At 33.7% G+C, this 57,671-nt stretch carries 58 protein-coding genes (2 of these 58 only partly in view); 32 read left to right on the top strand and 26 right to left on the bottom strand.

Annotated features, from left to right (window positions below):
- The 5 genes from GTZ96_RS00580 to GTZ96_RS00600 form a co-directional block, all read left to right on the top strand.
- A protein-coding gene (locus tag GTZ96_RS00580; protein WP_161640433.1) for a T9SS type B sorting domain-containing protein crosses the window boundary here: on the top strand, positions 1-2,553 show its 3' end. It extends 14,940 nt beyond the left edge of the window; the window shows 2,553 of its 17,493 coding nt (coding positions 14,941-17,493); its start codon lies off the left edge, out of view; the stop codon is at positions 2,551-2,553.
- 40 nt (positions 2,554-2,593) lie between these two features.
- Complete coding sequence (locus GTZ96_RS00585) at positions 2,594-3,571, top strand: PorP/SprF family type IX secretion system membrane protein (protein ID WP_161640434.1); 978 nt, start codon at positions 2,594-2,596, stop codon at positions 3,569-3,571.
- A gap of 156 nt (positions 3,572-3,727) precedes the next feature.
- Positions 3,728-4,915 carry a phosphoglycerate kinase gene (locus GTZ96_RS00590; protein WP_161640435.1) on the top strand — a complete coding sequence of 396 codons (1,188 nt, stop codon included), beginning with the start codon at positions 3,728-3,730 and terminating at the stop codon, positions 4,913-4,915.
- Between the two features lie 107 nt (positions 4,916-5,022).
- The gene (locus tag GTZ96_RS00595; protein WP_161640436.1) at positions 5,023-7,011 is read left to right on the top strand and encodes a LysM peptidoglycan-binding domain-containing protein; all 1,989 of its coding nucleotides are present in this window, start codon (positions 5,023-5,025) and stop codon (positions 7,009-7,011) included.
- 199 nt (positions 7,012-7,210) lie between these two features.
- A complete protein-coding gene (locus GTZ96_RS00600; protein WP_161640437.1) occupies positions 7,211-8,230 on the top strand; it encodes a DUF4837 family protein in 1,020 nt (339 codons plus the stop codon).
- Between the two features lie 31 nt (positions 8,231-8,261).
- On the opposite strand, the gene GTZ96_RS00605 is transcribed toward GTZ96_RS00600, so the two are convergent.
- The 3 genes from GTZ96_RS00605 to rnpA form a co-directional block, all read right to left on the bottom strand.
- Positions 8,262-9,068, bottom strand: a complete 807-nt coding sequence (locus tag GTZ96_RS00605; protein ID WP_161640438.1) for an OmpA family protein — start codon at positions 9,066-9,068, stop codon at positions 8,262-8,264.
- Positions 9,068-10,705, bottom strand: coding sequence for a S41 family peptidase (locus tag GTZ96_RS00610; protein WP_161640439.1), 1,638 nt, complete (start codon positions 10,703-10,705; stop codon positions 9,068-9,070). Before GTZ96_RS00610 ends, GTZ96_RS00605 begins: the two co-directional genes overlap by 1 nt.
- Positions 10,706-10,783: 78 nt before the next feature.
- Positions 10,784-11,194, bottom strand: a complete 411-nt coding sequence (gene rnpA, locus GTZ96_RS00615) for a ribonuclease P protein component (protein WP_161640440.1) — start codon at positions 11,192-11,194, stop codon at positions 10,784-10,786.
- A gap of 123 nt (positions 11,195-11,317) precedes the next feature.
- Between rnpA and GTZ96_RS00620 the strand changes: the two genes are divergently transcribed.
- From GTZ96_RS00620 to GTZ96_RS00630, 3 genes are all read left to right on the top strand, one after another.
- Positions 11,318-12,052 (top strand): lysophospholipid acyltransferase family protein, encoded by a 735-nt coding sequence (locus GTZ96_RS00620; protein ID WP_161640441.1) that lies wholly within the window; start codon positions 11,318-11,320, stop codon positions 12,050-12,052.
- 10 nt (positions 12,053-12,062) lie between these two features.
- Positions 12,063-13,049, top strand: coding sequence for an acyl-ACP desaturase (locus GTZ96_RS00625; protein WP_161640442.1), 987 nt, complete (start codon positions 12,063-12,065; stop codon positions 13,047-13,049).
- Between the two features lie 183 nt (positions 13,050-13,232).
- Positions 13,233-13,886 (top strand): HD domain-containing protein, encoded by a 654-nt coding sequence (locus GTZ96_RS00630; RefSeq protein ID WP_161640443.1) that lies wholly within the window; start codon positions 13,233-13,235, stop codon positions 13,884-13,886.
- A gap of 93 nt (positions 13,887-13,979) precedes the next feature.
- Here GTZ96_RS00630 and GTZ96_RS00635 read toward each other — a convergent pair whose 3' ends face one another.
- The 9 genes from GTZ96_RS00635 to GTZ96_RS00675 form a co-directional block, all read right to left on the bottom strand.
- On the bottom strand, positions 13,980-14,378 hold the full coding sequence (locus GTZ96_RS00635; RefSeq protein WP_161640444.1) for a hypothetical protein: 399 nt from the start codon (positions 14,376-14,378) through the stop codon (positions 13,980-13,982).
- Between the two features lie 63 nt (positions 14,379-14,441).
- Positions 14,442-14,870 carry a hypothetical protein gene (locus GTZ96_RS00640; protein ID WP_181033116.1) on the bottom strand — a complete coding sequence of 143 codons (429 nt, stop codon included), beginning with the start codon at positions 14,868-14,870 and terminating at the stop codon, positions 14,442-14,444.
- Positions 14,871-14,992: 122 nt separating this feature from the next.
- Complete coding sequence (locus tag GTZ96_RS00645) at positions 14,993-15,775, bottom strand: enoyl-CoA hydratase/isomerase family protein (RefSeq protein WP_161640446.1); 783 nt, start codon at positions 15,773-15,775, stop codon at positions 14,993-14,995.
- A 9-nt stretch (positions 15,776-15,784) separates the two neighbouring features.
- On the bottom strand, positions 15,785-17,200 hold the full coding sequence (locus tag GTZ96_RS00650; RefSeq protein WP_161640447.1) for an ATP-binding protein: 1,416 nt from the start codon (positions 17,198-17,200) through the stop codon (positions 15,785-15,787).
- A 131-nt stretch (positions 17,201-17,331) separates the two neighbouring features.
- Positions 17,332-17,880, bottom strand: a complete 549-nt coding sequence (locus GTZ96_RS00655) for a CopD family protein (RefSeq protein ID WP_161640448.1) — start codon at positions 17,878-17,880, stop codon at positions 17,332-17,334.
- Positions 17,881-17,999: 119 nt separating this feature from the next.
- Positions 18,000-19,013, bottom strand: a complete 1,014-nt coding sequence (gene hemH, locus GTZ96_RS00660; RefSeq protein ID WP_161640449.1) for a ferrochelatase — start codon at positions 19,011-19,013, stop codon at positions 18,000-18,002.
- Positions 19,014-19,397: 384 nt separating this feature from the next.
- The gene (locus GTZ96_RS00665; RefSeq protein WP_161640450.1) at positions 19,398-20,264 is read right to left on the bottom strand and encodes a helix-turn-helix transcriptional regulator; all 867 of its coding nucleotides are present in this window, start codon (positions 20,262-20,264) and stop codon (positions 19,398-19,400) included.
- Between the two features lie 138 nt (positions 20,265-20,402).
- On the bottom strand, positions 20,403-20,942 hold the full coding sequence (locus GTZ96_RS00670; RefSeq protein WP_161640451.1) for a YceI family protein: 540 nt from the start codon (positions 20,940-20,942) through the stop codon (positions 20,403-20,405).
- A 16-nt stretch (positions 20,943-20,958) separates the two neighbouring features.
- The gene (locus tag GTZ96_RS00675) at positions 20,959-21,327 is read right to left on the bottom strand and encodes a hypothetical protein (RefSeq protein ID WP_161640452.1); all 369 of its coding nucleotides are present in this window, start codon (positions 21,325-21,327) and stop codon (positions 20,959-20,961) included.
- A 157-nt stretch (positions 21,328-21,484) separates the two neighbouring features.
- Here GTZ96_RS00675 and GTZ96_RS00680 point away from each other — a divergent pair, with 157 nt between their 5' ends.
- From GTZ96_RS00680 to GTZ96_RS00745, 14 genes are all read left to right on the top strand, one after another.
- On the top strand, positions 21,485-21,874 hold the full coding sequence (locus tag GTZ96_RS00680) for a hypothetical protein (RefSeq protein WP_161640453.1): 390 nt from the start codon (positions 21,485-21,487) through the stop codon (positions 21,872-21,874).
- 34 nt (positions 21,875-21,908) lie between these two features.
- A complete protein-coding gene (locus GTZ96_RS00685) occupies positions 21,909-22,748 on the top strand; it encodes a DUF5777 family beta-barrel protein (protein WP_161640454.1) in 840 nt (279 codons plus the stop codon).
- A gap of 137 nt (positions 22,749-22,885) precedes the next feature.
- Positions 22,886-23,314 carry a hypothetical protein gene (locus tag GTZ96_RS00690; protein WP_235972819.1) on the top strand — a complete coding sequence of 143 codons (429 nt, stop codon included), beginning with the start codon at positions 22,886-22,888 and terminating at the stop codon, positions 23,312-23,314.
- A gap of 18 nt (positions 23,315-23,332) precedes the next feature.
- The gene (locus tag GTZ96_RS00695; protein WP_161640456.1) at positions 23,333-23,920 is read left to right on the top strand and encodes a globin family protein; all 588 of its coding nucleotides are present in this window, start codon (positions 23,333-23,335) and stop codon (positions 23,918-23,920) included.
- Between the two features lie 382 nt (positions 23,921-24,302).
- The gene (gene hemA, locus GTZ96_RS00700) at positions 24,303-25,559 is read left to right on the top strand and encodes a glutamyl-tRNA reductase (protein ID WP_161640457.1); all 1,257 of its coding nucleotides are present in this window, start codon (positions 24,303-24,305) and stop codon (positions 25,557-25,559) included.
- A 63-nt stretch (positions 25,560-25,622) separates the two neighbouring features.
- Positions 25,623-26,030, top strand: a complete 408-nt coding sequence (locus GTZ96_RS00705) for a GxxExxY protein (protein WP_161640458.1) — start codon at positions 25,623-25,625, stop codon at positions 26,028-26,030.
- Between the two features lie 80 nt (positions 26,031-26,110).
- Positions 26,111-27,037, top strand: coding sequence for a hydroxymethylbilane synthase (gene hemC, locus GTZ96_RS00710; RefSeq protein WP_161640459.1), 927 nt, complete (start codon positions 26,111-26,113; stop codon positions 27,035-27,037).
- A gap of 22 nt (positions 27,038-27,059) precedes the next feature.
- Positions 27,060-27,713: a uroporphyrinogen-III synthase gene (locus GTZ96_RS00715; protein ID WP_161640460.1), complete on the top strand. Its 654-nt coding sequence runs from the start codon at positions 27,060-27,062 to the stop codon at positions 27,711-27,713.
- Between the two features lie 36 nt (positions 27,714-27,749).
- A complete protein-coding gene (gene hemE, locus GTZ96_RS00720; RefSeq protein WP_161640461.1) occupies positions 27,750-28,775 on the top strand; it encodes a uroporphyrinogen decarboxylase in 1,026 nt (341 codons plus the stop codon).
- A gap of 18 nt (positions 28,776-28,793) precedes the next feature.
- On the top strand, positions 28,794-29,159 hold the full coding sequence (locus GTZ96_RS00725) for a hypothetical protein (RefSeq protein WP_161640462.1): 366 nt from the start codon (positions 28,794-28,796) through the stop codon (positions 29,157-29,159).
- A gap of 315 nt (positions 29,160-29,474) precedes the next feature.
- Positions 29,475-30,377 carry an oxygen-dependent coproporphyrinogen oxidase gene (hemF, locus tag GTZ96_RS00730; RefSeq protein WP_161640463.1) on the top strand — a complete coding sequence of 301 codons (903 nt, stop codon included), beginning with the start codon at positions 29,475-29,477 and terminating at the stop codon, positions 30,375-30,377.
- Positions 30,378-30,474: 97 nt separating this feature from the next.
- The gene (locus GTZ96_RS00735) at positions 30,475-30,846 is read left to right on the top strand and encodes a protease inhibitor I42 family protein (RefSeq protein WP_161640464.1); all 372 of its coding nucleotides are present in this window, start codon (positions 30,475-30,477) and stop codon (positions 30,844-30,846) included.
- 5 nt (positions 30,847-30,851) lie between these two features.
- A complete protein-coding gene (gene hemB / locus GTZ96_RS00740) occupies positions 30,852-31,865 on the top strand; it encodes a porphobilinogen synthase (protein WP_161640465.1) in 1,014 nt (337 codons plus the stop codon).
- A gap of 6 nt (positions 31,866-31,871) precedes the next feature.
- Entirely contained in the window at positions 31,872-32,267 is a 396-nt protein-coding gene (locus tag GTZ96_RS00745; RefSeq protein ID WP_161640466.1) for a c-type cytochrome, read from the top strand.
- 62 nt (positions 32,268-32,329) lie between these two features.
- On the opposite strand, the gene GTZ96_RS00750 is transcribed toward GTZ96_RS00745, so the two are convergent.
- Positions 32,330-33,037 (bottom strand): class I SAM-dependent methyltransferase, encoded by a 708-nt coding sequence (locus tag GTZ96_RS00750; protein ID WP_161640467.1) that lies wholly within the window; start codon positions 33,035-33,037, stop codon positions 32,330-32,332.
- Positions 33,038-33,214: 177 nt separating this feature from the next.
- On the opposite strand from GTZ96_RS00750, the gene GTZ96_RS00755 reads away from it, so the two are divergent.
- From GTZ96_RS00755 to GTZ96_RS00795, 9 genes are all read left to right on the top strand, one after another.
- Positions 33,215-34,090 carry a LysR family transcriptional regulator gene (locus tag GTZ96_RS00755; protein ID WP_161640468.1) on the top strand — a complete coding sequence of 292 codons (876 nt, stop codon included), beginning with the start codon at positions 33,215-33,217 and terminating at the stop codon, positions 34,088-34,090.
- Between the two features lie 130 nt (positions 34,091-34,220).
- Complete coding sequence (locus GTZ96_RS00760) at positions 34,221-34,715, top strand: hypothetical protein (RefSeq protein ID WP_161640469.1); 495 nt, start codon at positions 34,221-34,223, stop codon at positions 34,713-34,715.
- Positions 34,705-34,905 (top strand): helix-turn-helix transcriptional regulator, encoded by a 201-nt coding sequence (locus GTZ96_RS00765; protein ID WP_161640470.1) that lies wholly within the window; start codon positions 34,705-34,707, stop codon positions 34,903-34,905. The genes GTZ96_RS00760 and GTZ96_RS00765 overlap by 11 nt, the downstream gene beginning before the upstream one ends.
- A gap of 11 nt (positions 34,906-34,916) precedes the next feature.
- Positions 34,917-35,420 carry a methylated-DNA--[protein]-cysteine S-methyltransferase gene (locus GTZ96_RS00770; protein ID WP_161640471.1) on the top strand — a complete coding sequence of 168 codons (504 nt, stop codon included), beginning with the start codon at positions 34,917-34,919 and terminating at the stop codon, positions 35,418-35,420.
- 67 nt (positions 35,421-35,487) lie between these two features.
- Complete coding sequence (locus GTZ96_RS00775; RefSeq protein WP_161640472.1) at positions 35,488-36,660, top strand: serine hydrolase domain-containing protein; 1,173 nt, start codon at positions 35,488-35,490, stop codon at positions 36,658-36,660.
- A 4-nt stretch (positions 36,661-36,664) separates the two neighbouring features.
- A complete protein-coding gene (locus GTZ96_RS00780; protein ID WP_161640473.1) occupies positions 36,665-37,378 on the top strand; it encodes a 3'-5' exonuclease in 714 nt (237 codons plus the stop codon).
- 127 nt (positions 37,379-37,505) lie between these two features.
- On the top strand, positions 37,506-38,945 hold the full coding sequence (locus tag GTZ96_RS00785) for a nucleoside recognition domain-containing protein (protein ID WP_161640474.1): 1,440 nt from the start codon (positions 37,506-37,508) through the stop codon (positions 38,943-38,945).
- Between the two features lie 12 nt (positions 38,946-38,957).
- The gene (locus GTZ96_RS00790; protein ID WP_161640475.1) at positions 38,958-39,707 is read left to right on the top strand and encodes a hypothetical protein; all 750 of its coding nucleotides are present in this window, start codon (positions 38,958-38,960) and stop codon (positions 39,705-39,707) included.
- A gap of 411 nt (positions 39,708-40,118) precedes the next feature.
- The gene (locus GTZ96_RS00795; RefSeq protein WP_161640476.1) at positions 40,119-41,720 is read left to right on the top strand and encodes a fumarate hydratase; all 1,602 of its coding nucleotides are present in this window, start codon (positions 40,119-40,121) and stop codon (positions 41,718-41,720) included.
- 65 nt (positions 41,721-41,785) lie between these two features.
- Here GTZ96_RS00795 and GTZ96_RS00800 read toward each other — a convergent pair whose 3' ends face one another.
- The 8 genes from GTZ96_RS00800 to GTZ96_RS00835 form a co-directional block, all read right to left on the bottom strand.
- A complete protein-coding gene (locus GTZ96_RS00800; RefSeq protein ID WP_161640477.1) occupies positions 41,786-42,442 on the bottom strand; it encodes a CoA transferase subunit B in 657 nt (218 codons plus the stop codon).
- A gap of 40 nt (positions 42,443-42,482) precedes the next feature.
- Complete coding sequence (locus GTZ96_RS00805; RefSeq protein WP_161640478.1) at positions 42,483-42,941, bottom strand: DUF4265 domain-containing protein; 459 nt, start codon at positions 42,939-42,941, stop codon at positions 42,483-42,485.
- 30 nt (positions 42,942-42,971) lie between these two features.
- Complete coding sequence (locus tag GTZ96_RS00810; protein WP_161640479.1) at positions 42,972-43,673, bottom strand: CoA transferase subunit A; 702 nt, start codon at positions 43,671-43,673, stop codon at positions 42,972-42,974.
- Positions 43,674-43,752: 79 nt separating this feature from the next.
- Positions 43,753-44,187: a GNAT family N-acetyltransferase gene (locus GTZ96_RS00815; RefSeq protein ID WP_161640480.1), complete on the bottom strand. Its 435-nt coding sequence runs from the start codon at positions 44,185-44,187 to the stop codon at positions 43,753-43,755.
- 26 nt (positions 44,188-44,213) lie between these two features.
- A complete protein-coding gene (locus GTZ96_RS00820) occupies positions 44,214-46,520 on the bottom strand; it encodes a penicillin-binding protein 1A (RefSeq protein ID WP_161640481.1) in 2,307 nt (768 codons plus the stop codon).
- A 6-nt stretch (positions 46,521-46,526) separates the two neighbouring features.
- Entirely contained in the window at positions 46,527-47,006 is a 480-nt protein-coding gene (locus GTZ96_RS00825; RefSeq protein WP_161640482.1) for a gliding motility lipoprotein GldH, read from the bottom strand.
- Positions 46,990-48,282, bottom strand: coding sequence for a PSP1 domain-containing protein (locus GTZ96_RS00830; RefSeq protein ID WP_161640483.1), 1,293 nt, complete (start codon positions 48,280-48,282; stop codon positions 46,990-46,992). The genes GTZ96_RS00825 and GTZ96_RS00830 overlap by 17 nt, the downstream gene beginning before the upstream one ends.
- A 720-nt stretch (positions 48,283-49,002) precedes the next feature.
- Entirely contained in the window at positions 49,003-50,502 is a 1,500-nt protein-coding gene (locus GTZ96_RS00835; protein ID WP_161640484.1) for a S41 family peptidase, read from the bottom strand.
- A gap of 49 nt (positions 50,503-50,551) precedes the next feature.
- Here GTZ96_RS00835 and GTZ96_RS00840 point away from each other — a divergent pair, with 49 nt between their 5' ends.
- Positions 50,552-50,932, top strand: coding sequence for a hypothetical protein (locus tag GTZ96_RS00840; RefSeq protein WP_161640485.1), 381 nt, complete (start codon positions 50,552-50,554; stop codon positions 50,930-50,932).
- Between the two features lie 273 nt (positions 50,933-51,205).
- Here the strand turns inward: GTZ96_RS00840 and trhO are convergent, their stop codons facing one another.
- From trhO to mnmG, 5 genes are all read right to left on the bottom strand, one after another.
- A complete protein-coding gene (gene trhO, locus GTZ96_RS00845; RefSeq protein WP_161640486.1) occupies positions 51,206-52,594 on the bottom strand; it encodes an oxygen-dependent tRNA uridine(34) hydroxylase TrhO in 1,389 nt (462 codons plus the stop codon).
- Between the two features lie 244 nt (positions 52,595-52,838).
- A complete protein-coding gene (locus tag GTZ96_RS00850; protein ID WP_161640487.1) occupies positions 52,839-55,109 on the bottom strand; it encodes a helix-turn-helix domain-containing protein in 2,271 nt (756 codons plus the stop codon).
- A 145-nt stretch (positions 55,110-55,254) separates the two neighbouring features.
- Positions 55,255-55,875, bottom strand: a complete 621-nt coding sequence (locus GTZ96_RS00855; protein ID WP_235972820.1) for an OmpH family outer membrane protein — start codon at positions 55,873-55,875, stop codon at positions 55,255-55,257.
- A 252-nt stretch (positions 55,876-56,127) separates the two neighbouring features.
- Entirely contained in the window at positions 56,128-56,976 is an 849-nt protein-coding gene (locus GTZ96_RS00860; protein WP_161640488.1) for a class I SAM-dependent methyltransferase, read from the bottom strand.
- A gap of 221 nt (positions 56,977-57,197) precedes the next feature.
- Positions 57,198-57,671, bottom strand: partial view of a tRNA uridine-5-carboxymethylaminomethyl(34) synthesis enzyme MnmG gene (mnmG, locus tag GTZ96_RS00865; RefSeq protein ID WP_161640489.1) — the 3' end only. 1,398 nt of this gene lie beyond the right edge of the window; only the last 474 of its 1,872 coding nucleotides appear in the window; its start codon lies off the right edge, out of view; the stop codon is at positions 57,198-57,200.

The following is a 57,671-nucleotide window of genomic DNA, read 5'->3' on the forward strand; positions in this document are numbered from 1 at the left end:
AATCCAAATACTTTTGACTTAATCATCAATAGTGTTACAGATGTGAGCTGTTTTGGAGGAACTAATGGAACTGCCAATGTAACTTTAATCGACAGAGTAATTACGGCTTCCAATCCGAATCAGGCAGGAGCGTTTAGTTATACCATCGTTGATACACTTGGTAATCCGGTTCCATCTGGCACAAGTACTACTGCCGGACCTCTTACGATTAATGCTTTGGCAGCAGGAACTTATACCATAACCGCTACTTTAACTAATAGTCCGTTTTGTACTGTGAGTAAAAACTTTACCATTAGCCAACCTAGTGCAGCATTAACTATTGCCGAAACGCATACAGCAATTACCTGTATTTCAGGAAATAATGACGGTTCTATCTCTGCAACCGCTACAGGCGGATGGCCGGGAGCTTATCAATTTGAATTGACAGGACCGGTAACTGTGGCCTACTCTTCGCAAAACTTCTTTAATAATTTAACAGCAGGAACTTATACCATAAATGTAAAAGACAGCAAAGGATGCGTAGCCACCACAACAGTAACATTAGTTATACCAACTCCAATCATCGCAACGGCAACTCCAAACACAACTCTTTTATCTTGTTTTGGAGATAAAAATGCAATTATAACAGTAACTAATCCAACAGGTGGTCAAGGAAGTAATTATTCTTATACTCTAAACATGATTTCCCCAACAGCTTCTTCTTCAGGGCCACAACTTTCTCCAATATTTAGTGGTTTAGGAGCGGGAACTTATAGTGTGACAGTAAAAGACGGCTACAATTGTAGTTTTACTTCTGCTAACATCGTTATTGCAGAACCTACTGTTATTAAGGTAAATTTAGTAGTAGCTTCGACTCAGACATGTCAGAATCAAACCCAACTTACATTAACAGCTAGTGGAGGAACAGCTCCTTATTTTTATAGCACCGATAATGTAACATACAGTGCAGCATCATTTGCTCCTTCGGTTACTTTCCCGGTTGCAGCAGGAACTTATCATTATTATGTGAGAGACACTAATAGCTGTATAAGTTATCTATCTAATGACATTACAATTGATCCGTTACCAGTATTGACTATTAATTTAGACCTAACTAATGCTGTTATCAATTGTAAAGGAGATGCCTCGGGAGTTATTGTTGCCGAAGCCCAAGGTGGCTTAGGCAATTATATTTACAGTTTACTGGATGGATCAGGAAATCCTATATCTCCTACTCCAACTCAATTGAGTCCAGGGAATTTCACAGCTCTTGTTACAGGGAATTATATGGTAAAAGTAGATAGTGGTGATTGTTCGAAAACATCGGCTATAATAACAATAAAAGAACCTTTGCTACAATTAGCAGAAACTCATACTCTAAAAAATGTAAGCTGTAATGGAGCAAAAAATGGAGAAATCGTAATTAATGCATCTAACGGAACTGGAATTATACAATATGCTATTTCTCCAAACTTGAATCAATTTGATGACATAAATACCTTTAAAAACCTTAAACCCGGAAACTACGATGTAATTGTCCAAGACCAGACAGGATGTTTCATTAAAATTAATTTTGATATCACTGAACCAGATTTATTAACGGCTAGTACAATTCCTAATTCCATAGTTCCGGAAATTTGTGCCGGGGATAAAGACGGAGCATTTAGTATCACTATTAGAGGTGGTTCAGCTCCATATAGCGTGAGCCTGGATAATCCTAATGGGACTTATACAACTGGCGCTTTGTCTCAAACTGATTTTGATTTTACAGGATTAACAGGCGGAAACCACGTAGTCTATATTCGTGATGCGGCTGGCTGTAACACCGACTGGTCAGTTTTATTACCGGAATCGATATATATGAATCCAATGGCAACCGTTAATTACGATTGTGTAAACAACGCTGCAGCAAATTCAGTTACAGTAACAATTGATGCCAGTGTCACTAATCCGGCGGATGTTGATTATTCTTTGGATGGAGGAGCTTATCAACCTGAAAATATATTTACTAATCTAGTTCCGGGAACACATTATATTACAACCAGACATACTAACGGATGTGAACAAAGAACTTCCGATTTTAATATTGTACAAGTTGATCCATTAACTTTAGTCTTAAATGATGGTGGATTAAATGAAATTGTGGCAACGGCTGCTGGTGGAGGTGGAAATTACCAATACACTCTTGATGGAGAATCCTATGGCAATACTTCGAATTTTATAATTTATAAATCAGGTGATTATACCGTTACCGCTACTGATGCTAATGGATGTGTGGCATCGGCTACCAGACATTTTGGATATATTGATGTTTGTATTCCAAATCACTTTACACCAAACGGAGATGGAATAGAAGACGGCTGGGCTCCTGGATGTACTATAAACTATACTAATTTGACTTTCGATATTTTTGACAGATATGGACGAAAAGTAGCAACCTATCGTCTTGGGCAATATTGGGATGGTAAGTATGATGGAAAAGAACTTCCTAGTGGTGATTATTGGTATGTTTTAAAACTGAATGATGTAAAAGATCCTAGAGAGTTTGTCGGTCATTTTACTCTTTACAGATAGACAAATTAAAAGCTTGCTCCCCCAAATGAAAATTATTAAAATGAAAAATATAGTAGCATCATTATTTATTCTCTTGACTGTAACTTCGGGTTACAGTCAGGAATTAAATTTACCTGTTTTTACCCAATATTTGGCAGACAATCACTTTGTGGTTGCTCCCACATTTGCCGGAATTGGGGACAACTTAAAAATCAGAGCCAATGGTTTAACTCAATGGGTAGGTATAAAAGATGCTCCTGATAATCAATCCGTTTATGCTGATTTTAGAATTGCCAGTCAATCGGGAATAGGAATTTCGCTTTACAATGATAGCAATGGAAATACAAGACAAACGGGAATGAAAATCTCCTTTGCGCATCACCTGATTTTGGATTATTATTCTAAACAATATTTGTCTTTTGGAATGTCTTACAATATCAATAATTTCAAAATAGACATCGATAAGTTTAATACTACCTATGAAATACCAATCCTCGATCCAAGCATTACCGATAACCGTTTTGTATCTAACAATAACTTTGATGTTGGTTTCTTATACAGAAACAAAGCATTTTATCTTAGTCTTAATGCCAGTAATCTTTTAAATAAAAATGCAGATCGCTTTTCAGGAGTAGAACCTATTTTACTTAGAAATTACCAAGTTTATTCAGGTTACACTTTTAGAAGTAGAGAAAATAGCCGAATTGAATATGAACCATCAGTATTTTATCAATACTTTGCCAGTGATGGCCGTTCTAGTACCGATGTCAATATAAAGTATCGTAAATTCAACAGGTATGAGGATTATTTCTGGGCAGGTATATCCTATCGCTTTCTGAATGACCAATTTTTTAAACCATTGAATTTGGGACCAATGGTGGGATTTAAGAAATCTAATTTCTATTTTGGATATTCGTACCAAATCACGACGAATCAATTTGCTTCATTAAATACTGGAACGCATGTTATTACCATAGGACTTGATTTCTTTGCAGGGATTAGTAACTGTCCATGTACTCAAAGTCCGGTTCATGATTAAAAAACAAAATTTATTTAATAAAAAACACTTTATTTGTTGATTTACAACGTTTTCGTTACAAAAAATCGTTTTTTTTTGATTTATTCAAATTCATTAATAATCTAAAAGTTCTATATTTGTTTCACTTTCAAAAAAATAAACTAAAAATAATACCTAATGAAGACTTTAAACGATTTTAATTTTGCAAATAAAAAAGCAATTATACGTGTTGATTTTAACGTGCCGCTAGACGAGAATTTTAATGTAACCGATGTTACCCGTATCGAAGCTGCAAAACCGACTATTGACAAAATCCTTGCCGATGGTGGAAGCGTAATTTTAATGTCACACTTAGGTCGTCCAAAAGGTGTTGAAGAAAAATACTCATTAAAACATATCTTAAAAACAGCAACTGACATTCTTGGAGTTCCTGTAAAATTTGCTTCAGACTGTATAGGTGAAGTAGCAAAACAAGCTTCAAATGATTTAAAAGCAGGTGAAGTTTTATTATTAGAAAATTTACGTTTTTACGCTGAAGAAGAGGCTGGAGATGTTGCTTTTGCAAAAGAATTGGCTTCATTAGGAGACATTTATGTAAACGACGCTTTTGGAACGGCTCACAGAGCACACGCTTCGACTACAATTATTGCTCAATTTTTCCCAACAGCTAAATGTTTCGGTACTTTGTTAGCTAAAGAAATTGAAAGCATTGATAAAGTATTAAAAAACAGTGAAAAACCTGTAATTGCAATTCTTGGAGGATCTAAAGTGTCTTCTAAAATTACAGTTATCGAAAATATTTTAGATAAAGTAGACCACATGATTCTTGGTGGTGGAATGACTTTTACTTTCGTGAAAGCATTAGGCGGAAAAGTTGGAGATTCTATCTGTGAAGACGACAAACAAGAATTAGCATTGGAAATTTTAAGATTGGCTAAAGAAAAAGGAGTTCAAATTCATATTCCTGTCGATGTTGTTGCTGCAGATGATTTTTCAAATACAGCTAATACTAAAATAGTAGATGTTCGTGAAATTCCTGATGGATGGCAAGGATTGGATGCCGGACCAAAATCTTTGGAAAACTTCAAAAAAGTAATTTTAGAGTCTAAAACAATTCTTTGGAATGGACCTTTAGGAGTATTCGAAATGGGAAGTTTTTCCAAAGGGACTATTGCTCTTGGAGACTATATTGCTGAGGCAACTGCTAACGGAGCTTTCTCACTTGTAGGTGGTGGAGATTCAGTTGCAGCAGTAAAACAATTTGGTTTCGAACATAAGGTAAGTTACGTTTCTACAGGTGGAGGAGCTATGCTAGAGATGCTTGAAGGTAGGGTTTTACCGGGAATTGCGGCTATTTTAGACTAATTTTCTCTTTTTTAACAATATTTATAGAAATTTTTAGTTGTAACCTATTAAGTTTGTATAAACGATTTTGTAATCGTTTAAAATTAAGCACGTTGACAATAAAAAATATGAATATAAAAAAAATCACTTTATCATTTTTTCTAGTACTAACAGTTCCCCTGTTTTCGCAAGAAGTTGCCGAAAGCAAGGGAACTTCTGTATTAGAAACTAAAGTATCCTATCTGGATTCTATTAAACGAAGCTTTGTTAATGATGACATGGCCAGTTGTGTAGACAGCTTATGGACAAAAGAACTGACTGACTTAGATTTATACAATGACATCACTAAGGATATTGAAAATATCAATACGGATGAAAAAGTAGATTATGAGTTACCTACCGAATTATTAAAAGCTAGGCTTGAGGCTATGAATGCTAAATCTCCATTTAACATTCAATACAATCAAGGATTAGAAAATGTAATTAAGTCATTTTTAAAGAACAGAAAGAAATCTTTTGAACGTTTAATGGCGATTTCGGAATATTACTTTCCAATGTTTGAAGAAACTTTTGCCAAACAAAACATTCCTTTAGAAATAAAGTATTTGGCTATTGTTGAGTCCGCATTAAACCCGAAAGCAGTTTCTAAAGTAGGTGCTACCGGACTTTGGCAATTTATGTATCAAACTGGAAAACAATACAATCTAAAAATAGATTCCTATATTGATGAACGCAGCGACCCATTAAAAGCCACTGCAGCTGCTGCCCAATACATGTCGAATATGTTTAGCATTTTTGGCGATTGGGAATTAGTATTAGCTTCTTATAATTCAGGCCCAGGAAACGTTGCAAAAGCCATCAGAAGATCAGGTGGACAACAAAACTTCTGGAGCATTAAACAAAATCTTCCCAAAGAAACTCAAGGTTATGTACCAGCTTTCTTAGCTACAATGTATTTATACGAATACCATAACGAACACGGAATCAAACCAAACAAAGCTATCGTACAGCACTTTGCTACTGATACGGTAATGATTAAAAAACAAATGTCATTCAAGCAAATCTCCGATTTATTGGATATGCCTGTCTCGCAATTGCAATTGCTAAATCCTTCGTACAAACTCAATGTAATCCCTTCGTATTCTTCTGAAAATCATTATTTGCGATTACCAAAAGACAAAGTGGGTGTTTTTGTTTCAAATGAAGATAAAATTTACGCCTATATTCAACACGAATTAGACTTTAAAAACAACAGTCCATTTAAAAACGGCGCTACCGCTATTGCCAGCGTTGAAAAACCATCTTCTTATTCTATTGGTCGTTTTACCCAATATTACAAAGTAAAAGAAGGCGATAATTTAAGCAATATTGCCAGCAGATATAATGTTGACATTAGCGACTTAAAAAAATGGAACAAATTAAATAGTAACAGCGTTTCATACGGAAAAGTGCTAACCATAATAGCAGCTGAAATTGAAACTAAAACTGATGTTGCTTCGGTTGAAACCAAAACAAACAAGGCTGATAAAATAAAGAAAGAAGTTAAAAAAGACACTTTAGTAGCTAGTAACAAAACCAATTATATTGTTCAAAAAGGAGATAACCTAAGTGATATTGCCGAACAAAACAACGTAACTGTTGCTCAAATTAAAGAATGGAATAAACTTTCTGGAAATACTATCCAAGCGGGAACTAGTCTACAAGTGACCGAAAGAGAAATTGAAACGAAAGAAGTAGTTGCTGCAACTCCTGAATTAAAAAATATTGAATACACTGTTCAAAAAGGAGATAACTTAGGTAGCATCGCTAAGAAATTTGGTACTGCGATTACTGATTTGAAAGAATGGAATCACTTATCAGATAACAACATTGCATTAGGAAAAACATTAATTGTAGCTAAAAACGAAATTGCAATCAACACTTCTAAGGCTACTGCAGCTTCTTTTAAGAAAGGCAAAATCGATACTTCTTTGCAACAGGATTATTTAGTTAAAAAAGGAGATTCCTTATTTAGCATTGCCAAAAAATCTGGAGTAACCGTTTCAGATATTAAGAAATGGAACGACATTAACAACGAAGAGATCAAACCAGGAATGAAATTGAAAATAGGAGGTTAATTATAATCCTCAAACGATACAAAAGGGCTTTATTTCTGTTGCGAAATAAAGCCCTTTTTCTGTTTTATGGGTATTTTGCACTATTTTTATTCCATTTATTAAAAATTTGGAACGATATTAGCTAACTAAAACACAAGAAGCTAATTAATAAACAATAATTCATACCCTAAATTTGAATTGCAGTTACAATCGATGCAAAATGAATAAAATCCATTTTATATTGCTTTTCGTTTCCATCTTTTTCATGTCCTGCAAACAGGAGGATCTAAATCCTGAAAAAACCAATGGAAAAATCAATAACATTTCGGTGATTATAGACGATTTGTTGTGGAATGGCGAAATTGGCGATAGCATCCGAAATAAATTTGCTTCTCCTGTAATTGGATTACCTCAAGAAGAACCTCTTTATACCATCAATCAATATCCGGTGAAATTAATGGAAGGCTACATGACGGATAGCCGAAACATTATTGTGATCAAAAAAGATACTAAAGAGAATTTCAAAATAGAAAAAAACAAAATCGCTTCACCACAAAATGTGTTCTATATTTCTGGAAAAGCTGCTGATGATATCTTGTGTCTAATTCAAAAAAATGCCGCTGAAATCATTAAAACCATTCATCAAACCGAGATTGAAGAATGCCAACGCATAAACAAGAAATCGCTTTTAAGTTCGAAATTTTTCAAAGACAGTTTCAACATCAAAATTGAAATGCCTTCCAGCTACGAATTAATGCTTCAAAAAGAGAATTTTGCATGGTTTAAAAAAGAAATCATTAGTGGAAATACCAGCCTTTTAATCTATCAAGTTCCTATAAACAATATTGAAAATAAAAAAAACAAGGTGTCCAGTATCATCCAGATGCGAGATTCCATTGGAAGTTTATACATTCACGGCAAGGAATTAAACACCGATATGATTACCGAAGAAGCTTATGCTCCTTATTTTTCAAACATTGTTCTGGATTACAAAAAGGCCTATGAAACTAAAGGAACTTGGGAACTAAAAGACGATTTTATGTCTGGCCCTTTTATTAATTATGCAATTGTTGACAAAGACAATGACCGCATACTGGTTTTAGAAGGCTTTTGCTACTCTCCTTCGAAAGAAAAACGAGATTTAATGTTAGAGCTGGAAGCAATCATAAAATCGATTAAAATCAACAAAAAACCGATTCCGAAGGAAACTTCAAAAATCATGGCAATGTTTACTAAGTAAAACGCCATTCGAGACTTTTTTATAAAGCCGATTAAATCTTAGTAATAAAGAACTCTACTCTTCGATCGAATTCGTCGCCTTTACCCAAAGGAAATTGATTTCCTAAACCTTTATAACTCATTCTTAAACTACTAATGCTTTTAGAAATTAAATACTTAAAAACACTCTTTGCACGGTTTAAAGAGAGTTTTCTTTCATTGGTAGCCCGATCAATAGCATCTTTGTAATCACTGGGAGTACAACACACATGACCGCGAATTTCAAATTCTATTCCTTTATTTTTTCGAAGTATTTCGACTATCTTATCCAATTCTTTTTGAGAAGACGCTGTAAGATTGCTACTTCCTAATTCAAAAAAAATATTTTCAAGATAGATTCGATCCCCTACTTCATGATGTTCTTGAAAAGAATTATAAATCCCTTTACCAAAACTATTTTTCTTTACAATTAATAAGTCAACACGTCGGTTTTTTGAACGAATATCATCTAAATTTCCTCCCGAAAAATCATCAATAAGCACACGTCCTTTGCCTTCAACAATTACAATTTTATTCTTATTAAATCCATTGGTCACTAAAATGCCTTTAACCGCATTTACCCTGTTTTCTGATAATTTTAAATTGTAATTATTATTTCCTCTATCATCGCAATAGCCATAAATTTGGATCGATTCTAGTCGTGTTGTATCTATTTCCCGAACAAAATTGGTAACAAGTTGCTCTTGAACAGCATCAATGTTGTATTTGTCGAACTCAAAATAAACGGTTCCGATTTTTTTTTCTTGAGCACATAATGCACCAACAGCAAAAAAAGCAATTATTAAAATAGATTTCAGCATTAGATTTTTAAAATATTCTTATAGGTTGCAGCATCGTTTAAAATACTCACCGCTTTTTTTATTTCCGAATTGGATTTCATATAATATTGGTAAAAACCTTCCTGATATTGGTAGCGTTTTATAATTTCTTCTAAAATCAAATCCTTGATTTCTTCTTGATGATTGTCTAATTGAGCATTTTCACTTTTCTGAACTACTGCTAACAATTGATTGTACTCGTTAATAATTGCACCGTCAATAGCTTCTTTTTTGGCTACAGCCAAAGTCAATTTTAAGGCTTCCTCAGTCTCTGTATCGAATGATAATTTTTGTGTTTTCAAAAACTGCTTGAAATCCTGAAAATCAGCATTCGTGAAATTTGGAATTTGATTTCCTAGATTTGGATTTTTATAATAATAAGTTGTGGCATAATTAAAAATACCATCGTTTTTGATTAAAGCGTTAGCAATAGCACTGGTTTTAGCTTCTTCAAGCGGCACATCGGGCAAAATCCCTCCTCCATCATAAACCGTTCTTCCTTTGCGGGTTTTGAAAGAATTATAATTGGTTGCCTGGGTACGAGTAGCCAATCCATTTTTGTCTTTATGAGCATAATCTAAGGCTTGAATACATCTTCCCGAAGGTGTAAAATACCTCGAAATAGTTACTTTCAACTGCGTATTATAGGTTAAATCAATAGGTTTTTGAACCAATCCTTTCCCAAAACTTCTGCTTCCTACAATAACCGCACGATCTAAATCCTGTAAAGCACCTGAAACAATTTCGGATGCCGAAGCACTTTTATCATTCACAATAATAACCAACGGAATCTCCAAATCTACCGGTTCAAATGCCGTTTTATAAGTATTGTTGTGTTTCTCGTTGATGGATTTTGTGGTTACAATCACTTCGTTTTTTGGAACAAATAAATTACAAATATTGATGGCTTCGCCTAAAAGTCCGCCGGGATTGTTTCTTAAATCCAAAACAATACGTTCCGCACCTTGCTTTTTGAGTTCCAATAAAGCTTCTTTAGTTTCGTTCGAAGCCTTTTTATTAAATCGACTTAAAACGATGTAACCCGTTTTATCATCAATTTTTGAGTAAAAAGGAACCGATTTGATTTCGACCTCATCCAGTGAAATCTGAGTCGTATTTGTTTTGCCTTGACGTAGGTATTTAATATCAATTTTAGTGTTTTTGGCACCTTTTAGCAATTGAGAAGCATCGTCTTTAAAATCAGCCATTACTACATCACCTATTTGGATAATCTCATCTCCAGCTTTGAATCCCGCTTTATCGGCTGGGAAATTTTTATAGACTTCTCGAAGAATTAATTTCCCTGATTTTTGAGTAATCAAAGCGCCTATTCCAGTATATTCTCCAGTATTGTTGATTTTAAATTTCAATACATCTTGCTCATTGAAATACACTGTGTACGGATCTAAACTGGCTAACATGCCTTTGATGGCGCTATCCATTAATTCGCCCGGATTAGTTTCGTCAACATAATTGGTATTCAATTCTTTAAAAAGCGTAGTAAAAATCTCTATTTGCTTGGCAATTTCAAAAAAATCGTCTTTAAAACTGGAACCAATAAACAAGAAAGCCGAAGCGACTACAGGAAGAATGTATTTTTTCTTAAAAGAGAGGTTCATGATGTTATATATTATTGACTACTAAATTAGGAATAAATCATCAATAATAAAATTGACAACAAACTTATACTTAATTGATTATTTGCCCAATTCATCTTCCTTTTCAGAAGATTCTTTTTTCGAATTTTGAGCTACAAACTTTTCAAACAACTGAATGGTTTTAGTATTGATTTCTTCATACGATAAACGCTCTTTAGTTTGATAAAAGAACATAAAAGCATACGATTTATCTAAATTATCTATGAGAATATGCTTGTTGAGTCGATAGGTTTCTCTAAGAATTCTCTTGAAACGATTTCTATCAACTGCTTTTTTAAAATTCTTTTTAGAAACCGAAACACCCATTTTTATTTTCTCGTTCTCCCCTAAAGAACCCGAATGATATACTAAACGCAAAGGATATTTAGAAACCGATTTACCTTCAGAAAATAACAATCCAATGCTGATTTTACTTTTTAGTTTTTCGTTTTTTGGATAGTTAAAGCTCATTTTTATGGGGAAAAGATATTTTTTTAGAGGACAAAGGTACAATTTAACACTAAACCTATTATTATTTAGGATTTAAATAGCACTAAAAAATTATTTCATACTTTTGCAGCTAATTTTTTAAGAATGCAAAAACTTATTTCGTATCCCGTATCCGTAATTTATTATTTGTGTTTTGGACTAACGTTAGTGATTTTCCATCCCATTCAGTGGATTTGCTTAAATATTTTTGGCTATCAAGCCCACAAAAAAAGTGTTGATTATTTGAACTTTTTTTTATTAAAATGCACTAACTTAGTAGGAACAACTTATACATTTGAAAATAGAGATAGTATTCCTCAAGGAGTACCGTTGATTTTTGTAGCTAATCACCAAAGTATGTATGATATCATAGCTATGATTTGGTTTTTGCGTCGATTTCACTGTAAATTTGTAAGTAAGAAAGAGTTAGGAAAGGGAATTCCAAGTGTTTCTTATAATTTAAGACATGGCGGCGGAGCTTTAATTGATAGAAAAGACCCAAAACAGGCAATTCCTGAAATTAAAAGATTATCAGAATACATCGAAAAAAACAAACGTTCGGCAGTAATTTTTCCTGAAGGGACTCGAAGTAAAACGGGAAAACCTAAGGAATTTGCCGTGACAGGAATAAAAATATTGTGTAAAAGTGCACCTTCAGCCTATATAGTTCCGGTAAGCATCAATAATTCCTGGAAAATGGTAAAATTTGGTTTTTTTCCAGTAGGTTTAGGAAATCATCTTACCTTTGTAATCCACAAACCTTTAAAGGTTAGTGAACATAATTTCCCTGAATTAATGGAGATGACAGAAAGTGCGGTAGTAAAAGGAATAAAATTTTAATATAAATAAAATGTCAATAAAAAACATTCGATTAGAAGTTATGCAGTTTTTGGAAAAAAACGTGACTGGCTATATGGATCAATATTTGATTCCGGTAGAGCAAATATGGCAGCCATCTGATTTTTTACCAAATTCTGAGGGAGATAATTTCTTAGAAGAAGTAAAAGAGTTACGCGAAATCTCAAAAGATTTACCATATGATTTCTGGGTAGCGATGGTGGGTGATATGATTACCGAAGAAGCACTTCCTACTTATGAAAACTGGTTGATGGAAGTAGAAGGTGTAGATAATGAAGAAAGAAACGGTTGGTCAGCCTGGGTACGTCAATGGACAGGAGAAGAAAACCGTCATGGTGATTTATTGAATAAATACTTGTATTTATCAGGTCGTGTGAACATGCGCGAAGTAGAAATGACAACACAACACCTTATCAACGACGGATTTGACATTGGTACGGGTAGAGATCCTTATAAAAACTTTGTTTACACAAGTTTTCAAGAGTTAGCAACCTATGTTTCTCACAATAGAGTTTCGCAATTAGCTAAAAACTATGGTGATAAAAAGCTTTCTAAAATGTGTAAGATGATTGCTGGAGACGAAATGCGTCACCACCATGCGTATAGCCATTTTGTTAGCGAAATTTTCAAAGTAGATCCTAGCGAAATGATGCTTGCTTTTCAATACATGATGAAAGCAAAAATCGTAATGCCAGCGCATTTCCTGAGAGAATCAGGACAAAAAATAAGCTCTGCATTTGAATTATTTTCTGATTCAGCACAACGTATTGGAGTTTACACTGCCAATGATTATGTTGAAATCATGCAAAAATTAATTGATAAATGGGAAATTGATAAAATTGGGGGTTTAACTGACGAAGCAGAAAAAGCACGTGATTATCTAATGAAATTACCAGCTAGAATGGCTAGAGTTTCTGAAAGAATCGTAATTCCTAAAGAATCTCACATTTTTAAATGGGTAGAACCGGCGAGATTATAGATTTCAGAATGCAAATTTCAGATTTTAGATTTCAGATTTTTTTGAAATTGATTTTTGAAATTGATTTTTGAAATTGCCATTGAAATTGAGTTACAAAATTAAAATACAATTTAGTTAATTTAAAATGTTGATTTTTGAAGTTGAAAAGCTTTGAAAATCAACATTTTTATTTAAAACAATAACATGAACAACAGCGACATTATCAGCAAAACAATCACTTTTGTAAAAGAACAACTCAATAATGCCGAAGGCGGTCACGACTGGTTTCACATCGAAAGAGTCTACAAAAACGCCTTATTGATTGCCAAAGAAGAAGTTTGCAATTTACAAATAGTCCAACTGAGCGCTTTACTTCACGATATTGCTGATAGTAAATTTCACGATGGAGACGAGTCTGTAGGTCCAAAAATAGCCAGAACATTTCTGGAATCTCAAAATGTTAGTGAAGACATAATCCATGCTGTTATCAACATCATCGAAAACATTTCTTTTAAAGGAGGAAATCTGGAAAAGAAATTCAGTTCGATAGAACTAGACATTGTTCAGGATGCAGACCGTTTAGATGCCATAGGAGCGATTGGAATCGCCCGAACATTCAATTATGGCGGATTTAAAAATAGAACGCTCTACGACCCTAAAATTGCGCCAAACACTAAAATGACTGTTGACGAATACAAAAATAGTCAGGCACCAACAATTAATCATTTTTACGAAAAGTTATTGTTGCTTAAAGACAAAATGAATACCCAAACAGGAAAACAAATTGCCCAACAAAGACACCGTTACATGGAAGGATTTTTGTCACAATTTTATGCAGAATGGGAAGGAAAAAAATAGTTAGCAGTATTCAGCTTTTTAGTATTCAGTGAATCAACAACTTTTTATTTATTCCAACAACTGATCACTAAAAACCTGACCTCTGAACACTTTTTAAATCCCTTTTTCTTTCATCTCCAGAATTACATCCGAAGCGCTTTTAAAAGTCGGTGCTTGTTCGGTAATGCTTCCTACCCTTTTCTTATTAAGTTTGAAAACAACATCATTTTCTGTAGTGAATAACAAGGCACTTAAAAAAGGTTGGTTCATATAAGAAGCCAATATTGGATAAGCTTCGTCTAAGCTGTGAAAGCTTTCAATTTCTTCTGTTTTATATCTTGCAATTAGCGAAAGACTAAAAACATCATTTTCCAATAACACAGGACGAACATAGATGTTTTTTAATTCGGTATCACCAATGGTTTTTGCTAAGGTTAATTTAGCAAAAGTTTTATCTTTAATACTTTGTTTTACTCTTTCCCAAAAAAGGGCAAATATAGGCTCGTATGACATTTTGTTTTTTAATTATTTAATTATTATAAGGCTAAATTAGATACGCTATAGTCGCCTTTTTTCTCAATATAATCTTCTGTTAACTTTATCAGCTATATCTTTAATTTTCCAATCTTGAACCGACCAAGTTTTTCCATTGTCTGAGGAAATAAAAGTTAACATAGTTTTGATTTTTTCGGACTTGCTTTTTATTGTTTCTTGATATTCAAAAAAAACATAACCAATAACTATATCTTTTGCATTTTCTATTTGAGTGTCTAATATTTTGTCAACTTGAAACTTAGTTAAATTTTTAAAATATTTTTCTACATCAATTTTCATTTTGTCGGCTAAAACTAAATCCGAAAAATTACCTTGACCACTTTTTGCGTAATAATTTTGCATTTCAATTAACATTCCTTTGTCCCAGATTTTAGATGCGGAATCATATTTTTTGTTAATATACATTTCGGTTAAATATTCTTTCGATAATTTATCCAAAGAACTTTTCATTTCCTTTTCAGTTTGACTGAAACTAAAATTAAAAACTAATAAAATTAAAACTGTAATTATCTTATTCATAATGTGCTACGGCTACTAACTCTGAACTGCTACTTGCAAACTGAACATTTCCCTTATTCTCCCGTAAAAACCGCTTTTCTTTTTTCTAAAAAGGCCTTAGTTCCTTCTTTGAAATCAACAGTTCCAAAGCATTTTCCAAAGGATTTTATCTCGGTTTCAAAACCATTTTCTCCTTCTTTATAATTAGCATTAACAGCATGAATAGCCATGCTAATAGCTGCTGGAGAGTTTTTAACGATTTTTTGAGCTATTTCTATACAAAAAGGCACTAACTCATCTACTGAAACAACATGATTCACTAAACCAGTTCTATAGGCTTCCTCAGCAGAGACCATTCCTGCGGAAAGTATCATTTCTAAAGCACGACCTTTACCAATTAATTGTGGTAAACGTTGTGTTCCTCCATAACCTGGAATGACGCCTAATGAAACTTCTGGAAGACCCATTTTAGCATTATCAGATGCTACACGAATATGACAAGCCATGGCTAATTCTAATCCGCCACCAAGGGCAAATCCGTTAATGGCTGCTATAACAGGCACTTTTAAATTTTCGACAAAATTAAACAAAGTTTCTTGACCTTGAGCCGATAACTGAATTCCTTCTTCTACCGAAAATTTGGCAAATTCAGCTATATCAGCACCAGCCACAAAAGCTTTTTGACCACTACCCGTTAAAATAATAGCTCGTGTATCTTGATTTTGTTCCAATTCTGAAAAAGCATGATGCAATTCTTGAATGGTAACTTTATTTAAAGCATTTAATTTTTCCGGGCGATTAATGGTAATGCTTGCAATATTATGCTCTTTTGCAATCAAAATATTTTTGTAGCTCATTGTATTAATTTAAGAGTTAATAATTGGTAGAGAAACTGTAAAACAAGTTCCTTTTCCGTATTCAGTTTCAAAGCTAATGGTGCCTTTATAATTTTCGATAATATTCTTTATAATTCCTAATCCTAACCCCATTCCACTGCTTTTGGTAGTAAACTTAGGTTCGAATATACGATTTATATCCTCTGTTTTAATTCCTATTCCATTGTCCTGAACAAGAATTAAAACATTATTCCCCTCTTTTTTTACCGAAACCGAGATGATTTTATTCTCTTGTTCCTCCGGAATGGATTGAATGGCATTTTTTACTAAGTTAGTAATAATTCGAATTAATTGTGTACGATCTATTAGGGAAATAATCTCAGGAGCATCACTTTCAAACACAATATGATTTTCATTGAAAATATCTAAAGCCAATTCTACCACATCCACCACATTTAAGGTTTCGTTTTGTTGTGCTGGCATCGAAGCAAAATTCGAAAAAGCAGAAGCAACAGCACTCATCGTATCAATTTGTTGGATTAATGTTTCGGAGTAGTCGTTCATCTTTTGTTTAATATCAGCATCTTCAGGATTGAATTTTCGCTGAAAACTCTGTACCGTCAATCGCATAGGTGTCAATGGGTTTTTAATCTCATGTGCCACCTGTTTTGCCATTTCGCGCCAAGCTTCTTCCCTTTCACTTTGCGCTAATTTAATGGCACTTTTTTCTAATTCATCCACCATTTGGTTGTAACCACTAATCAACAAATTGATTTCTTTACTACTGGCTGAGAGTAAAATCTTTTCGTTTTTTTGATTCAATCGCGTTTCGTTTAATTTATCCGAAATGGTTTTTAAAGACTTCGTTATATAAGCCGAAAGAAAATAAGCCAGAGCAAAAGCCACAATCAACATAAAAGAATAGACCTGCCCCAAACGAATTAAAAAACTACTTAACTCTTTTTCATAAAAGCCATCATCTTCCTGATAAGGTAAGTTTAAAACACCAAGAGGCTTGAATTTATCGTCTTTGATTTGGGTAAACGAAGATCTGTTTTTAATGCCGTCTATGGTTTTTATATCCACATAGCGTTTTTCAATCGAAGAACGAACGAGCTTAAGAATGTATTCCGGAATAGGAGGCGAAATTTTATCTACCGAAAAAGATTCTTTAGACGATTTCAATAACTTTCCATGAAGGTCATAAATATTAATTTCAATATTATGAATATGTGCCAACTCGTGGATTTTATCCTTAAAAATTAATTCTAAATTTTCGGTCGTAAGTGGATAAGTAGTTGTTGACAACACAAAATTAATATGTTCTTTAACTGCATTTTCCTTACGTTCTAAACGCTCTTCATGATAATCTTTAGCCTCATTTTTAAACTGAATAATCGAAATAGAAGCTAACAAAACAGAAGAAACAATTATCACTACGATCATCGAAAGAAAAATTCGAACTCGCAACGAAAGCATGGATAATTTGAAGATTCTAAGCATGTTTTTAATGTTGTGAGTCACGAGGTTATGAGTTATGCGTCATAAACTTACAACTCATAACCCATAACTCATAACTATTTTTTCTCTCTTATTCTTTTATAAAATTTAAAACCCAGCATGATTAAAACCGAAAATGATACAATCCCAATTACACCATAAATCCAATTTACAGCATTTTTTAAAATCACTAAAAATACTACTGCAAAAAGAATGATGGTAGCACCTTCATTCCACAAACGCATGAAATTAGTCGAGTATTTTACCTCGTCATTTTGCAATTGTTTAAATATTTGATGGCATTTTAAATGATACAAATACAACACAAAAACAAAGCCAAGTTTAACATGCATCCAGGGCATTTGTAACCAGGCATTTCCTGTAGGTGTAAAAAACAACATCCAAAAAGCAAAAAAACTGGCTAAAATCGCCGATGGCCAGGTAATAATATACCACAACCTATAACTCATGATTTTAAACTGTTTTTGCAAAATCTCCTTTTCTGGCGAGGGTTTAGCGGCAGCTTCAATTTGGTACACAAACAAGCGAACAATATAAAAAAGCCCGGAAAACCAAGTTATTACAAAAATAAGATGTAAGGATTTTAAGTAATTATAATATTCCATAAAGAATTTTAGATTTCAGATTAACGATTTTAGATTTCTGATATATTGTATTCTGTAAACTTGATTTTAAATTTATGTATAAATCTAAAATCGTTAATCAACAATCAGTAATCTTAAATCTATTTTGCCCACTCATTGATCCAATTTCCAACGGTTTTACACCATTCGTCATCGTCATTCAAACAAGGAATTGCCAAGAAATCTTCTCCCCCGTTTTCTTCAAAATCTTCTTTGGCACGCATGGCAATTTCTTCTAAGGTTTCTAAACAATCTGAAACAAAAGCAGGAGTTACTACAGCCAATTTTTTAATGCCTTTTGCCGGCATGTTGTTGATTTCGATATCAGTATAAGGTTCCAGCCATTTGTCGCCTGCTAATCGAGATTGAAAAGTCAAACTGTATTTATCTTTTGGAATGCCTAGTTTTTCTATTACCAATTTTGTGGTTTCATAACACTGGTGACGGTAGCAAAATTCATGTGCTGGCGATGGTGTATTACAACAAGAACCATCTATTTTACAATGAGATTTGGTCACATCGGTTTTACGAATGTGACGCTCTGGAATTCCGTGATAAGAAAACAACAAATGATCGTAATCAAAACCTTCTAAATTCTTTTTTATCGAATCAGCCAAATTCTGAATATAATCTGGTTTGTTATAAAACGCAGGAACATCAGTAAATGTCATTTGAGGAAATTTCTTTTTGCGAATTTCTTCTGCTTTCAATAAAATGGTCAAAGTCGAAGCCATCGCATATTGCGGATACAAAGGGAAAAGCAATACTTCGGTAACGCCTTTATCATGCAATTCCTGCAATCCTTTTTCGATGGTCATTGTTCCATAACGCATCGCTAGCGCCACAGGAACGTTTACTAAAGGCTGTACTTTTTTCTGCATTCTTTCTGAAAGAACCACCAACGGCGAACCTTCGTCCCACCAAATTTTTGCGTAAGCGTGAGCTGATTCCTCAGGTCTTTTTCTTAAAATAATACCACGAACTAATAAGGCACGCAACAAGTACGGAACGTCAATTACGTATTTATCCATCAAAAATTCGTCTAAATACGGTTTTACATCTTTGGGAGTAGGGCTTTCTGGTGAGCCTAAATTTACTAATAATACGCCTTTCATTGTGTGTGTTTAAATTTTCGTCAAAAGTAGCACAAGTCACTTTTTAGAAATATGATAAATGTTATTTTTTTACTTATATTTTGATATATAAAATCGATTACAGAATTTCTAATCCATTAATTTTTTGAGTGTTTCCGCATCTGGTAACAATCCTTAATTTTATTAATTCTCAAATTGGTTCGTTACTAACGAACTAATTTAGTTTTAGCATTTTATTAAATTCAATTATCTTCAGATTTAAACAAAATATTAATTGGCTTTAGCCGAAATATCATCTTTTGGCTAAAGCCAATTAACATAATTCTCATTTTATCTCTCCAGCTAAAGCTGGAGGCAATTGAAATTTTATAGAAAAAGCTTTGATTTATATTTTCCTAAATTAAATTACATATTAGTATTTATCGACATTAAATATTTTTTAGGAGTAGTTCCAAATTTCTTTTTAAAGGCGGCAATAAAATGACTTCCAGTGCTGTAACCAATTTTCAAACCTACTTCGTTCACATTATAAGAACCGCTATCGAGTAATTTCCGGGCATAATCCATTTTGTAATCAAATAAAAAACCATAAACAGTGTCACCATAAATTTGCTTGAAACCCATTTTTAATTTTTTCAAATTCAAACCCACTTGATCCGCTAATTCATGTAAACCAGGTGGTTCAGACATATTAGCAATAATGATTTCTTTGGCTTTTTTGATTTTCAACACATTTTCTTCATCTACCAGAAACGGACATTGTTCGGCATTTGGATCCTCATTTCGATTAAAAAAAAGACTCAATAATTCGTATCCTTTTCCTTTGTAATACAAGTTTTTTATCGAAGGATTCAGGTTGTAATGAAACATCTGATTCAAAACAATAGCCATCGACGGACTGATATCGCTTTCGTTATAGTACTTTTTTTCTTGATTTTCTTTGCTCAAAAAAGGAATATGTTCGGCATCATTAGTAAACAATCCATGGAATTTTCGAATGGAAACAAATATAGAAATCAACCAGGTTTTAGGAGCAATTTCGACGTTTAAAGGCAACTCTTTTTCGGTATTATAAAAAAGTAATGCTTTCTCTTCGTTGAGTTTTAAGTTATAATTTCCCTGATTAAAAATATAGTTTGCACTTCCTTTTAAACCGAAATGAAACTGGATTAAACCCAACTGCACAGGACGTTGAAAAGTTAAAACCTCATCAGTATTATTTTGAAAACGAATTAAAATAAAATCGTCGTCAATCTTTATTTCTTCCTCCATTTTTTTGATTTACTTAATTCAACTTACACTCGCCGTTTTTAATTAAACGGCTCATTTGGTCTTTCAAAATTAAATCTTTTTGATGGTTTATTGTTTACTTCGCTCTAAATTTATAAAATCTTTATTCTTTTGAACTCCTTATTTCAAAACGGCATCGACCTGGATATTAATTTTATTGGCTACTTTATTCTTAACTACCGCTGGAATCGAAATATCAAAATCGCTGGCATTTACAGCAAAAGCAACCGAAAGACTAATTCCAGAATTGGACTGACTTATTTTGGCAGGAGCTTTAACAACCACCGTTTTTCCGTGAAGTTCCAATTTTCCATTGATGATAAAATCTTTGGATTTTTGCGTTAAACTAGTAACATCAAATCCTTCTATTTTACCTTTAAACAAAGCTTTCGGATGTCTATCGCTTTCTATATAATTTTCATTGAAATGTTCTTCCATCAAAGCTATTTTAAAGCGAAAACCTTTCATTAAAGCTAAACTGGCTATTTCGCCCGTTTTAGTATTCAAAACCAGAGTTACATTATTGTTAGTTGCCTTCACTTCTTCAAAAGAAGGTACTGAAGCTTCAAAAGTAATCACTGCCGATTTACTAATCTTTTTTTCTTGAGCAAATACCCAACTTGATATCAACACCATTACTACTACTATACTATTTTTCATGTTTGCTGTTTTAAAATTATTGGTCTAATAATCCGTCTTGTTGCCATTGCGATACAATATCAATAGTTGCCTGCGGTAATCTTGGACCACCTTGCGGCATTAATAAACTATTGCCATTATTCAACGAAATTCTATTGAGTAATCCGCGATTTTGAATCGCATTTTTTACTTGGTCATAAGTCACTAAAGACATTGGAGCGCCATTTCTAGGCGTAGCAGCATGACAGGAAATACAATTATTGTCGATAATAGATTTTACATTTTGTTGGTAAGTTATCGCATTATCATTCGGCATATCTTCCATCAAAGTTTCTGGATTATCATTGGTACAAGCCATAAAAATACTAGCACATAGCAGTAAAGGGAAAAGGTTTTGGAGTTTCATAACGATTGATTTTAAGATTAAAAAAAGGATTGTATCACTCAGATGAATCATATACGTTGAAACTCACACTCTAGTTTTTAGCAAACAATTCTTTTTTCAAAAAAACCAATCTTTCTCTTTTACCGTACATAAGATTACACCTTTAAAAACCAAAATCATGAACAAAAAATTAGGATACGGAATTCTAATCTTATTAGTAGCAACCATTGCAATCTATCGCTATACTTATCAAGATCATAGAGACATCAGCAGTGAAAAAGCTACTTATGTAGTTAGCATTCCCGAATTAAAAAAGGAGTTTGCTTCCAATGATAGTTTGGCTTTCGCCAAATACCAAGACCAAACCATTGAACTAACGGCTAAAATAACTGCAGTTGATACCGAAAACAAAGCTTTAGTCCTGGACAATACGGTATTTGCAACGTTCAATGACAGCTTAGCTAAAGACATCGTTTCAGGCAAAACACTAAAAATCAAAGGCCGATTTTTAGGCTATGACGAATTATTAGAAGAATTCAAAATGGATCAAAGTTCCATTATTCGCTAAAAAACTACTTACTAACAAACCAAAATTATATTTTATGAAAAAGCTCATTCTACTCTTATTATTACTTCCATTAGTATCATTTTCGCAAGAAGATTTATTAAAAGGAATCGATACTATTTCCGGAAAAGAAAAAGTATCGGCGGCATTTAAAGGTTTAAAAATTGTCAATTTGGAATCGACTAAACTAGCCGCAAAAGGCGATTTGTATTTTATTGTAGCGCATCGATTTGGCTCCGTAAAAGATGGTTTTGAAGGTTTCTTTGGATTAGACAACGCCAACACTCAACTAAAATCTGTCTATGGATTGACCGATTGGTTAACTATTAGTGGAGCCAGAAGCGAATTAGCCTATGATTTTTCTACAAAATACACTTTGATCAATCAAACAACAGATGGTTTTCCAGTAAGCATTGCAGGTTTTACAAGCTTAGCCATAAACAATACACTGAAAGAAAGTCTGTATCCAAAATTAACTTTTAATGATCGATTTACTTATGTTCAACAATTATTGATTTCTAGAAAATACTCCGAAAAATTATCTCTGGAATTAGCGCCAACCCTCTTTCACGAAAATTTTGTTGACAATGTCCAACAAGATAATACGCAATACGCTATCGGAATTGGAGGTCGTTATAAGTTGTCGAAACGCTGGTCACTAAATATTGATTACGCAGCCCATTTAAATAGAGCTTCTAATTCTGTTTATAAAAATCCACTATCCATCGGTTTTGATTTAGATACTGGTGGACACGTTTTCCAGATGCATTTTACCAGTTCTCAAGGCATCCATGAGGCGGGATTCTTAGGCCAAACAACGGGTGACTGGACAAAAGGCGATGTGTTTTTTGGATTCAATTTGCTAAGAGTTTTCTAAAAAAATCACTCTTTTAAAACTAATTCTAATCGCGCTAGTATTTAAAACAATTCTAAATTAATGTTTTTCGCAAAAATTGTAAAACCATACCGAAGAAACGCTCGTAAATAATTTTCAGAACCTAAAAAATTATGAAAATGAATAAGACAGTCAAAAAAGTAGTAATTGTTGTAGTGGGAATTGGCGTATTATTTATTGCCATTTTACTTTTTCACATTATTACCGCGAAACCAGCAGTGTATGAAAATGCAAATTTACAAGTAAGTCGAATCGATTTTAAATCGAATATCGATTCGTTGCAAGCCAAACAAATTTGTACCGACTTAAGAACCATCAAAGGCTTAACCTCTGATTCTATTATTGTCAAAAGAAACGTCGTAGTGTATTTCCACAATAATAAAATCACGAATTCTGAAAAAGTTTTCAATGAGTTGATGAGTAAGAGAGCTTATGAGGCTAAACGTTACGTTTTGCTGGCAAGTATGGCCAGCAAAGAAGTTTGCCCAATGAATCAAAATAGTTTCAGCTATAAATTATCTAAATCAATAAATCAATTTTTTAATTAATCCTTAAATTCAATTATTATGAAAAATTATTCAAAAATCACCCTTGGTGTATTACTACTAGCTTCGGCTGCATTTACTTCTTGCAGCAACGATGATGATGATCCAGCACCAGTAAAAGCTTCAATTTACAGCCGTTTAGGTGGAACAACTATGGTTGCTGACCCTGACAATTCAGGGCAAATGATTGAGAAAGGACGTTTATCGTTCCGTAAAGTGGTAAACTCTACTGTAGGACTTATAGTTGCTGATGTTCAATCAAATGCATCTGGAAACCTTGGCGCACATTTTGCCCCGGTTTTAGCAGAAGTTGGAGCTGGCAACACTACTAAATTAGCGATACTAGTAGATAATTTAACTGATTTCTTCTCATACAATACTGGAGGAACAAATGCAGTAAATACTTATTCTGGCTTGAGCATGGTAGCAGCTCATAATCCAGCGACAAACGCTCGTATGGGAACAAAATCCAGCAATGCAGATTACACTAAATTTGAAGGTTATGTAGGTGCTGCGGCAAATACTAATGGAGTTGCTTCAAACACAGAATTATATGCTGATATTGTTGTGGTATTAGAATCATTGAGAACTCCTATTGTTCAAAAATAATACTGTTTTTAGATTAAAAACGCTACCGATTTTAGGTAGCGTTTTTATTTAAAACTCAATTTAATTCGGATACTCAAATTTTGGATGCAGTTGTTATATAATTTAAAAAAGTGTTTTATAAAGTTATTTTAATAACACTTTTCAAGAACCCTAAGCGATATTTTTTCGTATATAATATTGAAATCAACCGATGTTGTTATTTAGAACAAATCTACATAAACAGCTAAAAAACACCTGATTTTGCTCTATTTTTAAATATAATCGATTTTGTAATTACTATTTTGAATCAATTTATCTCTAAGCGATACAAAAAGAACTTACAGCGTTGTTTTTATAAAATAGTTAATAATAATTTTGTTGAACTTTTTAAGGAAAGTATAATATGGAAAATTTTAACATGTCCAGAAACACCACTTTTTACGCTTTAGGTTTAAGTTATAAAAAAGCAGATGCAACGATCAGAGGTAAATTTAGCTTAGACGCCAAGGCACAATCTATTTTATTAATGCAAGCTGAAGCCGAAGGGATTGAATCATTGATTGTCACTTCAACTTGTAACAGAACTGAAATTTATGGTTTTGCCAATCATCCTTATGAATTAATCAAATTACTTTGTGAAAACAGCCAGGGCTCAGTTCCTGAATTTCAAGAAGTAGCCTATATTTATAAAAATCAGGAAGCTATCAATCACATGTTTAGAGTGGGAACAGGATTAGACAGCCAAATTTTAGGTGACTTCGAAATCATCAGCCAGATAAAAAATGCTTTCAACCAAAGTAAATCTTATGGTTTAGTAAACACTTTCATGGAGCGTTTAGTAAACTCGGTAATTCAAGCGAGTAAAAAAATCAAAACAGATACTGAAATTTCTTCTGGTGCAACCTCAGTTTCATTTGCATCAGTTCAATATATCATCAAAAATGTAGAAGATATTGCCAATAAAAATATCTTACTTTTTGGAACAGGAAAAATTGGTAGAAACACCTGTGAAAACCTGGTAAAACATACCAAACACGAACAAATCACTTTAATCAACAGAACCAAAGACAAAGCCGAAAAATTAGCGGAGAAACTGGATTTGGTGGTTAAAGATTATTCTGATTTGCAATTAGAATTACAAAAAGCCGATGTTTTAGTTGTGGCTACAGGAGCACAAAATCCAACAGTAGACAAAGCCATTTTGAATCTTAAAAAACCATTGTTGATTTTAGATCTATCGATTCCTAAAAACGTGAATGAAAATGTAACCGAAATAGAAGGTGTTACTTTAATTCATATGGATCATTTATCTCAAATGACTGATGAAACTTTAGAAAACAGAAAAAGACACATTCCTGCTGCTGAAGTCATTATCGAAGAAATAAAAGACGAATTTAAGACTTGGACTAAAGGACGTAAATTTGCTCCAACTATCAACGCTTTGAAAGCGAAACTGAACGATATTAAAAATTCAGAATTGGATTTCCAAAGTAAAAAAATAGCCGATTTTAACGAAGAACAAGCCGAAATTATAAGCAATAGAATCATTCAAAAAATCACTACTCATTTTGCCAATCACCTGAAAGATGAAAATACGATGGTGGATGAAAGTATCGAATGGATTGAAAAAGTGTTTAAAATTGAAGCGTTGGTTAAATAAAGAAATTTTACCATTAAGAAATTAAGATTCATTTAGTTTTAAATCAATAGCACATTAAGTATAATGACTAAGAAAGAAATCACCAGTTTATCTTTTGAAATCACAGGTTATGCGATAAAAGTGCATAAAAAACTTGGTCTTGGTCTTTTGGAAAGTGTTTATGAACAATGTTTAAAATATGAATTAGAAAAAAACGGTTACGATGTAAAACAACAATTAATCGTTAAAATTGAATACGATAATTTAGAATTAGAATCTAATTTAAAAATAGATTTGTTAGTAAACGACTTAATTGTAGTTGAATTAAAATCAGTTGAAAATATATTACCCGTTCATGAAGCACAGTTATTAACTTACATGAAAATATTACAAAAACCTCAAGGGTTATTGATTAATTTTAATACAACGAACATAACAAAATCATTGAAACCGTTTGTAAATGAATATTTTTCAATATTAGATGAAAATTAAAACAAACCTTAATGAAACTTAATTTCTTAATGGTTCAAAAAATAAATAATGGTAACATTATTTTAGTTTAAAAAACAAAAATGGCAGAAAAAACAATACGTATAGGTACAAGAGATAGCGAACTCGCTTTATGGCAAGCACATACTGTTCAAAACAAATTAAACGATTTAGGTTATAAAACCGAGATTGTAGCTGTAAAATCCCAAGGCGACATCATTCTTGACAAACCCCTTTACGAATTAGGAATTACTGGAATTTTTACCAAAACATTAGATATCGCCATGATTAACGGCAATGTGGATATTGCAGTACATTCGATGAAAGACGTTCCTACTGCCCTACCTATCGGAATCGTTCAGGCAGCTGTTTTAGAAAGAGCCAATACCTTAGATATTTTAGTTCACAAAGGCAATCTTGATTTCCTGGAAGCCAATGGAACTATCGCCACTGGAAGTTTGCGTCGTCAGGCACAATGGCTGAACAAATACCCAAATCATAACGTAGTAGATTTACGCGGAAACGTAAATACAAGAATGCAAAAATTACAGGAAAGCGACTGGAACGGAGCTGTTTTTGCCGCTGCCGGACTGGAAAGAATCAACTTAAAACCGAGCGATTATATCGATTTGGACTGGATGATTCCAGCACCAGCACAAGGTGCCATGCTTGTAGTTGCTATGGGAAATGACAATTATACTCTGGATGCACTTTCGCATCTTAATGATATTGAAACGGAAGTTTGCACTTATATCGAACGCCAATTTTTAAGAACTTTAGAAGGTGGTTGTACCGCTCCTATTGGTGCTTTAGCAAAATACAATGAAGACGAAGACACCATCCATTTTGATGGCGTTTTATTTTCATTGGACGGAAAAGAAAAAATCGAAATCAACAAAGTGGTTCCTATCGAAGAATGGAAAAAACTAGGATTTTATTCTGCTAAAGAAATTCTGGAAAATGGCGGAACGAAATTGATGGCGAATATAAAAGCAACTTTGAAAAAATAATTCCGTTTTCCAATCCCAAAACATGAAAATACTCTCTACCAAAATACTTACTGATTCTCAAAAAAAACCACTGATTGAAGCTGGTTTAGAACTCATCGAAAATGACTTTATCAGTACTCAAATCAAGTCTTTTGACTTAAAAAACATAAACGAAAGTTTGATTTTTACGAGTCAAAATTCAGTTGAAAGTATTTTACAACACCCTGAATTAGAAAAACTAAAAACCAAAAAAGTATATTGTGTTGGGGTAAAAACCAAAAATTTACTAGCCGAAAATGGTTTTGAAGTAATTGCTTATACTGGTTATGCTGCTGATTTAGCTGAAATCATCACTTTGATTTACAAATCAGAAAGCTATACTTTTTTTAGTGGGAACAAACGTAGAGATACTTTACCAGACGCTTTAAAAGAAGCTGGGGTAACTTTTAACGAAATTGAAGTTTACGAAACGACATTGACTCCCCAAAAAATAAAAGGTGCTGTTGATGCTGTCTTGTTTTTTAGTCCTTCGGGAGTGGAGAGTTATTTGGCAGATAATAAATTAAAAAACGAAATTTGCTTTTGCATTGGCGAAACCACCGCATCAGCATTGGAAAATAAAACAAAAAACATCATCGTTGCTGATCAACCTACCATCGAAGATGTAATCGAAGCAATAATAGAAGAATATAAATAAAATTTGCGCCTTAGCGCCTTTGTAGCAAATACAATTATGATAAAGAACGACCTATTTTTAAAAGCACTAAAAGGAGAAACTGTACAACGCCCACCGGTTTGGATGATGCGTCAAGCTGGAAGATATTTACCAGAATTCAGAGCTTTGCGTGACAAATACGATTTTTTCACTCGTTGCGAAACTCCTGAATTAGCTGCCGAAATTACCGTTCAGCCTATTCGCAGAATTGCTCCAGATGCTGCTATTTTGTTTTCGGATATTTTGGTTGTGCCTCGCGCAATGGGAATTCACGTAGAATTGAAAGACAATTTAGGTCCAATTATTCCAAATCCTATTCGTACAATGGAACAAGTAAATCAGGTTTACGTTCCAGATGTAAATGAAACTTTAGGTTATGTTTTTGACGCCATTAAATTGACTAAAGAAATGCTGAATGACGAAGTGCCGTTAATTGGTTTCGCTGGTTCACCTTGGACAATTTTCTGTTATGCAGTGGAAGGAAAAGGTTCGAAAAGCTTTGATACCGCTAAAGGATTTTGTTTCTCTAACCCAGTTGCTGCTCATACTTTATTGCAAAAAATTACCGACACCACGATTTTATACTTAAAAGAAAAAGTAAAAGCAGGAGTAAATGCGGTTCAAATATTTGATTCTTGGGGAGGAATGCTTTCTCCTGTTGATTATCAGGAATTCTCCTGGAAATACATCAACCAAATCATAGAAGCGTTGGCTGAAGTGACTCCAGTAATTGTTTTTGGAAAAGGATGTTGGTTTGCTTTGAACGAAATGGGAAAAAGCAAAGCTTCTGCCCTTGGTGTAGACTGGACTTGTTCGGCTAGAAATGCGCGTTATTTATCAGGTGGAAATATTACTTTACAAGGTAATTTTGACCCATCTCGCTTGCTTTCGCCAATTCCTACGATCAAGAAAATGGTTCACGAAATGATTGACGAATTCGGAAAAGACAAATACATCGTAAACCTGGGTCACGGAATTTTACCAAACATTCCTGTAGATCACGCCAAAGCGTTTATTGATGCGGTGAAGGAGTACGGGAATTAATTTGAGAAAAACTAAAAAATGCTAAATAAAGGCTTAAGAGACGAAGAAAGTATACGAATAGACAATGTGCTAAAAACGTTGCATTCTTTGGTTTTTGTGCCTGAAAACGCATTTGATGTGCATCAAATTGAAGAAGCTCTAAAAGGTTTCGGGCTGAATGTAGAAAGTTTGAATGCAATAGCGCCAAATAACTTAATTGTACTTTTAGAAAGATTGCATCTCGACTGGAATCAAAAAGAGCAGTTTGCTGATTTTTTAGTTGCCTTTTCGAAACAAAATCCATTTGATTTTAGAGAAAAAGCCATTGCCGTTTACAATTACATCCAATCAGAAAGCAAGACTTTTTCATTTGGAATTTTTAATAAAATAGCGGCTAATTCTTAAATAAAGCCATTTTAACGCTACAATTATGAACATTAAAATAAGTAATAAACTAAATTATATTCCAGCGATTATCAATATTATTTGGTCACTAATAATTTTGTTCACATTCATAGTTCGTGTTCCTGAGTCTTCAACGAAACCTGATGGTGGAATGCTAATAATTGGAATTATTATTATTTCAATCACTATTTTTCTGATTTCATTGATATATGTTATTGTTGTTAATTTATATAATAAGACAAAAATATATTTAGACTTGTATTTTACTTTTATTCCGGTTATTATCCTTTTAATCGCAATTCTTTTATTAAGGTTATGAAAAATAAATTTTACGCCTACATACAAAATTTGCAAGACCAAATCGTTGCAGGATTGGAAGCGGTTGATGGTCAAGCCAAATTTAAAGAAGACCTTTGGAAACGCCCGGAAGGCGGTGGCGGAAGAACGCGCGTAATAGAAAATGGAGCTGTTTTCGAGAAAGGCGGAGTAAATATCTCTGCCGTTCACGGAAAATTACCCGATTCTATGCAAAAACTATTTAACGTAGGTGAAGCCGATTTTTTTGCCTGTGGATTAAGTTTAGTCATTCATCCTAAAAACCCAATGGTTCCAACCGTTCACGCAAATTGGCGTTATTTCGAAATGTATGATGACAATGGAAAAGTTATCCAACAATGGTTTGGCGGCGGACAGGATTTAACGCCTTATTATTTGTTTGAAGAAGATGCAATTCATTTTCATCAAACTTGTAAAACCGCCTGTGACAAACACAATCCAGAGTTTTATCCAAAATATAAAAAACAATGCGATGCCTATTTTTGGAATGCACATCGCAATGAAGCGCGTGGAATAGGAGGATTGTTCTTTGATTATTGCAAAGCGACTCCAGAAATGAGTATGGAAAATTGGTTTAACTTTGTTTCCGAAGTAGGTAATAGTTTTATTGAAGCCTATGTTCCAATAGTTGAACGAAGAAAAGATTTACCTTATACAGCTGAACAAAAAACCTGGCAGGAAATTCGTCGTGGTCGTTATGTAGAATTCAATTTGGTACACGACAAAGGCACATTATTTGGCTTAAAAACCAATGGAAGAATTGAATCCATTTTGATGTCTTTGCCACCGCATGTTCAGTGGGTTTACGACCATCATCCGGAAGCGGGAAGTGAAGAAGAAAGATTATTGAAAGTGTTAGAAAAACCAGTTGATTGGGTTTAAATTTATAAATTGCTAAAAAATATTTTTATAACGCAACCATTTTAGTTAATTATTATCTTCTAATAAAGAAACTAAAAATTATATAAAATTAACAATTATGAAAAAAGCACTATTAATTATTTTAGCAATTGGCTTGTTCTCTTGTAGCAAAGATGAGGAAACAAATCCTGTTTTGAATCAAGATTATTATGAAGTAAATAAAAATGACACTTTCGATGTTTCTTTATATGCAAGCCCAGGTCTTTATTGGAGATGGGTAAATACTCCAACAGATGTTACTGTAGAGTTAATAGGCACATCTTTCGTTCTTACTAAAGTTCCAGAAGGTATTCTTGGTAGCGGAGGAAATGACATCTGGAAATTTAAAGGAAAAGAAAGTGGAATCTATACATTAACATTCGAGTATTACGGCTCAGGGACGTCAAATTCGACTCTTGAAACCAAAAATATTACTGTTAAAATAAATTAAAAAATATGTTCCCATTACACAGAGGCAGAAGATTAAGAACCAACGAATCCATTCGTTCTTTAGTTCGTGAAACCAGTTTAAGTCCTTCGGATTTTATGTTTCCAATGTTCATTGCCGAAGGCGAAAACGTACAGGTAGAGATTCCATCAATGCCGGGAATATTCCGTCGTTCGGTTGATTTAACCGTAAAAGAAGTTCAGGAATTATTCGATTTAGGAATTCGTGCTGTGAATATCTACGTAAAAGTATCCGAGAATTTAAAAGACAATACAGGAAAAGAAGCCTGGAACAAAAACGGATTGATGCAAAATGCCATTCGTGCCATCAAAGCCGCTTGTCCTGAAATGATTGTGATACCGGATGTAGCCTTAGATCCCTACTCGATTTATGGTCATGACGGAATTATTACTAATGGCGATGTTGAAAACGATTCGACTAACGATGCCTTAGTAAAAATGGCAGTTTCTCATGCCGAAGCTGGTGCCGATTTTGTAGCGCCTTCAGACATGATGGACGGTAGAGTTTTAAGATTACGCCAAGGACTGGATGCTGCGGGTTTTCACAATGTGGGAATCATGAGTTATTCGGCTAAATATGCATCAGCTTTTTACGGACCTTTTCGTGATGCCTTAGACAGCGCACCAAAAGAAACTGAGTCTAATACTGAGCCTGTCGAAGTACCAAAAGACAAAAAAACCTACCAAATGGACTATGCCAATCGCATAGAAGCTATCAAAGAAGCGTTGTGGGATGTTGAAGAAGGCGCCGATATGGTAATGGTAAAACCTGGAATTGCTTATTTAGACATCGTTAGAGAGGTTAAAAACGCGGTGAATGTTCCGGTAACGGTTTATCATGTTTCGGGTGAATATGCGATGATTAAAGCCGCTGCCGAAAGAGGTTGGTTAGACAACGACAAAATCATGATGGAACAATTAATGTGCATTAAACGTGCGGGAGCCAGCTTGATTTCGACCTATTTTGCCAAAGAAGCCGCAATTATTTTAAATCAAAAATAAATTAAAATGAAAAAATTAGTACTTATAGCATTGGCTTTCCTTGCCTTTTCTTGCAAAAAAGAAAGTCAGGAGCCTTCTAGCAAAGAAGAGCAAAATACTGTTGTTGCTGAAGACAAAGAACTGGCACCTGAAGAACTGGGGAAAATTATTTTTGAAGGCAAAGGAAACTGTATTTCCTGCCATAAAACCGATGAAAAGCTAATTGGTCCCAGCCTACAAGAAATTGCCAAAATTTATCAGGAAAAAAATGCTAACATTGTTACTTTCTTAAAAGGAGAAAGCGAGGCTATTGTAGATCCTTCGCAATTTGCTGTAATGCAAGCCAATCTAACATTGACAAAAACATTCTCAGATAAAGAATTACAAGGTTTAGAAGCTTATATTCATTCGAACTTGAAGTAACTAAATATTCTTCTTAAGTAACCCTTTCAGATTTTGAAACTCTGAAAGGGTTTATTTTAAATCTATTTTATCCCTCCAAAAGCTCCAAAACAAGCATTTTTATGTAAAATTTCAGTGCTTGAAAAACCTACTTTTTTCATCAAATCCAATTGGTAAGTCATCGATCTCGGTGTGTCTTCTTTTTCGATATAATCAAACACTTTTTGTTGGTATTCCTCGCCTCCATGTTGCGTCAAATAATTGGCATACATTTTCCAAACTAATTTATTCACCTCTTCATGATTTTGAACCAACAAATCAGAAATCAAGAAACAGCCTCCGGGTGTTAAACTATCATACAACTTTTGGAATACCAATTCCCAGTCGGAATCCTCACGCAAATGATGTAAAACCGCTCCAGCCAAGATAATGTCGAAATGATTTTTAGGTAATTCGATATCACGAATATCACCTTGAATAGTTTCGACTTTAGCTGTTGTCACTTCAGAAACACGCTCGAAAGCCTTGTCCAACATATTCTGACTCAAATCGACCAAAGTACAATTCAAATTAGACACTTTCGAAAGCATTTTCAACGTATAATTTCCCGCTCCACAACCCAAATCCAAAATGGTTTTTGCTTCAGGTTTTATAGCTCTTGCGGTACAGGTAATTAATTCTAATGCAATTTTAGCATCCATGGTAGCGACCTGCCCTGTTTCTAAACTGGAGAAGCGTTCTACCTCATTGTCAAAACGTTCCCTGATTTCTGTTACTGTTGATTTTTTCATGATTATCGATTTTTAATTTCGTTGTCAGGTTGAGCGGAGTCGAAACCTTTTTCTAAATATTAATAAATCTCGACTCCGCTCGATTTGACAACTTTCAATTCACTTTACAAACCTATCATTTTTATATATGCCTTAAAAATGCTTATTTTGTCAATTATCAATACTTAAAAGGTATTTATGGAATTGCGTCATTTAAAATATTTCCTCAAATTAGCCGAAGAACTGAGCTTTGTTCGCGCAGCCGATAAGCTGTTTATTTCTCAGCCTCCATTGAGCCGACAGATTAAAGAATTGGAAATCGAACTCGGAGCGACTCTTTTTGAGCGAAATAATAGACGCGTAATTCTTACCGATTCGGGGAAATTTTATCAAAAAGAAATCCGGGAACTGCTGAAAAATTTAGAACACATCAACATTCAAACGAAAAAAATTAGTGAGAATCAAAGTGGTGAATTTAGGATTGCCTATGTGAGTTCAACATTTTCCGGCGATATTTCTAAACTGATACAATTTTTATCTGCTCAATATCCCTATGTCAATTTTAGATTGTATGAAGTGCCTACAATCAAACAAATTGCCGCTTTAGAAGAAGGAAAAATCGATTTTGGAATCATTCGTTCGCCCTTACATTCACCAAAAATCGATTCCCAATTGTGGTTTAAAGACAGTTTCTCATTGGTATTTAATAAAAAACTGTATGATATTCAATCAGAGCAGGAAATAGAAAATCTAAGCCAAACGACTTTCGTCTTTTTTAACAAGGAATATGCGCCGCAGTATTATGATAATCTGGTTGAAATTTGTTCTAAATTCGGCTTTACGCCAAAAGTTGTACATGAGTCGAACAATATTTCCTCCATCATTCAGCTGGTAAAAAACGGACTGGGAGTTTCCATTGTGCCTACCAACATTTTAAAAACCCATGTGTATCCTGAATTGGGTTTTGTGGAAATTAAATCTGTGCCTTTGTTTACCGATATTTTATTGGCTACACCAAAAGACCATCATTCTGAAATAGCCCAAACCTCCATTGATTTTTTAAAGATGAAATGAGGTTAATGGCAAGTATATTTTTTATTGGTTTAAATTAATTTGTAAAATAAATTTTCCAAAATGTAAAGTTTATTTGTCTTTTTGGAAAAAAAAATTTACATTTGAATAATGATTTTAAAATTCCTTAATTATGAAAATGAATTATTTATTTCCGCACCGGTTTAAGAAATTCGGGTGGATTGTGTTTATTCCTGTTTTACTTTTTTTAATTCCTATTTTTTCAAATGAGGAATTGTATGGGGGGTTATTTAGTCCGTCAATGAATTTTTATGTTTTAGCAATTGTAAATGATGATTTTTTATCATCAGGCATACAATTTTTCAAAGTGATTCAAAATAATATTTCAGATGAATTGATTTTTTGTCTTTTAGTTTTATCTGGAATTTTGGTGGGTTTCTCAAAAGTAAAAATTGAAGATGAAATGGTGTCGAAAATCCGATTGGAAAGCTTGGTGTGGGCTACCTATGTTAATTATGCAATACTTTTTGTAGCAATACTTTTTATTTACGGAACAATCTTCCTGAAATTACTGTACATAAACATATTTTCTCTTCTGTTTTTCTTTATCATCCGTTTCCACTGGAAATTGTACCAATACAATAAAATGTCTATCGATGAAGAATAACGTCAAAGTACAGCGCGCCATTGCCAATATTACCCAGGCTGAATTGGCCGAAAAGATTGGTGTAAGTCGCCAAACGATCAACGCTATTGAGGCGGGAAAATATGTGCCATCGACAGTTTTGGCATTGAAAATGGCAAAACTATTCGATAAATCTGTAAATGATATTTTCGAATTAGAATCCACCGATTAATCACACACAAAATGGCTATAGCATATTTTTCTACTCCCTTGGGAACTGCCAAGATAGAAGGCGATGAAAACGGAATTTCGGTAATTTCAATTGCTGATGAAGGCGACCCGGGAGCAGAGCTCAAACAGGCGAAGCAAATATCTGAAACTATTCCTGCCGTTTTACAAGAAGGTATTAAACAACTTCAGTATTATTTCGAAGGAAAAAGAAACGATTTCGATTTTAAACTCAATCCTTCAGGAACCGAATTTCAAAAAAAAGTATGGAAAGCTTTACTCGAAATTCCATTTGGAAAAACCTGCAGTTATATGGATTTGTCTAAAAAATTAGGCGATGTAAAAGCCATTCGTGCGGTGGCTTCCGCCAATGGGAAAAATCCGCTTTGGATTGTGGTTCCCTGTCATCGGGTTATTGGAACTGATGGTTCGCTAACAGGTTATGCAGGTGGTTTGTGGCGTAAAAAATGGCTTTTGGAACATGAAAATCCTAGCACACAACAAAGTTTGTTCGAATAAAAGAAAAACTGCAAAAAAGGAGTCTTATATTTATGTAAATTCGTATTGAACCTAAAAGTATTACACCATGAGATGGCTAAAAAAACTCTTAATCGGATTGATTGCTTTTATCCTGATTATAGAAATCGTATTCTATATTTTTAAAATCGATTATCTAATAAAAGCCGTTCGAATAACTTATTTCAACGGACACAGCACCGCTTTTCTTGAAGATTACAAGTATTTCCCGAATAGAATTATTGAAAAAAGCAACGTAGCGCAACCTTGGAAAATTGCCAAAAATTGCAACCAAATAAAAGCGACAAAAAGGCTTGAAGAACTGCATAAAGAAATTGGTACAGTTGCCTTTTTAATCATCAAAAAAGATAGTATTTGGCATGAAAGTTACTATGACAACTATACTGCAGCTTCTAAATCCAATTCTTTTTCCATGGCCAAAAGCATCGTTTCGGCTTCATTGGGAAAAGCTATTATGGAAGGCAAAATTAAAAGTTTAGACCAGAAAGTTTCGGATTTTATTCCTGGATTTAAAGAAGGAATCACAGCTAATATGACACTGGGCGATCTATCCTCGATGGCATCGGGATTAGATTGGGATGAAGACTATTACGATCCTTTTTCGATAACTACCCGTGCGTATTTTGATGATAATTTAAGAGCCCTTATTTTGGGAGTAAAAGGAATTGAAAGACCCGGAAAATCATACAAATACTTAAGTGGCAACACCCAACTCTTAGCAATGTGTATCGAAAAAGCCGTTGGAAAAAGTTTAGCCAATTATGTTTCAGACTCTTTTTGGAAACCCATGGGAGCCGAAAGTGATGCGTTTTGGCAAACTGACAGGGAAAACGGAATTGTAAAAGCCTATTGCTGCATTGCCAGTAACGCCAGAGATTTTGCCCGTTTTGGGAAACTCTATCTTCAACATGGAAAATGGAACGGCAAAGCAATTTTAGATAGCACATTTGTTGCCAAATCAGTAACGCCACGATTTAAAGATTCGCCGCAATATGGCTATGGCTGGTGGTTGAGTAGTTTTAAGAACAAAAAAGTATTTTACATGCGAGGCCATTTGGGGCAATATGTAATTGTAGTTCCAGAAGACGATTTGATTATTGTAAGACTTGGAAATCATGATAAACCGAGTACGAATGGTTCGCCACATAGCGATGATTTTTATGTGTATTTAGAGGAAAGTTATAAAATGTTACAACAAGAATTGCCTCCAAACAAAAATTAAGAACATGATTGAAAAAATAAACCTCAACAACATTTTATTTCTGGATATAGAAACGGTTCCTGAAACGGAAGATTTCAACTCTTTGGATCCAGAGATGCAAGCCTTGTACGAGCAAAAAACGCAGTACCAACGCAAAGACGATTTTTCAGCAGAGGAATTTTATGATCGAGCGGGAATTTGGGCTGAGTTCGGGAAGATTGTCTGTATTTCTGTTGGTTTTTTTGTCATTAAAGGCGATATCCGCAACTTTAGAGTGACTTCATTTTTTGGAGAAGAAGCCAAACTTTTGAAAGATTTCAATAATTTGATAAACAATCATTTCAATGGGCCACAACATCTTTTGTGCGGACATAATGCCAAAGAATTTGACATTCCGTTTCTGGCTCGCCGCATGATTATCAATCAAATCCCAATTCCAGACAAGCTGAATTTATTTGGCAAAAAACCATGGGAAATTCCACATTTGGATACTTTAGAGTTATGGAAATTTGGCGATTATAAGCATTACACTTCTTTAAAATTAATGTGCAAAGTCCTCGGAATCCCATCTCCCAAAGACGATATCGACGGCAGTCAGGTAGGTCATGTTTTTTATGTTGAAAAAGACATAGACCGCATTGTAACCTATTGCGAAAAAGACACCATTGCCGTAGCGCAGATTTTTTTGCGTTTGAGACGGGAAGATTTATTGATTGAAGAAGAAATTATTCATGTTTAAATTTCAATAGCAATAGCAAAATTCAATATCAATCAAAAAGACAGAAAAACTTTGTTGGCTAACACTGAAATTGAATTTTGCTATTGTCATTGCCATTGAATTATTACATTTACAAAAATTATAAATTATGGTATTAAGTAGATTTTGGTTGGTAATTTTCATTTCGTCGATTGCATTTGTGATTTTCAGTTTGTTTTCGGGTAACAGTTATACAATAGACCATGTTTTAAATGGGAAAAAAGACGATCCTATTTTAATTTCTGAAAAATATATCGATCAAATTCCTGCATTTATAAAAGACAGCATCAATAAATCGGAAGAAAAAACCTTTACTATCAATAGAGATACACTAAATATTGATACTACTTATGTGTACAAAAATAAAACGGTAAAAATCTACAGTGGTGTTCAAAAATCAGATGGTTTACTGCCCACTTGTAAAAGTACCTTACTTGATTTGATTCTGCCTCTTATGGCTTATTTGGCTTTTTTCTGCGGTTTAATGGAACTTTTAATCATTTCCGGAGTGTCTGAAAAACTGGCAAAAGTATTGAGTCCTGTATTTGTAAAAGTGTTTCCTAGTATTCCAAAAAATCACCCTTCAATTTCGTACATGACCTTAAACTTTGCTGCCAACTTCTTAGGACTGGATTCGGCTGCAACACCTTTTGGACTAAAAGCCATGGAAAGTTTACAAGAAATAAATCCCGAAAAAGACAAGGCCAGCGATGCTCAAATTATGTTTATGTGTCTTCATGCTTCGGGACTTACTTTGATAGCAACTTCCATCATTGGTTACCGTGCTGCCGCCAATGCCAGTAATCCAGCCGATGTGATGTTGCCTTGTATTATCACCTCTTTTATCGGTACCATTGCTGCTTTTCTGATTGTTGGAATTAGACAAAAAATTAATTTCAAAAGCGCTTCTTTAGTTATAGGGTTGATGGTATTAATTGCTGCCATTGTAGGTTTGTTAATGTATGTAAACCATTTGGATTTAATTGGTAAAAACTATTTTACAACTAATCTTTCCGCGTTAATATTGGTAGGAATTATTCTTTTTACTTTGATCTTTTCTTTCCTTAAGGAGAAAAAATTCTCAGAAGCCAATACGACTGTTTATGAAGCCTTTGTATCGGGAGCCAATAATGGTGTTAAGACCGGAGTTACCATTTTCCCTTATGTTTTAGGAATGTTAGTGGCTATTTCTTTATTCAGAAACAGTGGTTTATTCGAAATTATTAGTGACTGGATTGCTTTTATTTTCTCCAATATGGGTGTAAATAAACAAATTACCGATGCTTTGCCCGTAGCATTATTAAGACCATTCAGTTCTGCGGGATCAAGAGGATTTTTGATTGATTCGATGAACACTTTTGGCGCCGATTCCATGACTGGAAGATTAAGCAGTATTTTTCAGTGTAGTGCCGAAAGTACTTTTTATGTGATAGCGGTTTACTTTGGTTCGGTTAACATAAAAAACACCCGATATGCTTTGGGAACCATGCTTATCGTTGATGTGATCTGTGTGATTACGGCTATTTTCGTGGCAAGCTGGTTTTTTTAAAAGATAGATCGTATGAGAAATGGTATTCTTTTTTTCGTCTTTGCTTCTTTTTTTAGCTGTAAAAAAGAAGTTCCCAATTCTAGTTTAATATCAAAGAATTTCAAAGATTCAATAGAAATAAAAATTAATGAAGCAAAAGTAATACAAACAGATACTTTAAAACTCGAAAAATCAAAAACATTAAATGGAGTTGATAAAATTTTAATCGCAACATTAAAAAAAGAAATAAACAAAGACAGTATTACAAAAGAGCTTATACGTTTTGATTTTTTCAATAAAAACAACAATTTAGTAAAATCAATTTCTTCTTCAATTACACATGCTTTCGATAATGGTAGTTGGTATACATCAGAAAATGTATTTTCCCAAAACAAATCAGATAATCGCTTCATTGAACTTTCTTATGGTTATGATGCCTGTGGTTACACACAAACCAATTTTTTGTTTTTTATTGAAACGAATCATATTCAATTAATAACCAAAAATGAATCGATGGCTGATGGTGGTTACGGAACTTGGACTTCATTTGAACCCAATTTTAAAGACAATAAATTAATTTCTTTTTCATCAACAATTATTCAAGTTGATACTGATGAATCTAAACCGTATAATGATCTTAATGAAGATTTAGTGATAAATTATTCAGATTCTATAGTTTACAATTGGATTTCTAATAAGTGGTTAGGTGAATTAAAGTCTAAAAAAGGAAAAATTTTCAGAAAAGAATTCAAGAAATTTAATGATGTCTATAAATCCGAATAATTATTCTTTTAGCATATTTCATTTATCTAATTACTACAAAATTTGTGGTTAATTCATTTTTAATAACTAAGAAAATAACCGAAAAATTATTACCGTTATTTTAGGGATTTAAAACTATTTTTCATTCTTTTGAATATTATACAAATCATTTAAACAAATCAAAAATGTCAAAATACACTAAATACATCGCGATTGGCTTGCTTATTTTATTTTTACTTACCAGTTTGTTAAGTTAAAAAGCCCAATTTACTTTATTAAAAAACAGCTGTTTTTGATCTCTATTTTCGAAATCGACGCTTTCTTAACGCTTGATTTTTAACAAAAAAGCTGTTTTTTAGCACTAATCCCATTCCGCAAAAACAATTGCTGCGGCAAATATTTTTTATATTTGTCAAAAAAAATAAAACACCCATGGACTTTATATACCAGGATCCTTATCCAATTTTAAAAGACGATACCCAATACCGCAAAATCACTTCTGATTACGTAAAAGTAGAAAAACTAGGCAATAGAGAAATCTTAACCGTTGACCCAAAAGGCTTGGAATTGCTTTCGCAAGAAGCAATGAAAGATGTTTCTTTTATGTTGCGAACTTCTCACTTAGAGAAATTAAGAGCGATTCTTGATGATCCTGAAGCAACTGACAACGACCGTTTTGTAGCTTATAATTTATTGCAAAATGCCGTTGTAGCTATTGATGGCGAATTGCCTTCTTGTCAGGATACAGGAACAGCGATTGTAATGGCTAAAAAAGGAGAAAACGTATATACTGGCGTCGATGATGCCGAATGGCTTTCTAAAGGGATTTTCAACACCTATCAAGAACGCAACTTACGTTATTCTCAAATTGTACCAATCAGTATGTTTGAAGAAAAGAACTCTGGATCAAATCTTCCTGCTCAAATTGATATTTATTCGAAAAAAGGAGCTTCTTATGAGTTCTTATTTTTAGCAAAAGGTGGAGGTTCTGCTAACAAAACCTATTTGTACCAACAAACTAAATCCTTGTTGAATGAAAAATCAATGGATGCTTTCATTCGTGCAAAAATAATGGATTTAGGAACTTCTGCTTGTCCACCGTATCACTTGGCTTTAGTGATTGGAGGAACTTCAGCAGAAGCGAATTTAGCAACGGTTAAAAAAGCATCTGCAGGTTATTTTGATAATTTACCAACTACTGGAAACATGGCAGGTCAGGCTTTCCGTGATTTAGAGTGGGAGAAAAGAGTACAGTTGATTTGCCAACAAAGTGCCATTGGAGCGCAATTTGGAGGGAAATATTTCACCCATGATGTTCGTGTAATTCGTTTGCCACGTCACGCTGCTTCTTGCCCGGTTGGATTAGGAGTTTCTTGTTCGGCTGATAGAAATATCAAAGGTAAAATTACCAAAGACGGAATTTTTGTAGAGCAATTAGAAGTAAATCCAAAACGATTGTTGCCTGAAACTCCGCCACATTTGGAAGAAGCGGTTGAGATTGATTTGAACCAACCTATGGCAGATATTCTTAAAAAATTGTCACAATATCCAATTAAAACGCGTTTGAAATTAAACGGAACTTTGATTGTAGCCCGTGATATTGCACATGCTAAAATCAAAGAATTATTGGATGCTGGTAAACCAATGCCGGAATACTTTAAAAACCACCCTGTATATTACGCAGGACCAGCTAAAACACCGGAAGGAATGGCTTCAGGAAGTTTTGGACCAACAACAGCTGGGCGTATGGATGTTTATGTAGAAGAATTCCAGAAAAATGGCGGAAGTATGGTAATGCTTGCCAAAGGAAACAGAACTAAAGACGTAATGAATGCTTGTAAAACTTACGGTGGATTCTATTTGGGTTCTGTAGGTGGTCCAGCTGCCATTCTTGCTCAAGATAATATTTTGAAAGTAGAAGTAGTTGATTTTGAAGAATTAGGTATGGAAGCCGTTCGTAAAATCACTGTAAAAGATTTCCCTGCTTTTATTATCACTGATAATAAAGGAAATGATTTCTTTGAAAATTTATAGTCTTTATAAAACAGAGGTAAAAATAAACCCTGTCAGAGTTTTGAACTCTGACAGGGTTTTCTATTTTAGTCAATCTGCATTTCTGGAATTTCACCTTCAATGATTAATTTTGCTTCGGTGGAAACGATGATGTGTTCCACAGAAACACCTGGCGCGCGTTCTAACAGCTTAAAACCTTTTGGAGTTACTTCGAGAACGGCTAGCTCAGTTACAACTTTTTTAACGCAGCCTACACCTGTTAACGGCAAAGTGCATTTTTTTAGAATCTTAGATTCCCCTGCTTTGTTGACGTGCATCATGGCCACGATAATATTTTCGGCGGAAGCTACTAAATCCATTGCACCACCCATTCCTTTGACCATTTTACCTGGAATTTTCCAGTTGGCTATATCGCCGTTTTCAGCTACTTCCATAGCGCCAAGAATAGTTAAATCAACATGCTTGCCGCGAATCATTCCAAAACTTAATGCCGAATCAAAAAAGACAGCGCCTGGAAGCGTTGTTATAGTTTGTTTTCCCGCATTAATGATATCGGCGTCTTCTTCTCCCTCAAAAGGAAACGGCCCCATACCTAAAACGCCATTTTCGCTTTGAAATTCGACGTTTATTCCCTCAGGTATATAGTTGGCCACCAAAGTCGGAATTCCTATCCCTAAATTGACATAATAGCCATCTTTGAGTTCTAGGGCAATTCGTTTTGCGATATCTTCTTTTGTTAACATAAAAACAATGTGTTAATTTAGCAATTATTAATAATCGTTATTAATCATAAAAATGATTGTTTGATAAATTAGGTTCAGCATAATTAATTAAATTTTTCTCTTCAAGTTCAATTAGTTTTTGCCTTATTGGTGTGTAATCTAATTTTGCTGGAATTTCAATTACAAAATAGCCATCATTAAATTTTTCTGATTCGCAACCAAAAGCATTAAAAATTTCTCGTAAATCATTTGCTAAAATTTCTTTGTTTACTACAATAACTTGTATCGTTGAATTACCTGAATGTTCTATGGTTTTCCTGTAAGTTAAAATTTCTTCGTCTTGATCATATTCTGCAAATACAATATCATCGCAAGATACAGAAGCGTAAAAAGGAATATTAGATAGCCTGTATAAGCCTTCTTCTGAATTAATTGTTTCAGCCCACATAGTTTCTACTGTCCATTCGTCTAATAAATTACTAAAAAATCTAAACAGTATTTTTACATCTTGTTTCTCCATTTTGAGTGTCTATATTCTTTATTCTATAATCTATTTTCTTTCTCTAACCGTTCGTTGCTCAATCCGTTTTTCATATTTCTCACCTTGAAAAATCCGTTGCACAAATATTCCGGGAATATGAATTTGATTGGGGTCTAAAGAACCCGCTTCGACTAATTCTTCTACTTCGGCAATGGTAATTTTGGCAGCACCAGCCATTGCAGGATTGAAATTTCGGGCTGTTCCTTTAAAAATTAGATTTCCTGCCGTGTCGCCTTTCCAGGCTTTTACAATCGAAAAATCGGCATTAAAAGCCAATTCCATCACGTGCATTTTTCCGTTAAATTCTCTGGTTTCTTTGCCAATGGCAACTTCGGTTCCAAAGCCTGCCGGAGTAAAAAAAGCAGGGATTCCGGCTTGAGCTGCACGACAGCGTTCGGCTAATGTTCCTTGTGGAATAAGCTCTACTTCGAGTTCACCCGAAAGCATTTGGCGTTCAAATTCGGCATTTTCACCTACATAAGATGAAATCATTTTCTTGATTTGTCTTTTTTGCAAAAGCATCCCCAAACCAAAATTATCTACTCCGGCATTATTAGATATGCAAGTCAAATTTTTGATTTCTTTTTGTACCAATTCGGCAATAGAATTTTCGGGAATACCACAAAGCCCAAAACCTCCCAACATAATGGTCGCATTGTCTTGAACATCGCGCAGTGCATCCTGAACAGAATTTACTTTTTTGTAGATCATAACGAATTTGATTTCTTTTGATTCTTAAAAATAAGTCTTTATTTCCAAAAGAAAAAACAATATTACTATTCGCCCCTAATTAAAGTTTTAAGTCAATTTTTTTATGAAAATGATAGGCGCTTATGGTAAAATCTTCTTTGAAATACAATTTATGAGCAACAGTTCTGCCTGGACCGGAATCCAATTGAATTGAAACACAGTGCTGTTCCAAAGCAATTTCTTTTAAATGATTTAAAAGTAGTGAAGCATAACCTTTGCCTCTATGTGTTTCCAGAGTAGAAAGATCATCCAGATAAAGCATCTTTCCGCAATACAACATTGTATAAATGCGATAACCTGCTATAGCTACCGTTTGATTGTCTTCCTGAATATAAAGTAAATTATAGCCTTCTTTCTGCAAGTTTCGAATTTGTGAGACAAAATTTTCTCTTTCTAACATAGGTCGAAGTAAAAAAATAGCTTCCCAACAGGAAGCTATTTCATTATCGGTATTTACAATTTTAATTTCAGTCATAATGAACAAATTAAAATAAAACGTTTTTAAAATTCAAATTCGTCGGTATCCTGAATAACGGCAGTTGTATCCTTTTCTACTTTTGGACGCGGTTGATAACAATCTACTTTTATAGAAAGATTAGCCGGTCTTTCAAAATCTTCTTTTGAAACTTTAAGACTTGGATCATTATAACACAATTTCATAAAATATCCCCAAACCGGCAATGCAGCAGTAGCTCCCTGTCCGTAAGTAAGGCTTTTAAAACGAGCCGAACGGTCTTCGCAACCTACCCAAACTCCTGTAACTAAATTTGGAACCATTCCCATGAACCATCCATCAGATTGATTTTGTGTTGTTCCAGTTTTACCCGCAATTGGATTAGTAAACATATACGGATAACCAGTCCAACGGTTGTCTCCGCTACCTCCGTATTCAGTTCTTAATCTTGAACCCGAACCTCCTTCGGTAACTCCTTCCAGTAATTTTATTACTGCAAATGCAATGTCTTTATTCAAAACATCGTGCGATTCCGGTATTGGCTCATAAATTACAACACCACTTTTATCTTCTATTCGAGATAAAAATTGTGGTTTATTATACACTCCTTGGTTAGCAAAAGTACTGTAAGCAGCTACCATTTCTTCAACGGTAATATCTACAGCTCCAAGTGCAATCGAAGGTTGTGCAGGAATTTCTGTTTTAACTCCCAATTTGTGTGTCAGTTTAATAACTGCCTCTGGTCCTACTTTGTCAATTAATTTAGCTGAAACGGTATTAATCGAATTTGCCAATGCTTTTTTCAAAGTTACCATTCCAAGGTAAGTGTTGTTTGAATTTCGAGGCGTCCAGGTTTCAGTAACATGATGACGACCAACAGGAATAGTGAATGGTGCATCAATAATCGAATCACAAGGCGACATGTTTAATTGCTCTATAGCTGTTGCATAAACAAAAGGTTTAAAAGTAGAACCTACTTGTCTCGCTCCTTGCGCTACGTGATCATATTGAAAATACTTATAATTGATACCTCCTACCCAAGCTTTAATATTTCCGGTTTGAGGCTCCATTGCCATCAATCCGGCTTGCAAGAAATGCTTGTAATAGCGAATAGAATCCAATGGTGTCATAAGTGTATCTCTTTCTCCTTTCCAGGTAAAAACAGTCATTTTTGTTTTCTTATTGAAAGATTCTATGATTTCATCTTCTGATTTTTCCATTGATTCCATTACAGTCCAACGGTTTGAAGCCTTCATTGCCAATTTCAGAACACGATTAGTTTCCTTTTCAGAAATACCGACAAAAGGAGCATTCTTATTCCCTTTTTGCTCAATAAAAAATTCTTCCTGAAGATTTGCCATGTGTTTTTCAACAGCTTCTTCTGCATGCAATTGCATTCTGGAATCGATAGTGGTATATATTTTTAAACCATCTTTGTAAATATCATAATCCGAACCATCTGGCTTTTTATTGGTTTCAACCCATTTTTTCATGTAATCACGCAGATATTCTCTGAAATAAGTTGCAGTACCTTCTCTATGGCTCTCTAGTTTGAAATGTAAGTTTAGAGGTAGTTCCTGTAATTTTTCTTTTTGGGCCTCTGTAATCATATTTGACTTTTCCATTTGTCCCAAAACCACATTTCTACGGTTTTTTACACCATCAGGATTTCGAATTGGATTATATAGACTGGAATTTTTAAACATACCCACCAAAATTGCCGATTCGTCCACCGTTAATTCTTTAGGAGTTTTAGAAAAATAAGTTTGTGCCGCCGAACTTACCCCAACAGCTGAGTTTCCAAAATCATACACATTACAATACATGGCAAGAATCTCATTCTTAGTATATTGTCTTTCTAATCGAATGGCAATAATCCATTCTTTTGCTTTTTGGATAATACGAAAAGGCAGGAATTTAGAACCTTCACCATGAAAAAGTTGTTTGGCTAATTGCTGTGTCAAAGTACTTGCACCACCATTGGTACCTAAAGTTACAATAGCTCTCAATGTTCCTCTTCCGTCAATACCAGAATGCTCATAAAAACGCTCATCCTCAGTAGCCACTAATGCATCCACTAAATTTTTAGGTAAATCAGAATATTTTAATTGCGAACGATTGGTTTGGAAATACTTCCCTATAACTACTCCATCAGATGAAATAATTTCGGTAGCCAAATTAGAATCTGGATTTTCTAAATCTTCAAATGAAGGCATAGAACCTAAAAGTCCCCATGAAGCAAAAAGGAAAAACAGGATAATTCCACCCATTCCATAAAAGAAAAACTTCCAGAATTTTTTTGTATAATATTTAAAATCGTGTTCTGTAGTATTTGTTTTTTTATTAGTCGCCATAACTATTTATTCTTTTTTTTCAATTCTTAAACCTACTTCTGTAATACCTTCTAATTGTGTAACTCCGGGAACCTTCCCTCCTTCGCGAACGGCTTGTTTTATATTGAGTTTGTATTTCCCTCTAAACTTTACATTCTCTTTAAAATACAATTTGCTCTCTTTAATATCGGTAAAACCATCACCTAACAAAGTACCATCTGCAGCTGCCATTTGATATTCTAAAGTATCCACTTTAGTATAACCATTTGGTTTTTCTAAGGTTACAATCAAAAAAAGATTATTAAAAGGGTAATTATTATTGTCTCTTACATTTATGAAAAGATCATATTTTTTTGTTGAATCTAATTCGGGCAAATTAAAAGAAACGATACTGTCTTTATGCCAGGCACTGCCAACGGATTTGTATTCATCAAAAACTCTTTTCTTATCACATGAAAAAAAGAGTATGCTAACTAAAAGTAATAAAATGCTATTTTTTAGCCTCATTTTTTTTAATAATTATAGGTTTTCTAGGTCCTTTAGGCTTCTTATCTGCAGCAGGCTTATCTTGTGTTGGAGCAGCTTGAGCTGGTTTATTTGCCTGTTTGTTTACTGGTTTTTTAGCATTTGGAGCTGCCGCTGTATTTTCAACTGCTTTTTTAGGCTTTTTATTGTGTCTTTTGCTCTTTTTTGGCTGATCAAAACGAGTTAAACTCTCTTGACCCATAGCGTTATTGAAGTCTTTTTCTACTTCTTGGGTTACTTCAACAGCAAAATCTTCTAATGAAGAAACCTTATTTTTTAACTTATTTTCGGCTATAATTTCCTTAACCTTATCAATTTTTAAAACATGCCAATTTGCAAAATTATTGGTATAAGCAAACCACATCAAGCCTTTAAAAATATCTTGTTTTTGACAAATAGCATCTCCTTTTTCGGTAACCAATTTGGTTTCGAAATCAGGAAATCCTTTTAAGGCATCCATGTAAGTATCTAGTTCATAATTCAAACAGCATTTCAATTTTCCGCATTGTCCTGCTAGTTTTTGCGGATTTAAAGACAATTGTTGATAACGTGCTGCTGATGTATTTACACTTCTAAAATCAGTCAACCAAGTGGAACAACACAATTCTCTACCACAAGAACCAATTCCACCTAAACGAGCTGCTTCCTGACGGAAACCTACTTGCTTCATCTCGACTCTGGTATTGAATTCTTTGGCAAAATCTTTAATTAAAAGTCTAAAGTCAACACGGTCGTTAGCGGTATAATAAAAAGTCGCTTTCGAACCATCTCCTTGAAATTCAATATCCGATATTTTCATTTCCAGTTTATGCTGAATCGCAAGTTCTCGCGCACGCACTTTCATTGGCTCTTCTTTATTGCGAGCCGCCGACCAAATATCAATATCTTTTTGAGAAGCTTTACGGTAGACTTTAGGAACTTCATTGCTGTTTGGATCCACTCCTTTTTTCTTCATTTGGATACGAACCAATTCACCAGTCAAAGTAACTATTCCAATATCATGCCCAGGAGAAGCGACAGTTGCCACAATGTCTCCCATGCTTAAAGTTAATTTCTCCGTATTGCGATAGAACTCTTTTCTTCCATTCTTAAAACGAACTTCAACACAATCAAAAGGCGCTTCACCACCGGGTAAACTCATATTTGAAAGCCAATCGAAAACCGTTAATTTGTTGCAGCTATCGGTGCCGCAAGTCCCATTATTTTTACAACCCTTTGGTGCGCCACCATCAGAAGTTGAACAACTTGCACATGCCATAATTTTATATGTAGTGTTGTGACTGGCACAACTTAAGTTCTTAAAACGTTTAATCTGTAAAGATAGTACTTTTTAATCTTAAGATGCAAGACTAAGAATTCCCAAAAAGATTAAAGTTTTTATAAAAAAAGCCTATTTCAAGTAACTTAGAAATAGGCTTTAAAGCGGTTTTTGACTGTATTTTTAGTCTAAAATTTTATATAATTTATCAGACAATCGAATTCTAAATGACAATTGAAAAGTACAAATGTATCCCGCAACCGACCGCATAGAATTACCACAGGTGTTTACCTGTGCCCGCTCCAATTAAAACTGCAGTTACTCCAACTTTTTACTTAAATATAAAGAAAGTTATAATAATTAAAACAGTTACAACTTTCTTTTTACTTTACTTGCTCAACTTTTTCGGCACAGGTAAATGCCTGCGCTAACGACAATTTACATGTGCGAGTCATCAGTTTTCATATTAAAATATTTCCATTTCTGTCACAAACCACACTAAAGGATTCCTGCAGCGTAGATACACTTTAAATGTTTTGATTTTCAGAACATTAAATTAATTTTGAAGATGTTTTTTGTCTTTTCCTCAACCCTTGCTCCGCATATAATGTCATGTTTATTTAATCTTAAACTATAATTAGTTGATTTCAAATCAATATCCATAATATTGATTCTTTTGACTTTATGACTTTTAAACTTTTGTCTTACTTATACTGATTCTTATTTTTTTAAACTTTTAAAATCTTCAATATACAATCCTTTGGCAGCATTCGTAGGATTGAACGAAGCAAGATTGTCGTTTCTAAAAGACAATGAGGTATTAGTGTTTTGAGTTTTAGTCCGCAAAGTTTGCCCAGTAATCAGTTCGAGAGCCTTTTTTAAACAAGGATCTTTTACGTTTCCAAATTCAACCAAATTTAAGAAAGCAAAGTAAGGATTAATAACGTAATCAGGTGTAATTTTTGCTGGATTTACGTCTTTGTCTTTATTGTAATATGTAAAAGTAATGGGTTGCAATTGCCATTTGTGCTTGGTACTTCTATTAGCGTATGAGGTATAATTATATGTGGGGCAATCATATAGGGTGTTAGATCCTACAAATTTACCTACTGTATCTTCGCCTATTGTGGTCACGCTAATGTATTTTTTTAAACATTGAATAGTTAGTTCGCTGGCAGAAGCCGTTTGAAAACTTACTAAGACATATATTTTTGTAAAAGAAAGGTTATTTATACTTTCATCTCTCTGAAAGGTGGGTTCGTTATCAACCAAGTTGAAAACTCTAACTTTGTCTGAAAGGTATTCAAAGCCATCGTTGCTATTATGTTTATCATTGAAATCTAAATAAACATAAGGCTTGTTGGTAAAACTTCCATTAATCATTTGCGCCAAAGCAATTGCTGTTTCTAATGATCCGCCTCCGTTGTATCTTAAATCTAAAACCAATTCGTTAATTCCATCCGATTGCATTTTGGCAAAAGCAGCATTAAGTTCATCATTATAATCTGATTTAAAACTATTATACACCAAATATCCAATGTTTTTACTGCCATATACTTTCTTTTCGTAATAAGCAACTGGGTTTTCGTCAATGTCGGTTTGGGATACAACTACAGTTGAGGGTTTGTCAGTGGTTACCATACCAGTACTTATAAATCCCACACTTGCTGCCAAAGTAAGTGATATTTGCGTATTGGTTAGTTGATCATAATTACTTGAGGTAAGTTGGTTACCGTTTATTTTTGTAATAACGTCACCTCTTTTCAATCCCGCTAAATCCGCAGGTGAACCTGGTACAATATAATTTATCAAGGCTACCAAATTTACATTATTCAAATCTTTAGGATAAATACCATAACTAAAACCGTTACTTTTTTTGACTTCGGCAATTTTTGAAACATTCACAACTTCATTACTGTTTTCAATCCAAGAAAATCTATCAACAGTTCCTCTCTGATAAAGGAGCGAATAAAAAAGAGCATCTGGAGTTTTTCCGTTAATAAAATTAGCATAGTTATTGCTAGAAGTAATTTTGCTATCGGATAAATTGGTAACATTGGATTGCCAATAATACCAGGAATTCATCGCTTTCCAAACAAAGTTGTTAATCTCATCAGGTGCAACAGTTTTGATTGCATCAGAATCCGTATCAGAATCCTTACTGCAAGAAGTAAAAGCCAATCCAACAAGCAATATTAAAATTAGATATTTTAGTTTCATTATTATTCAATAGTTTAAATTAAATTTGTACGAATAAAACCCCAAAACTATGAAAAATAGTATACCGAAAGCCATCATTTTATTACTTTATTTAGGATCTTTCTTTATTTTCTCGTGTTCCAAACAATTATTAGATATTAAAAACCAAACCTATAAGAGCTATAACAGAGATCGTGAAAAAGGATATATAGTTAGTTTTAAGCTTATTAATACTGAAATTATTCCAAAATCGATTGTGATTAATGGTATAGTTCAAAATATCCCAATAGCAAACAAAACTAGTAAAAATTACCAAGTAAATGTGATTGCACAAACCAGTATAATTCATAACTACCAAGTAAAATTAGAGAAAAAAGAAAACGGAATATATTTTGAGAAAGATTCAACGGTGTTTTTTCAACCTGTGAAATTCAAATTAATTAAGGATTAATTTTTCGCTACTCTAAAATATACCGATTGCCTATTTAATATAGTCCATTTTCATTGCGCTATTTTCGTAGTGTATCGGCATTATAGCAAAGCACTTTGGATTAAAATATAAATTCGTTTGATATAACTCGAAGAGATTTTTAGTTCATTCAAATGAGTGTTTTTTAATCTTAAGATGCAAAATTAAGAATTTCCCAAAACATTAAAATTTTTATAAAAAAAGCCTATTTCAACTAACGTGAAATAGGCTTTAAAACAATTTTTGACTGGATTTTTAGTCCAAAATTTTATATAATTTATCAGACAATCTAACTCTAAAAGGAACTGCAAATGTTACTCGATCTCCTTTTTTTGCCAATGTGTTTTCCGTATCGTTGACAATCATTTTTTCTAAAACTAATTCTTGGTCTCCAGTTGTTGGTCCGGAAATTAAGATTTTGTCACCCAAATTCAATTCTTGATTTTCGATGGTAAAAAGTCCCACCTGAGCTTTTACATAATAATGTTCTGCTTTTCCAACTAAGGTCTTTTTTACTTTTATTTTCTGACGAATATTCGCCGATTTAGCTCCGCTCCGTTCGGCTCCGCCTCGGGTTGGAGCTGTAGCTAAAGCAGTGTCAGACAATTCTCCAGAGTGTTTGAACTTCAAACTTTCTGATTTTCCTTTTCTGAAAACTTTATTACCTACTTGTTTCCCTTTTCTTAATTTCACTTGTTCTTCCCAAGGTAAATGGATTGTTTCCTGACATTCGGTAGAACAACAATTTTCCATAGCAGCTTTACAATCATCACATTGGATAAACAACAAATGACATCCATCATTGACACAGTTAGTATGATTGTCGCAAGGTTTTCCACATTGATGGCATTGCGAAACAATATCATCAGTGATTCTTTCTCCCAAACGATTATCGAAAACAAAGTTTTTCCCAATGAATTTACTTTCTAAACCTTCCTCTTCAATTTGCTTGGCATAATTGATGATTCCACCTTCTAATTGGAAAACGTTTTTAAAACCTTGGTGTTTAAAATAAGCACTCGCTTTTTCACAACGAATTCCACCTGTACAATACATTACCAGGTTTTTATCGTCTTTGTGATCCTGAAGTTGCTCGTTGATTATGGGTAAACTTTCTCTAAAAGTTTCTACATCTGGAGTAATGGCACCTTTAAAATGCCCGACTTCACTTTCGTAATGATTTCTAAAATCGACTACAATCGTGTTGGGATCTTCCAAGATTTCATTGAATTCCTTGGCTTTTAAGTGTACACCTTTATTGGTTACATCAAAAGTATCATCGTTAAGTCCATCAGCAACAATCTTGTGACGCACTTTGATGGTTAATTTTAAAAACGCATGATCGTCTTGTTCTACGGCTACATTCAAACGAATGCCTTTCATGAAATCATACACCTCCAAAGTTTCTCTAAAAGCTTCGATATTTTCGGCAGGAACGTTCATTTGAGCGTTAATACCTTCGTGAGCAACATAAATTCGACCCAGAGCATCAAGTGCGTTCCAGGCTACAAATATATCATCGCGAAATTTTTTAGAATCTTCAATTTTGGCATACGCATAGAAAGACAACGTAAGACGTTGTTTACCCGCTTGATCAATCAATTCAGCTCTTTCTTCTGCGCTTAAGGTGTTGTACAGTTGCATGCTATAAACAGTTTAAGTTTAGAATATTTTTGCAAAAGTATAAAAAATAACTCAAAATCGCCCAATCACTGGTTTTGAGCAAAGAAACCGGATTAAAAAAATCAAACACAAATTGCACTAATTATCACAAATTAGGGAGATTATAAAATTAAATTACACCAATTTTTCTGCCTTTGGCAGATTCGTGAAATTAAAAACTAAGCCCATCTTTCGTGTGAATTTGTGGAATTCGTGTAAAATAAAATCAATTCAAACTCGCCTTGAACATTTTCAATTCGTCCCAACTGAATTTTTCGCCAAATTGTTCTTTCATTGGAGTAAGTGATTCTTCTTTGTAGAATTTAAAAGCTTCGGCTAATTCGTCAATTTTATCCTGCGGTAAAACTTCGCTTATCGAAATTCGTTTTGCCTGAATCAATTTGACTAAATGGGTTTCGATAGTTTGAATGCTTAATTTTCGAATATCGGCAATATCCTGAATCGAATTTTTAGCTATCCACAAATCGAAAGTTTCCTCAACAGTCGATTTTTTAGGTTCTTTTTGGTCTTTTTTCTTCGAAGTGTAGCGATTTGCATCTTCTTCATCTTCAATCAACGTAATATTCGCTTCCTTGAATTGATTTTGAATGGCTTCTTTTTTTCTCGAAAGGTATTTTTTTATCTCATCTGAAGTGAGTTTTTCTCTCGAAATAGGCTCATTTGCAATAACGGTTTCTATCAAAAGTTTGGTTTTCATCAAACGCAAAACTGCTTTCGATTGCAACTCTTCTAATTCCGATAATTCTTCAAAATAGGCTTTAGCTTTCTTCAGTCGTTTAATTTCTTCTATTTTCCACAAAATTTCAAAAACCAAATCGTCCATGGATTTGAAAAAATAATCAAAAGCTGCCTGAATTCGAGCAGAAACATGAATTAAATCAACCGTTTCATTGGCAAAAATTCTATTCAATTGTATGATGAATTTTTTGGATGGATCCAAAAGTGATTCAATATTTTCCAATTGTTTGGCTGCCCAAAGTGCATTTTTAGATTTTGCCGAACTTTCCGTTTTATCCGAATAACTGAATTTATGATTGCGCCATTCCTGAGCCAAATCATGCCAATCGAAACTGTTAATCAAATAATTATGGATAAAATTCTTAGTTTCAAAATGCAGGGAATTCTTCAACACCTCTTCCGAAGCTTTATTCTGCGCATAATCCATCACATCCTGATCGTTAGAAATACCATTCATCCGCAACGGAGACAGTAAAACCAAGCCGTCTAACGAACGTAAACGCGACAAAGCCACATAAGCCTGCCCAGGCATAAAAACCTGCGAAACATCGATTGCCGCTTTATCAAAAGTTAATCCCTGGCTTTTATGAACCGTAATTGCCCAGGCTAATTTGATAGGATAATGCACAAAAGTGCCCAAAACTTCCTCTTCAACTTCCTTTGTCAACGGATCTACTTTGTATCGAATGTTTTGCCATTCGTATCGTTCCACTTCTATGGTTTTATGTTCTTCTGGAAAATGAACCAGGATTTCCTGACTTGAAAGTGATTTAATAATTCCCATTTTGCCATTGAAATAGTTTTTTTCGAAAGCCAAATCGTTTTTCACAAACATGATTTGGGCTCCCACTTTCAATTGCAAATTATGCTCCACAGGATAAATTTTCTCTGGAAAATCTCCAATAATTTCTGGCTTATAGGTAATTAATTCTCCTTTTAAATCTTCCAAAGCTTGTGCGTTCATCGTATCAGCTTTGGCATTATGAGTCGTTAATGTGATATAACCTTTATTTGCCTTTAAATCAAAATCAGGTTTTACATATTGATTCAAAACCTGAACATCATCTGGAGTAATTTGGTTATTCCTTAAATTATTTAAAACCGAAATAAAACTAGTATCCGTCTGGCGGAAAATTTTAGATAATTCGATATACAAAGGCGGACTTTGCTGAATAACATGCGAATGAAAAAAGAATTTTCCTTTATAATAATTGCGTAACGTTCGCCATTCTTCATCTCGAATAACCGGCGGCAACTGCAATAAATCGCCAATAAATAATACCTGAACACCACCAAAGGGAGTCGCTTTTTTACGAACGGTTTGCATCATATAATCCATGGCATCGAGCAAATCGGCACGGAGCATACTCACTTCGTCAATAACCAGCAATTCCATATTTCGAATCACTGCTTTTTTCAAGCCATTCATTTTAAAATGCCTGCGCAAACTTTCCTTATTTTCAAACTTCACAGTTTCCGAAAATTGCGATTCGGCAGTGAAAGAAGGAATAAATCCGCTAAATGGGAGTTGAAACATCGAATGAATAGTGACACCACCTGCATTCAAAGCAGCAATTCCCGTGGGCGCCACAACCACAGTATTTTTATGTGTAGTTTCAATTATTTCACGCAAAAGTGTGGTCTTTCCTGTCCCCGCTTTTCCAGTCAAAAACACCGAACGTTGCGTTTGATTGATGAACTGTAAAGTATATTGAGCGGCTTCAGATAAGGTTTGCATGTAGATAATAATTAAAAGGCTAAATTAATGGAAATAAAATTATAATTATATAAGTTATTATTTACATTTAATAAAATGCTAAATCAAAAAAAATGCCTTCAATCTGAAACCAGATGAAGGCATTTCTAAATGATGGAATGAAAAATTATTTCTTTTCTTCAGCTTTAGCTTCTGATTTTGAAGAAGCGCTATATTTTTCATTCAAGGCTTTAATAATTTCTTTAGTGATATTATATTTATCCTCAGCATATAAAATAGAAGCAGCATCTCCTGTTCCATAGATATAAGAATAACCTTTTTCTTTACCGTATTCTTTAATAAACTTTTTAACTCCGATAACAAGTGAATCCATTTCAACACCACTTTGTTGTTGTAATTGTTGTGCTAATGCTTGTTGAGCATAACCTAATTGTTGCTCTCTTTTTTGCAATTCAGCTCCTCTTTTTTGAGCCCATTCTTGTCCATTAGCTTGAGCCTGACTTTGGAAATTTGCAGCATCTTGTTTAAAACGTTTTATCTCAGCATCTAATAGTCTTCCTTTTTCTTCTGATTGCGCTTTATACTTTGCTTCAAGATCTTTTGCTTCAGTATACTCTTTCATTAATTCCGAAGTATCTACATAAGCTGTTTTAAATTCTTTAGCTTCTTTAACTTCTGCAGTTTTGTTACAAGCAACAACTGAAATAGAAATTGCGATAATTAATAATACTTTTTTACTCATATTATTAATATTTCTTTTTTGGTATTCTTGAATCTTTGATTTCATTTTTATTAAATTGTAATTGATGTGTTGATGTGTGGGAAGCAAAAATATAAAAAAATAGATAGTAACCTAAAAAACAGTGTAAAAATGGGAAAATTTTACGGTATTAGATTTTGTTATAAATAAAACGAAAGCTATAATTTAAAGCTATAAAAAACGGGTTAAATAGATTAAAAATAAAGCAAAAACAAAAAACAGTCAATAAAGTTTACCCTAAACATTAAAAAAGCCTCTGAAAAAGCTTTAAAATGAGTTTTAGTTGTTTTTTAAGACATAAATCAACGAAGAATACTCCGAATTCTGTTTTGCTTTCCAATTCGACTGTAATCCGATAAAAAAGGCCTTTATGAAATTCATTTTTCCATTTTTATATTTTTCTGAAAGTAAACTAACATAAAACGAATCAAACTTCATAGGAAGTACTTTTTCTAATTTCATGTTTTCTTTTTGGAAAAGCATTTGAATTGCTTTTTTTGAAAAATGCCAAAAATGAATTGGCACATCAAAAGCAGCCCAAAAAACCCCATAATGTTTTGCATCAAAAGATTTAAAATTAGGAACAGCAATAATTAAAGTTCCTGTTGGTTTCAATAAGCGTTTCAGTTCTTTAATCTGAAAATCCAAATCAGGCACATGTTCTAAAACATGCCACATGGTAATTAAATCAAAAGAAGAACTTTCTAACGCAGTTGTATTTTCTACAAATGAAATTCCTTTATTAATTGCAATTCCTTTAGCTCTATCGCTAGGTTCAATTCCAACAGTTTCCCAACCATCATTTTTAGCAACAGTTAGAAAATCTCCTGTACCTGCTCCTATGTCTAAAATTTGCCCTTTAGCAACTTGCTGAGAATTGATTAAATTCAATTTGTTTTTTAAGGCGATGCCTTTTACAAAATGATATGCTTTTTCAAATAAAGAACGTTTATTATCTGTATGCGAAATATAATCTTCGCTTTCGTAATACTTCCCTAAATTTTCTAAACTTGGTTGGGGATGCGTGATTAACATATCCAAATCTTCATCGTGATACAATTCGAAAGTTTCCTTAGAAACAGAATGGTCTTTTACAGTAAGAAAATATTTTTTATTTGAAATATCCATTTTTTAATTTTCAGTGGTTGGTTTAGAATGAGGGTAAAATTTTATACTAATTTTCAAAAGGAGCAATAAATCGAAATTTATTACTCCTTATTTTTTATTTTTAAAACAGCTTCACCTTAGTAATAACAAGGCTTACGAGCGTAGTTTCACGTGGAACAAATCTATCTGAGATTTTTGATATTAGAATTTAGATTTAATCTGAAATCTAAAATCTAAAATTATTATCTCCCCATATAAATCAATAAAACTGAAATATCGCTAGGAGAAACTCCACTAATCCTTGAAGCTTGTGAAATTGTTACAGGACGAATCTTGTTTAGTTTTTGTTTCGCTTCAATAGACATCGATTTGATTTTATTATAATCAAATTCGGCTGGAATTTTTACATCTTCAAGACGAGTCAATTTATCCGCATTGTTTCTTTCCTTTTCAATATAACCAGAATACTTTACTTGAATTTCGGCTTGTTCTAAAATTTCCTGATCCAAATCGTTTTCGGCAACATAAGTTTGAACTTTCTCAAATTTCATCATATCTTCCAAATCGATTTGCGGACGGGAAAATATTTTAAACATCTTATCCCCTTGCGAAATTGGGGCCGTTTCTTTAGACTTTAAAATAGGATTGGTTTCAGCAATTGAAACACTGGTTTCTTTAAAAAACGAAACCATCTTTTCAGATTCATTCAGTTTGCG

Source organism: Flavobacterium undicola, assembly GCF_009909155.2.
Taxonomy (GTDB): Bacteria; Bacteroidota; Bacteroidia; order Flavobacteriales; family Flavobacteriaceae; genus Flavobacterium; species Flavobacterium undicola.

Coding starts and splice junctions, on each gene's coding strand:
- GTZ96_RS00585 (WP_161640434.1), top strand. CDS start 2,594: ATGAAAAATATAGTAGCATCATTATTTATTCTCTTGACTGTAACTTCG.
- GTZ96_RS00590 (WP_161640435.1), top strand. CDS start 3,728: ATGAAGACTTTAAACGATTTTAATTTTGCAAATAAAAAAGCAATTATA.
- GTZ96_RS00595 (WP_161640436.1), top strand. CDS start 5,023: ATGAATATAAAAAAAATCACTTTATCATTTTTTCTAGTACTAACAGTT.
- GTZ96_RS00600 (WP_161640437.1), top strand. CDS start 7,211: ATGAATAAAATCCATTTTATATTGCTTTTCGTTTCCATCTTTTTCATG.
- GTZ96_RS00605 (WP_161640438.1), bottom strand. CDS start 9,068: ATGCTGAAATCTATTTTAATAATTGCTTTTTTTGCTGTTGGTGCATTA.
- GTZ96_RS00610 (WP_161640439.1), bottom strand. CDS start 10,705: ATGAACCTCTCTTTTAAGAAAAAATACATTCTTCCTGTAGTCGCTTCG.
- rnpA (WP_161640440.1), bottom strand. CDS start 11,194: ATGAGCTTTAACTATCCAAAAAACGAAAAACTAAAAAGTAAAATCAGC.
- GTZ96_RS00620 (WP_161640441.1), top strand. CDS start 11,318: ATGCAAAAACTTATTTCGTATCCCGTATCCGTAATTTATTATTTGTGT.
- GTZ96_RS00625 (WP_161640442.1), top strand. CDS start 12,063: ATGTCAATAAAAAACATTCGATTAGAAGTTATGCAGTTTTTGGAAAAA.
- GTZ96_RS00630 (WP_161640443.1), top strand. CDS start 13,233: ATGAACAACAGCGACATTATCAGCAAAACAATCACTTTTGTAAAAGAA.
- GTZ96_RS00635 (WP_161640444.1), bottom strand. CDS start 14,378: ATGTCATACGAGCCTATATTTGCCCTTTTTTGGGAAAGAGTAAAACAA.
- GTZ96_RS00640 (WP_181033116.1), bottom strand. CDS start 14,870: ATGAAAAGTTCTTTGGATAAATTATCGAAAGAATATTTAACCGAAATG.
- GTZ96_RS00645 (WP_161640446.1), bottom strand. CDS start 15,775: ATGAGCTACAAAAATATTTTGATTGCAAAAGAGCATAATATTGCAAGC.
- GTZ96_RS00650 (WP_161640447.1), bottom strand. CDS start 17,200: ATGATCGTAGTGATAATTGTTTCTTCTGTTTTGTTAGCTTCTATTTCG.
- GTZ96_RS00655 (WP_161640448.1), bottom strand. CDS start 17,880: ATGGAATATTATAATTACTTAAAATCCTTACATCTTATTTTTGTAATA.
- hemH (WP_161640449.1), bottom strand. CDS start 19,013: ATGAAAGGCGTATTATTAGTAAATTTAGGCTCACCAGAAAGCCCTACT.
- GTZ96_RS00665 (WP_161640450.1), bottom strand. CDS start 20,264: ATGGAGGAAGAAATAAAGATTGACGACGATTTTATTTTAATTCGTTTT.
- GTZ96_RS00670 (WP_161640451.1), bottom strand. CDS start 20,942: ATGAAAAATAGTATAGTAGTAGTAATGGTGTTGATATCAAGTTGGGTA.
- GTZ96_RS00675 (WP_161640452.1), bottom strand. CDS start 21,327: ATGAAACTCCAAAACCTTTTCCCTTTACTGCTATGTGCTAGTATTTTT.
- GTZ96_RS00680 (WP_161640453.1), top strand. CDS start 21,485: ATGAACAAAAAATTAGGATACGGAATTCTAATCTTATTAGTAGCAACC.
- GTZ96_RS00685 (WP_161640454.1), top strand. CDS start 21,909: ATGAAAAAGCTCATTCTACTCTTATTATTACTTCCATTAGTATCATTT.
- GTZ96_RS00690 (WP_235972819.1), top strand. CDS start 22,886: ATGAATAAGACAGTCAAAAAAGTAGTAATTGTTGTAGTGGGAATTGGC.
- GTZ96_RS00695 (WP_161640456.1), top strand. CDS start 23,333: ATGAAAAATTATTCAAAAATCACCCTTGGTGTATTACTACTAGCTTCG.
- hemA (WP_161640457.1), top strand. CDS start 24,303: ATGGAAAATTTTAACATGTCCAGAAACACCACTTTTTACGCTTTAGGT.
- GTZ96_RS00705 (WP_161640458.1), top strand. CDS start 25,623: ATGACTAAGAAAGAAATCACCAGTTTATCTTTTGAAATCACAGGTTAT.
- hemC (WP_161640459.1), top strand. CDS start 26,111: ATGGCAGAAAAAACAATACGTATAGGTACAAGAGATAGCGAACTCGCT.
- GTZ96_RS00715 (WP_161640460.1), top strand. CDS start 27,060: ATGAAAATACTCTCTACCAAAATACTTACTGATTCTCAAAAAAAACCA.
- hemE (WP_161640461.1), top strand. CDS start 27,750: ATGATAAAGAACGACCTATTTTTAAAAGCACTAAAAGGAGAAACTGTA.
- GTZ96_RS00725 (WP_161640462.1), top strand. CDS start 28,794: ATGCTAAATAAAGGCTTAAGAGACGAAGAAAGTATACGAATAGACAAT.
- hemF (WP_161640463.1), top strand. CDS start 29,475: ATGAAAAATAAATTTTACGCCTACATACAAAATTTGCAAGACCAAATC.
- GTZ96_RS00735 (WP_161640464.1), top strand. CDS start 30,475: ATGAAAAAAGCACTATTAATTATTTTAGCAATTGGCTTGTTCTCTTGT.
- hemB (WP_161640465.1), top strand. CDS start 30,852: ATGTTCCCATTACACAGAGGCAGAAGATTAAGAACCAACGAATCCATT.
- GTZ96_RS00745 (WP_161640466.1), top strand. CDS start 31,872: ATGAAAAAATTAGTACTTATAGCATTGGCTTTCCTTGCCTTTTCTTGC.
- GTZ96_RS00750 (WP_161640467.1), bottom strand. CDS start 33,037: ATGAAAAAATCAACAGTAACAGAAATCAGGGAACGTTTTGACAATGAG.
- GTZ96_RS00755 (WP_161640468.1), top strand. CDS start 33,215: ATGGAATTGCGTCATTTAAAATATTTCCTCAAATTAGCCGAAGAACTG.
- GTZ96_RS00760 (WP_161640469.1), top strand. CDS start 34,221: ATGAAAATGAATTATTTATTTCCGCACCGGTTTAAGAAATTCGGGTGG.
- GTZ96_RS00765 (WP_161640470.1), top strand. CDS start 34,705: ATGAAGAATAACGTCAAAGTACAGCGCGCCATTGCCAATATTACCCAG.
- GTZ96_RS00770 (WP_161640471.1), top strand. CDS start 34,917: ATGGCTATAGCATATTTTTCTACTCCCTTGGGAACTGCCAAGATAGAA.
- GTZ96_RS00775 (WP_161640472.1), top strand. CDS start 35,488: ATGAGATGGCTAAAAAAACTCTTAATCGGATTGATTGCTTTTATCCTG.
- GTZ96_RS00780 (WP_161640473.1), top strand. CDS start 36,665: ATGATTGAAAAAATAAACCTCAACAACATTTTATTTCTGGATATAGAA.
- GTZ96_RS00785 (WP_161640474.1), top strand. CDS start 37,506: ATGGTATTAAGTAGATTTTGGTTGGTAATTTTCATTTCGTCGATTGCA.
- GTZ96_RS00790 (WP_161640475.1), top strand. CDS start 38,958: ATGAGAAATGGTATTCTTTTTTTCGTCTTTGCTTCTTTTTTTAGCTGT.
- GTZ96_RS00795 (WP_161640476.1), top strand. CDS start 40,119: ATGGACTTTATATACCAGGATCCTTATCCAATTTTAAAAGACGATACC.
- GTZ96_RS00800 (WP_161640477.1), bottom strand. CDS start 42,442: ATGTTAACAAAAGAAGATATCGCAAAACGAATTGCCCTAGAACTCAAA.
- GTZ96_RS00805 (WP_161640478.1), bottom strand. CDS start 42,941: ATGGAGAAACAAGATGTAAAAATACTGTTTAGATTTTTTAGTAATTTA.
- GTZ96_RS00810 (WP_161640479.1), bottom strand. CDS start 43,673: ATGATCTACAAAAAAGTAAATTCTGTTCAGGATGCACTGCGCGATGTT.
- GTZ96_RS00815 (WP_161640480.1), bottom strand. CDS start 44,187: ATGACTGAAATTAAAATTGTAAATACCGATAATGAAATAGCTTCCTGT.
- GTZ96_RS00820 (WP_161640481.1), bottom strand. CDS start 46,520: ATGGCGACTAATAAAAAAACAAATACTACAGAACACGATTTTAAATAT.
- GTZ96_RS00825 (WP_161640482.1), bottom strand. CDS start 47,006: ATGAGGCTAAAAAATAGCATTTTATTACTTTTAGTTAGCATACTCTTT.
- GTZ96_RS00830 (WP_161640483.1), bottom strand. CDS start 48,282: ATGGCATGTGCAAGTTGTTCAACTTCTGATGGTGGCGCACCAAAGGGT.
- GTZ96_RS00835 (WP_161640484.1), bottom strand. CDS start 50,502: ATGAAACTAAAATATCTAATTTTAATATTGCTTGTTGGATTGGCTTTT.
- GTZ96_RS00840 (WP_161640485.1), top strand. CDS start 50,552: ATGAAAAATAGTATACCGAAAGCCATCATTTTATTACTTTATTTAGGA.
- trhO (WP_161640486.1), bottom strand. CDS start 52,594: ATGCAACTGTACAACACCTTAAGCGCAGAAGAAAGAGCTGAATTGATT.
- GTZ96_RS00850 (WP_161640487.1), bottom strand. CDS start 55,109: ATGCAAACCTTATCTGAAGCCGCTCAATATACTTTACAGTTCATCAAT.
- GTZ96_RS00855 (WP_235972820.1), bottom strand. CDS start 55,875: ATGAAATCAAAGATTCAAGAATACCAAAAAAGAAATATTAATAATATG.
- GTZ96_RS00860 (WP_161640488.1), bottom strand. CDS start 56,976: ATGGATATTTCAAATAAAAAATATTTTCTTACTGTAAAAGACCATTCT.